This window comes from Blochmannia endosymbiont of Polyrhachis (Hedomyrma) turneri, assembly GCF_000973505.1.
Classification (GTDB): domain Bacteria; phylum Pseudomonadota; class Gammaproteobacteria; order Enterobacterales; family Enterobacteriaceae; genus Blochmanniella.
The window spans coordinates 634,387-692,057 of sequence record NZ_CP010048.1; the positions used below are offsets into that span (position 1 = coordinate 634,387).

42 protein-coding genes, 5 tRNA genes, 2 rRNA genes and 1 other RNA gene (2 of these 50 only partly in view) are annotated in these 57,671 nt (G+C 31.2%); 12 read left to right on the top strand and 38 right to left on the bottom strand.

The window, feature by feature from the left end:
- The 4 genes from BTURN675_RS02670 to lepA all read right to left on the bottom strand — a co-directional run.
- Positions 1 to 424, bottom strand: the 5' portion of a protein-coding gene (locus BTURN675_RS02670; RefSeq protein WP_046289139.1) for a pyridoxine 5'-phosphate synthase. 302 nt of this gene lie to the left of the window's left edge; the window shows 424 of its 726 coding nt (coding positions 1-424); the start codon lies at positions 422 to 424; the stop codon falls past the left edge of the window.
- A gap of 233 nt (positions 425 to 657) precedes the next feature.
- The gene (rnc, locus tag BTURN675_RS02675; protein ID WP_046289140.1) at positions 658 to 1,341 is read right to left on the bottom strand and encodes a ribonuclease III; all 684 of its coding nucleotides are present in this window, start codon (positions 1,339 to 1,341) and stop codon (positions 658 to 660) included.
- 57 nt (positions 1,342 to 1,398) lie between these two features.
- A complete protein-coding gene (gene lepB, locus BTURN675_RS02680) occupies positions 1,399 to 2,418 on the bottom strand; it encodes a signal peptidase I (RefSeq protein WP_046288987.1) in 1,020 nt (339 codons plus the stop codon).
- Between the two features lie 38 nt (positions 2,419 to 2,456).
- Positions 2,457 to 4,250 carry a translation elongation factor 4 gene (gene lepA / locus BTURN675_RS02685; RefSeq protein ID WP_046288988.1) on the bottom strand — a complete coding sequence of 598 codons (1,794 nt, stop codon included), beginning with the start codon at positions 4,248 to 4,250 and terminating at the stop codon, positions 2,457 to 2,459.
- A gap of 221 nt (positions 4,251 to 4,471) precedes the next feature.
- On the opposite strand from lepA, the gene ung reads away from it, so the two are divergent.
- Complete coding sequence (ung, locus tag BTURN675_RS02690; RefSeq protein ID WP_046288989.1) at positions 4,472 to 5,146, top strand: uracil-DNA glycosylase; 675 nt, start codon at positions 4,472 to 4,474, stop codon at positions 5,144 to 5,146.
- 327 nt (positions 5,147 to 5,473) lie between these two features.
- On the opposite strand, the gene grpE is transcribed toward ung, so the two are convergent.
- On the bottom strand, positions 5,474 to 6,073 hold the full coding sequence (gene grpE / locus BTURN675_RS02695; RefSeq protein WP_046288990.1) for a nucleotide exchange factor GrpE: 600 nt from the start codon (positions 6,071 to 6,073) through the stop codon (positions 5,474 to 5,476).
- A gap of 908 nt (positions 6,074 to 6,981) precedes the next feature.
- Between grpE and bamE the strand changes: the two genes are divergently transcribed.
- Positions 6,982 to 7,284, top strand: a complete 303-nt coding sequence (bamE, locus tag BTURN675_RS03320) for an outer membrane protein assembly factor BamE domain-containing protein (protein WP_158332957.1) — start codon at positions 6,982 to 6,984, stop codon at positions 7,282 to 7,284.
- A 55-nt stretch (positions 7,285 to 7,339) separates the two neighbouring features.
- Here the strand turns inward: bamE and BTURN675_RS02705 are convergent, their stop codons facing one another.
- Positions 7,340 to 7,792 (bottom strand): SRPBCC family protein, encoded by a 453-nt coding sequence (locus BTURN675_RS02705; protein WP_046288992.1) that lies wholly within the window; start codon positions 7,790 to 7,792, stop codon positions 7,340 to 7,342.
- Positions 7,793 to 7,939: 147 nt separating this feature from the next.
- Here BTURN675_RS02705 and smpB point away from each other — a divergent pair, with 147 nt between their 5' ends.
- From smpB to pssA, 5 genes are all read left to right on the top strand, one after another.
- A complete protein-coding gene (smpB, locus tag BTURN675_RS02710; RefSeq protein ID WP_046288993.1) occupies positions 7,940 to 8,383 on the top strand; it encodes an SsrA-binding protein SmpB in 444 nt (147 codons plus the stop codon).
- Positions 8,384 to 8,436: 53 nt separating this feature from the next.
- Positions 8,437 to 8,878, top strand: a transfer-messenger RNA (tmRNA) gene (ssrA, locus tag BTURN675_RS03230).
- Between the two features lie 322 nt (positions 8,879 to 9,200).
- Positions 9,201 to 9,530 (top strand): DMT family transporter, encoded by a 330-nt coding sequence (locus BTURN675_RS02715; protein ID WP_046288994.1) that lies wholly within the window; start codon positions 9,201 to 9,203, stop codon positions 9,528 to 9,530.
- A 45-nt stretch (positions 9,531 to 9,575) separates the two neighbouring features.
- Entirely contained in the window at positions 9,576 to 10,148 is a 573-nt protein-coding gene (gene speG / locus BTURN675_RS02720) for a spermidine N1-acetyltransferase (RefSeq protein ID WP_046288995.1), read from the top strand.
- Between the two features lie 10 nt (positions 10,149 to 10,158).
- Positions 10,159 to 11,553: a CDP-diacylglycerol--serine O-phosphatidyltransferase gene (gene pssA / locus BTURN675_RS02725; protein ID WP_046288996.1), complete on the top strand. Its 1,395-nt coding sequence runs from the start codon at positions 10,159 to 10,161 to the stop codon at positions 11,551 to 11,553.
- A 102-nt stretch (positions 11,554 to 11,655) separates the two neighbouring features.
- On the opposite strand, the gene BTURN675_RS02730 is transcribed toward pssA, so the two are convergent.
- The 4 genes from BTURN675_RS02730 to BTURN675_RS03295 form a co-directional block, all read right to left on the bottom strand.
- Positions 11,656 to 14,622, bottom strand: a 23S ribosomal RNA gene (locus tag BTURN675_RS02730).
- A gap of 138 nt (positions 14,623 to 14,760) precedes the next feature.
- A tRNA-Glu gene (locus BTURN675_RS02735) sits at positions 14,761 to 14,833 on the bottom strand.
- A gap of 75 nt (positions 14,834 to 14,908) precedes the next feature.
- Positions 14,909 to 16,487, bottom strand: a 16S ribosomal RNA gene (locus tag BTURN675_RS02740).
- The 16S and 23S rRNA genes sit together here with 1 tRNA gene alongside, the layout of an rRNA operon.
- Positions 16,488 to 16,597: 110 nt before the next feature.
- The gene (locus tag BTURN675_RS03295) at positions 16,598 to 16,729 is read right to left on the bottom strand and encodes a hypothetical protein (RefSeq protein ID WP_275451389.1); all 132 of its coding nucleotides are present in this window, start codon (positions 16,727 to 16,729) and stop codon (positions 16,598 to 16,600) included.
- A 188-nt stretch (positions 16,730 to 16,917) separates the two neighbouring features.
- On the opposite strand from BTURN675_RS03295, the gene purH reads away from it, so the two are divergent.
- On the top strand, positions 16,918 to 18,561 hold the full coding sequence (gene purH / locus BTURN675_RS02745; protein WP_046288997.1) for a bifunctional phosphoribosylaminoimidazolecarboxamide formyltransferase/IMP cyclohydrolase: 1,644 nt from the start codon (positions 16,918 to 16,920) through the stop codon (positions 18,559 to 18,561).
- A 157-nt stretch (positions 18,562 to 18,718) separates the two neighbouring features.
- On the opposite strand, the gene BTURN675_RS02750 is transcribed toward purH, so the two are convergent.
- The 18 genes from BTURN675_RS02750 to aroK form a co-directional block, all read right to left on the bottom strand.
- The gene (locus BTURN675_RS02750; RefSeq protein WP_046288998.1) at positions 18,719 to 18,991 is read right to left on the bottom strand and encodes an HU family DNA-binding protein; all 273 of its coding nucleotides are present in this window, start codon (positions 18,989 to 18,991) and stop codon (positions 18,719 to 18,721) included.
- Positions 18,992 to 19,346: 355 nt separating this feature from the next.
- Complete coding sequence (gene rpoC / locus BTURN675_RS02755) at positions 19,347 to 23,624, bottom strand: DNA-directed RNA polymerase subunit beta' (RefSeq protein WP_046288999.1); 4,278 nt, start codon at positions 23,622 to 23,624, stop codon at positions 19,347 to 19,349.
- A 125-nt stretch (positions 23,625 to 23,749) separates the two neighbouring features.
- A complete protein-coding gene (gene rpoB, locus BTURN675_RS02760) occupies positions 23,750 to 27,772 on the bottom strand; it encodes a DNA-directed RNA polymerase subunit beta (protein WP_046289000.1) in 4,023 nt (1,340 codons plus the stop codon).
- 289 nt (positions 27,773 to 28,061) lie between these two features.
- Positions 28,062 to 28,433: a 50S ribosomal protein L7/L12 gene (gene rplL / locus BTURN675_RS02765; RefSeq protein WP_046289141.1), complete on the bottom strand. Its 372-nt coding sequence runs from the start codon at positions 28,431 to 28,433 to the stop codon at positions 28,062 to 28,064.
- A 153-nt stretch (positions 28,434 to 28,586) separates the two neighbouring features.
- Positions 28,587 to 29,093, bottom strand: coding sequence for a 50S ribosomal protein L10 (gene rplJ / locus BTURN675_RS02770; protein WP_046289001.1), 507 nt, complete (start codon positions 29,091 to 29,093; stop codon positions 28,587 to 28,589).
- 263 nt (positions 29,094 to 29,356) lie between these two features.
- A complete protein-coding gene (gene rplA / locus BTURN675_RS02775; RefSeq protein ID WP_046289002.1) occupies positions 29,357 to 30,052 on the bottom strand; it encodes a 50S ribosomal protein L1 in 696 nt (231 codons plus the stop codon).
- Positions 30,053 to 30,061: 9 nt separating this feature from the next.
- The gene (gene rplK, locus BTURN675_RS02780) at positions 30,062 to 30,493 is read right to left on the bottom strand and encodes a 50S ribosomal protein L11 (protein ID WP_046289003.1); all 432 of its coding nucleotides are present in this window, start codon (positions 30,491 to 30,493) and stop codon (positions 30,062 to 30,064) included.
- Positions 30,494 to 30,591: 98 nt separating this feature from the next.
- Positions 30,592 to 31,140: a transcription termination/antitermination protein NusG gene (nusG, locus tag BTURN675_RS02785; RefSeq protein ID WP_046289004.1), complete on the bottom strand. Its 549-nt coding sequence runs from the start codon at positions 31,138 to 31,140 to the stop codon at positions 30,592 to 30,594.
- A 5-nt stretch (positions 31,141 to 31,145) separates the two neighbouring features.
- Positions 31,146 to 31,562, bottom strand: coding sequence for a preprotein translocase subunit SecE (gene secE / locus BTURN675_RS02790; protein ID WP_082086689.1), 417 nt, complete (start codon positions 31,560 to 31,562; stop codon positions 31,146 to 31,148).
- A gap of 100 nt (positions 31,563 to 31,662) precedes the next feature.
- A complete protein-coding gene (gene tuf, locus BTURN675_RS02795) occupies positions 31,663 to 32,847 on the bottom strand; it encodes an elongation factor Tu (protein WP_046289005.1) in 1,185 nt (394 codons plus the stop codon).
- Between the two features lie 65 nt (positions 32,848 to 32,912).
- Positions 32,913 to 35,018 (bottom strand): elongation factor G, encoded by a 2,106-nt coding sequence (gene fusA, locus BTURN675_RS02800; RefSeq protein ID WP_046289143.1) that lies wholly within the window; start codon positions 35,016 to 35,018, stop codon positions 32,913 to 32,915.
- Between the two features lie 174 nt (positions 35,019 to 35,192).
- Positions 35,193 to 35,675: a 30S ribosomal protein S7 gene (gene rpsG / locus BTURN675_RS02805; RefSeq protein ID WP_046289006.1), complete on the bottom strand. Its 483-nt coding sequence runs from the start codon at positions 35,673 to 35,675 to the stop codon at positions 35,193 to 35,195.
- A gap of 362 nt (positions 35,676 to 36,037) precedes the next feature.
- Complete coding sequence (gene rpsL, locus BTURN675_RS02810; protein ID WP_046289007.1) at positions 36,038 to 36,412, bottom strand: 30S ribosomal protein S12; 375 nt, start codon at positions 36,410 to 36,412, stop codon at positions 36,038 to 36,040.
- Positions 36,413 to 38,350: 1,938 nt separating this feature from the next.
- Positions 38,351 to 38,935: an anthranilate synthase component II gene (locus BTURN675_RS02815; RefSeq protein ID WP_046289008.1), complete on the bottom strand. Its 585-nt coding sequence runs from the start codon at positions 38,933 to 38,935 to the stop codon at positions 38,351 to 38,353.
- Between the two features lie 399 nt (positions 38,936 to 39,334).
- A complete protein-coding gene (gene trpS / locus BTURN675_RS02820; RefSeq protein ID WP_046289009.1) occupies positions 39,335 to 40,348 on the bottom strand; it encodes a tryptophan--tRNA ligase in 1,014 nt (337 codons plus the stop codon).
- A 323-nt stretch (positions 40,349 to 40,671) separates the two neighbouring features.
- On the bottom strand, positions 40,672 to 41,334 hold the full coding sequence (gene rpe, locus BTURN675_RS02825) for a ribulose-phosphate 3-epimerase (protein ID WP_046289010.1): 663 nt from the start codon (positions 41,332 to 41,334) through the stop codon (positions 40,672 to 40,674).
- A gap of 357 nt (positions 41,335 to 41,691) precedes the next feature.
- The gene (gene aroB / locus BTURN675_RS02830) at positions 41,692 to 42,792 is read right to left on the bottom strand and encodes a 3-dehydroquinate synthase (RefSeq protein ID WP_046289011.1); all 1,101 of its coding nucleotides are present in this window, start codon (positions 42,790 to 42,792) and stop codon (positions 41,692 to 41,694) included.
- A 43-nt stretch (positions 42,793 to 42,835) separates the two neighbouring features.
- Positions 42,836 to 43,360: a shikimate kinase AroK gene (gene aroK / locus BTURN675_RS02835; RefSeq protein WP_046289012.1), complete on the bottom strand. Its 525-nt coding sequence runs from the start codon at positions 43,358 to 43,360 to the stop codon at positions 42,836 to 42,838.
- A 1,335-nt stretch (positions 43,361 to 44,695) separates the two neighbouring features.
- Here aroK and BTURN675_RS02840 point away from each other — a divergent pair.
- Positions 44,696 to 45,280: an NfuA family Fe-S biogenesis protein gene (locus tag BTURN675_RS02840; RefSeq protein WP_046289013.1), complete on the top strand. Its 585-nt coding sequence runs from the start codon at positions 44,696 to 44,698 to the stop codon at positions 45,278 to 45,280.
- A 106-nt stretch (positions 45,281 to 45,386) separates the two neighbouring features.
- On the opposite strand, the gene asd is transcribed toward BTURN675_RS02840, so the two are convergent.
- Positions 45,387 to 46,499: an aspartate-semialdehyde dehydrogenase gene (asd, locus tag BTURN675_RS02845; RefSeq protein ID WP_046289144.1), complete on the bottom strand. Its 1,113-nt coding sequence runs from the start codon at positions 46,497 to 46,499 to the stop codon at positions 45,387 to 45,389.
- A gap of 234 nt (positions 46,500 to 46,733) precedes the next feature.
- Here asd and BTURN675_RS02850 point away from each other — a divergent pair, with 234 nt between their 5' ends.
- Positions 46,734 to 47,327: a YhgN family NAAT transporter gene (locus BTURN675_RS02850; RefSeq protein WP_046289014.1), complete on the top strand. Its 594-nt coding sequence runs from the start codon at positions 46,734 to 46,736 to the stop codon at positions 47,325 to 47,327.
- A gap of 499 nt (positions 47,328 to 47,826) precedes the next feature.
- Here BTURN675_RS02850 and yigL read toward each other — a convergent pair whose 3' ends face one another.
- From yigL to dapF, 4 genes are all read right to left on the bottom strand, one after another.
- Positions 47,827 to 48,633, bottom strand: coding sequence for a sugar/pyridoxal phosphate phosphatase YigL (gene yigL / locus BTURN675_RS02855; RefSeq protein WP_046289015.1), 807 nt, complete (start codon positions 48,631 to 48,633; stop codon positions 47,827 to 47,829).
- 489 nt (positions 48,634 to 49,122) lie between these two features.
- Complete coding sequence (locus tag BTURN675_RS02860; protein ID WP_046289016.1) at positions 49,123 to 50,070, bottom strand: CorA family divalent cation transporter; 948 nt, start codon at positions 50,068 to 50,070, stop codon at positions 49,123 to 49,125.
- 1,192 nt (positions 50,071 to 51,262) lie between these two features.
- A complete protein-coding gene (gene yigB / locus BTURN675_RS02865) occupies positions 51,263 to 51,985 on the bottom strand; it encodes a 5-amino-6-(5-phospho-D-ribitylamino)uracil phosphatase YigB (RefSeq protein ID WP_046289145.1) in 723 nt (240 codons plus the stop codon).
- A gap of 254 nt (positions 51,986 to 52,239) precedes the next feature.
- Positions 52,240 to 53,097: a diaminopimelate epimerase gene (gene dapF / locus BTURN675_RS02870; RefSeq protein WP_046289017.1), complete on the bottom strand. Its 858-nt coding sequence runs from the start codon at positions 53,095 to 53,097 to the stop codon at positions 52,240 to 52,242.
- Between the two features lie 981 nt (positions 53,098 to 54,078).
- Between dapF and hemC the strand changes: the two genes are divergently transcribed.
- Both hemC and BTURN675_RS02880 read left to right on the top strand, forming a co-directional pair.
- Complete coding sequence (gene hemC, locus BTURN675_RS02875) at positions 54,079 to 55,002, top strand: hydroxymethylbilane synthase (protein WP_046289018.1); 924 nt, start codon at positions 54,079 to 54,081, stop codon at positions 55,000 to 55,002.
- A gap of 29 nt (positions 55,003 to 55,031) precedes the next feature.
- Complete coding sequence (locus BTURN675_RS02880) at positions 55,032 to 55,787, top strand: uroporphyrinogen-III synthase (RefSeq protein WP_046289019.1); 756 nt, start codon at positions 55,032 to 55,034, stop codon at positions 55,785 to 55,787.
- 163 nt (positions 55,788 to 55,950) lie between these two features.
- Here the strand turns inward: BTURN675_RS02880 and BTURN675_RS02885 are convergent.
- The 5 genes from BTURN675_RS02885 to rho all read right to left on the bottom strand — a co-directional run.
- Positions 55,951 to 56,024: transfer RNA gene (locus tag BTURN675_RS02885), tRNA-Pro, on the bottom strand.
- Positions 56,025 to 56,082: 58 nt separating this feature from the next.
- A tRNA-Leu gene (locus BTURN675_RS02890) sits at positions 56,083 to 56,169 on the bottom strand.
- 53 nt (positions 56,170 to 56,222) lie between these two features.
- Positions 56,223 to 56,295 (bottom strand) — tRNA-His (locus BTURN675_RS02895).
- 53 nt (positions 56,296 to 56,348) lie between these two features.
- Positions 56,349 to 56,422, bottom strand: a tRNA-Arg gene (locus BTURN675_RS02900).
- A gap of 189 nt (positions 56,423 to 56,611) precedes the next feature.
- A protein-coding gene (gene rho / locus BTURN675_RS02905; protein WP_046289020.1) for a transcription termination factor Rho crosses the window boundary here: on the bottom strand, positions 56,612 to 57,671 show its 3' portion. 200 nt of this gene lie beyond the right edge of the window; only the last 1,060 of its 1,260 coding nucleotides appear in the window; the start codon falls outside the window, past its right edge; it ends in the stop codon at positions 56,612 to 56,614.

Sequence of the window (57,671 nt, forward strand, 5' to 3'; positions counted from 1 at the left end):
TAGAAATCTGTTCTTTATCAATATCTAAAAATAAAGAAACATCTATTCCCACAGATTTTAACTGAGAAACAACAACAAATAATCTGTCTCGATTAGATAATAGATCTAATCCAGATTCAGTCGTAATCTCACAACGATTCTCAGGCACCAAACAACAAAAATCCGGTTTGAGTTTACAAGCAACGGAAATCATCTCCTCTGTCGGAGCAATCTCTAAATTCATATTCGTTTGTATTATCTTTTTCAACAAAAACACATCACGATCAGTAATATGACGCCTATCTTCTCTTAAATGTACAGTAATAGTGTCTGCTCCAGCTTGTTCCGCAATAAATGCACCCTGTACTGGATCTGGATAAGAAGTACCACGAACATTCCGCAACGTAGCAATATGATCAATATTAACACCTAATAACACAGACATATTTATTACCTCTGAATATGTTATATTGCAATTAAAAAATGTAACAAAAACACAAAACAAAACAAACTTGCCAACATATACAACAATACAAACAACAAAAAACACTACAACGCATAATAAAACAGCATGACCAAAAATCACCCCAATTTTATAAAAAATTACAATTGACTGTGTTGTATAATATCATACATCAAATAAAACACAAATAAAGGCTATAACACTATTCGAATATTTTAAACCGAAACCTCTAAAATTCTAAGAACACAACTAGCTGCGTCTTGTTCAGCTCTTCTTCGACTAGATCCACATCCAATAACCGGAGATTTTAAACCATATACTTGACAATAAACAATAAATTTTTGATTATGCGACTCACCAGTAATTTGACTGATCCAGTATATTGGCAAAGGATAACGATGATATTGTAAGTATTCTTGCAGACGAGTTTTTGGATCCTTCTGTTGATCACCAGGCATAATTAAAGTTAAACGCACCATATACCAATTAACAATCACTTTCTCTACAACATAAATATCACTATCTAAAAAAATAGCACCTATTAATGCCTCTATTGTATCAGACAAAATAGATTCTCGCTGAGCACCTCCTGTTTTTAACTCTCCATACCCTAAACAAAGACAATCCCCTATAGAAAAATTACGAGCTATTTCCGCTAAAGTATGTTCTTGTACTAAAGATGCCCGCATCCTACTCATATCACCTTCAGTAACACTTGGAAATTTCTGATATAAAACATACGCAATAACATAATTTAAAATACTATCACCTAAAAATTCTAAACGTTCATTATGTGTATTACTAGCACTACAATGTGTCATTGCTTGAATAAGCAATTCACACTTCTTAAAAATATATCCAATATCTTTTTGCAATTTATTCAATAAAGAAGTCGAAATCATATTTCTAATATATCTGACATATACTGTAAATAATATGACATAATGTCATCACAATTAATAAATTTTTCCAAATCTATGAAACCTAATTATAATCGGCCAATTGTCACCCTGTTTTTTCTCAAAACTAAACCAAATAATAATTGCTTTACCTACCAAATTTTTTTCAGGAACAAAACCCCAATAACGACTATCTGCACTATTATCACGATTATCACCCAACATAAAGTATTCACCAACAGGTACAATCCATTCAGATATAAATTCATCTAATTGTTCTTTATTGTGCACTTTAGTTGAAAAATTATAAGAACCGGGCGCTAGAACAGTTAAAATATTATGCACAACACCATCAAATGATTCTGAACTTTGCATCAAACGAATACCGTTATTAACTATTTTATCAGAAGAAAAATGATAAAAATCACTAACAATATCTCCATTATTAAAATTAAAAATTTGAAAAAAATTACTTAAAAAAATATTCGTGTAAGTAATAGATATAGGTTTATTTACATCATTACCTTCTTTCATAACATTTTTTGGATAAATAATTAATTCTTTAGAAAGCGAATTATAAATCACACGATCACCCGGTAAACCAACAACACGCTTAATATAATCTAATTTTGTATTAAGTGGATACTTAAAAACTACTACATCTCCACGTTTGGGTTGACCCACTCTAACTAATACACTTTGAGTTACAGGATTTTTAATGCCGTAACAAAATTTATTCACCAAAATAAAATCACCTGCCAACAATGTTGGCATCATAGAACCAGAAGGTATTTGAAACGGTTCAAAAATAAACGATCGAACTATAAAAACAAAAAATAATACAGGAAAAAGAGATGCACAAAAATCAAAAAAATAATTTACAAAATAACAAAATATCTTTTGTATAAAACGAAACAATCTCCATTGTCTCAAAATATTATGAAATGAAAAAAAATGTTTTAACTTATACTGTAAAAATGAATAAACATAACTACCTATATCAAAATATTTAACAATCCAACACAAACCACTAAAAAATGTACAAATCATTAAAATTAAAGCAAACAAATTAAACATCTATATATTCCTTAAATTACTTAATATAAAATAATTCACTACTTTTTATTAATATTCAAAATACCCAAAAAAATCTCTCTTGACAACTTAACGTTACCAATATGTCGCATACGTTTCTTACCTGCTTTCTGTTTACTTAACAATTTTCGTTTTCTAGTAACATCACCACCATAACATTTCGCTACAACATTTTTCCGTAACTGCTTAACCAATGAACGAACAATAACACGATGACCAATTAACGCCTGAATAACAATATCAAATTGTTGACGAGGTATCAAACACTGTAATTGATCAACAAACTTTTTTGCTCTAACAAAAGCCTTCATACGATGTGAAATAAAAGACAACATATCAATACGTTTACTATTAATCAATATTTCTACACATACTATATCTGCACATTGAAAATGACTAAATTCATATTCTAACGATGCATAACCACGTGATACAGACTTGGCACGATCAAAAAAATCTAAAACTATTTCAGATAAAGGCAATTGATAAACTAAAATAACTTGAGTATTATGATATAAAATATTAACTTGAATACCGCGTTTTTCAATACAAAGTGCAATCAAATCCCCAATATATTGCTTAGGTGATAATATGTTACAAATAACAATTGGTTCACGTAATTCTCTAATATTCATTATATCTAATAATTTCGTAGGAGTATCAATACATATTACATTATTATCCCTAGTTACAACCTCATAAGCTACTATAGGAGGAGTTACAACTAAACAAATCTTATATTCACGTTCTAATCTTTCTTTTATAATTTCCATATGTAACAAACCTAAAAAACCACAACGAAAACCAAACCCCAGTAACGAAGAATGCTCAGGCACATAAAACAAAGCCGAATCATTTAAACTAAGCTTATGAAAAGCATCACGAAAATTTGCTTGATCATTTGAGTTAACAGGAAATAAACCAGCATATACATATGGCGTAACCTTCTTAAACCCCTGCAATACTTCACTTGCAGGACGAGATGACAATGTTAACGTATCTCCCACTCGAACAGAAAAAACATTCTTAATAGAACCAACCACCCAACCTACTTCACCACAATTTAATACTGTTTTTTCAACCCGCTTAGGAGTAAAAATACCTAATTGATCAATACTATAAATTTCCTGTGTGCTCATTACTTTAATTTTATCACCTTTATGCAATATCCCATTTTTTACACGAATTAACACAACTACCCCTAAATAATTATCAAACCAAGAATCAATAATTAATGCCTGTAATGGAGCCTCTAAATCACCACATGGTGACGGAATATAATGAATTAACGATTCCAGTAAATCTACTATACCTAAACCTGTTTTAGCAGAACACCATACTACATACTGTGAATCAATCCCAATAATATCCTCAATATCTTTAGAAACACGATCAGGATCTGCCATCGGTAAATCAATTTTATTTATAGCTACCACGATTTTCAAATTCATAGACATAGCTGTTTGACAGTGAGATAAAGTTTGCGCTTCAATGCCCTGCACAGCATCTACAACTAATAATGCACCCTCACAAGCTGCTAAAGAACGAGAAACTTCATAAGAAAAATCAACATGACCAGGAGTATCAATAAAATTTAATTGGTATATCTGATTATTATTAAATTTATAATTTAGAGTAACACTCTGTGCTTTGATAGTGATACCACGTTCACGCTCCAACTCCATGGAATCAAGTACTTGAGATACCATATTTCGCTTATGTAAACCCCCACACATCTGTATAAGACGATCAGATAATGTTGATTTTCCATGATCAATATGAGCAATAATTGAAAAATTTCGTATATTTTTCATAAATTTAATGATTATTTCTCTTGCATTCTGTGTTACTCTCATTATCTAAAAATATTAAATGAATCAGGGTTATTCTACTGAAAAAATTTACAATAACCAATTATCATGCTTCAACAAATATATTAATAAACCATAAATATTTAAAATATTTACCTAAAATACATAATTATTACAATCATTAGTTATACTCAAAATACTAAATACTTCATACTACAACTACAATGAAACTATTAACTTGGAAAAGTGTCTTGTCTTCAGAAAAATCTAAACTATACTTTAAAAACATATTTAATTACATTAACCAACGAAAATCGCAAGGTATTATTATTTATCCAGAACAACGATATATTTTTCATGCGTTAAAACTTACCCCATTCCAAAAAGTTAAAGTTGTAATCATAGGACAAGATCCCTATCATCAACCTAATCAAGCACATGGTCTAGCTTTTTCAGTACAACCTGGCATAACTATTCCCCCATCATTAATGAATATTTACAAAGAACTTTCATCCGATATTTCAACATTTGTTATTCCTAAACATGGCTGTTTAGAAAGTTGGGCCAAAGAGGGAGTCTTACTATTAAACAGTATATTAACTGTTGAAGCAGGAAAAACTTGTTCCCATGCTAATATAGGATGGGAACAATTTACTGATAAAATTATCGATGTGCTAAATACCAAAAAAAACAAACTTATTTTTCTCTTATGGGGAAAATATGCTCAAAAAAAAGGAAATATTATCAATAATAAAAATCACTATATTCTAAAAACTTCACATCCCTCACCTCTATCTGCACAATTCAGTTTTTTCGGCTGCAAACATTTCTCTAAAACAAATTACCTACTAACAATAAATAATCAAAACAAAATAAATTGGCAACCAAGATTATTATAAAAATCTACTCAAATATTTTACCCAAATATACAAAGACCAACTTCACATAAAAAAACATCCACATGAAACTATTTGTAACAACACAACATCATGTAATTATAATTACTACCAAGCTCCTACAAACAACAATTTTCACAAATATAATAAAAAATACACAAAACCATTCACTTCAACATACACTACCACCCACCACACATATCTTACCTTACATTAACTAAAACATAACCCAGTTATACTAAAAAATATCATACTTGCTAAAATATTTAATACATTTAAATAATTTAATCCAACATAATAAAAAATGACACAATAAATTATGAAAATATATTATTTAGATACAGTAACCATAGCAGGTCGAATTAATCTCCCATTTAATAAATATCCTTTTTGCATCACCGAAATAACATGATTGGATAAATAATCCTCAGACTCTAAAATAGACATTGCCTGATGTAATAATGGATCAAAAGGCACATTAACTTCACTAACAACCTTTAAACCAAATTTATGCACAGCATTCAACAATGATTTTAATGTCAACTCAATACCTTCAATAGTACTAATAAACATATCATTTGATCTATCTAACATATCTAACGCACGTTCTAAATTATCAATTACAGGTAATAATTCAACAAAAAAATGCTCTAGAGCAAATTTATGTGCTTTTTCTATATCTTGTTCACTTCGCCGACGTATATTTTCCATTTCTGCTTTTAAACGCAAAAAATTATTACGCTCACACTCTTTTGATTGTAATAATTCCATTTCTAATTTTATAATCTTCTCATCTTTTAAATCTACAGTATCTATTTCTTTAGTTTCTTTAAGAAGAGTTTCTTCAGAAAGAATATCTTCCTTAGCAGCTAATTCAGAATTCTGTAAAAATTGATCATCAGAGTTATTTTGTATATCATTACTTATCATGAATTATCTCCACAACAAAAATTTTTCTTACATACAACTATTATAGAGACGAACAAATAGGTATTCAAGAGATCATATTTAACGAATTTCGATTTATAGAACATGAAATTATTCAAAAATAATTATTGTTTTACATACTATTAACATCATTACATACTATTCACTTTTTAGTACATGAGAATTTTAACAACTTATTCACACACTATAATAGCATCAAATTAAATCAACACAAACATACATATTTATACAACAAATAATATTATTTATGTGCAAAATAACATTATTTACAACATAAAAAATGTTATATATATCACTCCCATAAAAACACAAAAAACAAAAAAATAAAATTTTATAATACAAATAAAAACATAATTTAAAATTATTAAAAATTTGTCAAAATACAATGCAAAACCTATCGGTATCAAGCTAGCAAAAATTCAGTATTATTTCATTACTCTTAAATTAATACAATGATTTTACAAAACAAAAAATTTATTCCAAAAAACATCTCATTTCACTACACAAAAAATACATCTACTACACAAGCTTATAAATTAAACTTAAAATAATAAATGATCCATACTTAAAATAAAATAACACACATAATAAAATGCAAAATATCCGCAGATAAAATTTTCATTTTGTATAACCATAAAAAATAATACAAAAATATTACAATCAAAAACTTGTAATATTTACCATTATAACCTGCAATAACACCAAAAAAAATACCCCATAATATACCAAACAACACAAACAAAACAACACAACATAATATATTAAAACAAAAATATTATGTTATAATCTACTCATAATTATAATATAAAAACTAACAATTTTCTCAATATACACATCACAATAATCATATCATTAAATATATGAACCAAAAACACTCAAGCAAAATAATTATGTTCTTATTTTTAATAAATACCACCAACTGCTCTATATACGATAATATTCCTCATCAACATACTATTCATCATGGCAATTATATAAATACAACGGATTTGATAAAAATACATGTTGGCATGAAAAAACAACTAATATTTTCCATTTTAGGAACACCAATACTACATGATCCATTTGGATCAAATAGATATTATTATATATCTTATAAAACATCTAATTATAAAAAAACCAAACAGAACACATTTACATTAACATTTAATAATCACGATACACTTACTGCAATCGATTATGAAACCTTATAAAACAACCTTAAAATCACAAAAAAACCAACACATAAACATCTAATTTTCTAAATTTTTAATAATAAAAACGATCAGAACACTTATATATTATATTAGCCCTTACAATAAATGATTGAATTACATCATCAACAACCTCTTTAACTATAAAATTAAATATCTTCTCAAGATACTTTTGATGAAATTCATAACAAAAAAAACATTCTATCTTGGTCATTTTTTCCGTAAGAGATATAAAAGTCCAACTTCCAAACAACGACTTAAATGGCCCATCTATTAAATGTATCATAATACTTTTATTTTTAATCATAAAATTACGAGTAATAAATGACTGATTGATACCAAATTTAAATACATCTATTTTAGCAGTTAATTCATAATCATTGCTGATTAACACACAACTATAAACACATCCAGGAATAAAATCAGAATAGGCAGAAATATCATTAACTAAATTAAACATTTGCTCTCTAGTATAAGGAACAACTATAGCATTTTCCGTATTAAACATAAACACATTCTTTACTTTTATGTAATTTATTACTTACACCACACACATTAATTATAATGAAGTTTTGTAAAATTTACTATAAAATATTATATACTAAATATTATAATTGATCTTATTATTAAGATACGATATGGCAATCACTTAAACATGCATAAAAAAATTATACAAAATAAATACGCAAACTATCAATACTTTATCATAAAGAAATTAGAAGCAGGAATTTCACTACAAGGATGGGAAGTAAAAGCAATACGTGCTAAAAAAATAGAAATCAATCACGCATACATTTTTATAAAAAACAATGAAGCATATACATCAAATATTATTATCCATCCCATAACTACAGCATCTTCACATATACAACATGATATTTCACGACATCGAAAATTATTATTAAAAAAAAATGAACTACACTTATTATCTAAAGAAAATAATAATTTTAAATACACTATTATCCCGTTAGAATTATATTGGAAAAATCAATGGATAAAAATCAGTATTGGAATTGGTAAAGGGAAAAAACAATACGATAAACGTGCAGAAATAAAAAAACGTGAATGGTTGCTTGACAAAAACAAAGTTTTATTTTAGACTTCCCGCTTGTATTGGATTTAAAGCGATATATTAAAATTATCATAAAATATGGGGCTGAATACAGGATTCGACGGGGTTTTATAACATTTTAAGTGCATGTCGAGGTGAGCAGGACTCGTAAAAAGCTCAAAAAAATAATTGCAAAAAATAATGTAAAATATGAACCTGTTGCTTTAGCAGCTTAAAATCAGGTTAAAAACTGAAGGTTCCTTCTTGGTTTAAGTTATGTGCTCTAAAACTTAACATTTAAGTATTTTTTTAAAGATTTTTCTGCAAAAAAATACAAACAAGAAGTCATGTTAGAGTGAGAATTGCCACTTTTCTGTTATCCTAGACAATTAAAGTGTATATCTATATTATATTAATTATAGGATTTTTATTAGAAAAAAGTTCATTGGAAACTAATAAAAAATAAAAATTAAATGAACTAAACATGTAGTACTAGAGATGATTAAAAATTGCGGACGCGGGTTCGAAACCCGCCAGCTCCAATCAAAAATAACATACACACAATAACAACACGAATTAATTACATAACCAATCACAATAATTAAAAATACAATTTTTTTTAATAATCAAAAAACTATAAAAAAATTACTACTCATTCATTATTAATAATAATTAATAATATTACATATATACACTTCCTATTAAGTAATAATACACAAAAACAAACAACTATCTAAAAAAAACCACAAACCACCACATCGCTTCACTCATAAAATAAAAATATAAAACCTATGTTTCACAAAAAATAGTGATGGTAACATCTAAATACATACATTCAAATATGCCAGAAAATTAAATAAATACCATGGCTTATCTCTATTTACTCATTGCCATTATCGCAGAAGTCATTGCTACTACATCTCTTAAAGCTTCATGGGGATTTAGCAAAATATATCCATCAATAATAGTAATCATTGGTTATGCAATATCATTCATACTATTATCATTAGCATTAAAAACCATCCCTATAGGGATAGCTTATGCTTATTGGGCAGGATTAGGCATCATATTCATAACTATTATTGGATATCTTGTATACAAACAAACACTAGATACTTTCGCAATAATTGGAATTAGCTTAATCATTATAGGCATGCTAATGATAAACCTACTATCAAAAACAATAAAATATTAATTATAATATTATAATATCTGAAATTAATATATTCAATATTCAATAATGAACAACAAAGAAAACTACCCACTCAAATATCACGATATTAGATTACGACCATTAGAACGTGAAGATTTACACTTTATTCATAAAATAAACAATAATGAAACAATAATGAAATATTGGTTTGAAGAACCACATGAAGCATACGTTGAATTAAAAGATATTTACCATAAAAACATACATAATATAAATGAAAGAAGATTTATCATCGACAAAAAAAACACAAATATCGGATTAGTAGAACTAGTAGACATCAATCATATTCATCGAAGAGCTGAGTTTTCATTATTAATAGCTCCTGAACATCAGGGAAAAGGATATGCTAGTATTGCTACATATCTAGCATTGAATTTTGGATTTATGGTGCTGAATCTACATAAATTATATCTAATAGTAGATGAAGAAAATATCAAAGCAATTCACATTTACAAAAAATTAGGATTCAAAGAAGAAGGTAAATTATTAAAAGAATTTTTTATCAACGGAAAATATAGAAATACATTACGCATGTATATCTTCCAAAATAAATATCGGACAACATACTCTACATTAAAATTAAATTTACATAATATATAAAAATTTTTTTATGATCATAATAAATAACCAACAAAACATATTTCACAATAAACATGAACAATATCTTGCATCATTACCAAAAATTGCACACCATGCCAAAGATATTCATATCATACATTCTCCAAAAGAATTTAAAATTAAGCTTCTTAATATAATAAAAAACGCAAAAAATCATATTTATTTAACCACGCTATACTTAGAACAGGACCAAGCGGGTAAAGAAATACTAAATACTCTTTTTCAAACAAAAAAAAATCAACAAACACTTAAAATTATAATATTAGTAGATTGGCACAGAGCACAACGTGGAAGAATTGGAACACGTAATCTTTTAAATACCACCAATACAACAACAAATGCAGACTGGTACTATGACATAACTAAAAATAACCCAAACATCCACATTCCAATATATGGAATTCCAATTAATATTCAAGAAGTATTAGGAGTATTACACTTAAAAGGATTTATTATTGATAATACAGTAATTTATAGCGGTGCTAATATCAATAACGTATACTTACACCAAGAAAACAAATATCGATATGATCGATATCATATTATTCACAATCATTTGTTAGCTAACACAATGATCAACTATCTAAAGCAACATATACTACACACACCAATAATATACCAACTAAACCAAACAAAAAAAACAAAAAAAATAAAAATTAAACATAATCAAATACGACTATTTCGACAATCTCTAAAAAAAGCTAATTATTCTTACCAAAATAACCAATACATGCAACATGAACTAACAATTACTCCTATTGCAGGAGTAGGTAAAAAAAACCTTGTTAATCAAACAATTCATCACCTTATTTGTTCAACAAAAAATAAAATCATTATTTGTACACCATATTTTAACATATCAAAACTAATAATGCACAATATATTAAACTTGCTGCAAAAAGGAAAAAATATTGAAATCATAGTAGGTGATAAAACAGCAAACGATTTTTATGCATCCGAACATCAAACATTTAACATTATTAATATCTTACCATATCTATATGAAATAAACTTACGATCTTTTCTTAAAAAATTACAAATTTATCTCGATAACAAACAATTAACCGTAAAAATATGGAAGCACGTAAATAATGGATACCACTTGAAGGGTATATGGGTTGATCAAGAATGGCAACTACTTACTAGCAACAACCTCAACCCTAGAGCATGGAACTTAGATCTAGAAAACGCAATATTAATACATGACCCTAAAAAAATTCTACTACAAAAAACATTTAAAGAACTAAATCACATTTACAAATACACTACGATAACGACTCACTATACCAAATTACAAGATATTAACGATTATCCACCTACAATACGTAAACTTATAAAAAAAATCAAATATACCCATCTTGATAAAATAATTAACAAATTTTTCTAAAACAATAACTATTTACACAGTAATAATACCACAAATTCAATTTTATTTTATTATTAAACCCCACCCATAAATATACAACAAATCAAATACTTCAGGTATTGTAAGGTTAAGTTCTCACGGGTCATTAGTATCGGTTAGCTCAACATCTCACAATGCTTACACACCCGACCTATCAACGTCATCGTCTTTAACGTCCCTTTAGGAGAATTTTTAATTCTCAGGGAAGATTCATCTTGAGGCGAACTTCCCGCTTAGATGCTTTCAGCGGTTATTTCTTCCGCACATAGCTACCGGGCAATGCCATTGGCATGACAACCCGAACACCATAGGTACGTCCACTCCGGTCCTCTCGTACTAGGAGCAGCCCCTCTCAATCTTCCAACGCCCACGGCAGATAGGGACCGAACTGTCTCACGACGTTCTAAACCCAGCTCGCGTACCACTTTAAATGGCGAACAGCCATACCCTTGGGACCTGCTGCAGCCCCAGGATGTGATGAGCCGACATCGAGGTGCCAAACACCGCCGTCGATATGAACTCTTGGGCGGTATTAGCCTGTTATCCCCGGAGTACCTTTTATCCGTTGAGCGATGGCCTTTCCATACAGAAACCACCGGATCACTAAGACCTGCTTTCGCATCTGCTCGAATTGTCACTCTCGCAGTTAAGCTAGCTTATGCCTTTGCACTAACCTCACGATATCCGACCGTGATTAGCTAACCTTTGTACTCCTCCGTTACTCTTTAGGAGGAGACCGCCCCAGTCAAACTACCCACCAGACACTGTCCTCAATCCGGATAACGGACCAAAGTTAGAACATCAAACATTAAAGGGTGGTATTTCAAGATTGACTCCATACAAACTAGCGTTCATACTTCTTAGTCTCCCACCTATCCTACACATCAAAATTCAACATTCAGTATCAAGCTATAGTAAAGGTTCACGGGGTCTTTCCGTCTTGCCGCGGGTACGCCGCATCTTCACGGCGAATTCAATTTCACTGAGTCTCAGGTGGAGACAGCCTGGCCATCATTACGCCATTCGTGCAGGTCGGAACTTACCCGACAAGGAATTTCGCTACCTTAGGACCGTTATAGTTACGGCCGCCGTTTACCGAGGCTTCGATCAAAAGCTTCTCCCACCCTCCCTTAAAAAGGGAGCATGGGATAACTTCATCAATTAACCTTCCGGCACCGGGCAGGCGTCACACCGTATACTTCCACTTTCGTGTTTGCACAGTGCTGTGTTTTTAATAAACAGTTGCAGCCAGCCAACATCTTCGACTGATTTCAGCTCCAGAAGCCAGTTCTTTCACCTACATATCAGCGTGCCTTCTCCCAAAGTTACGGCACCATTTTGCCTAGTTCCTTCACCTGAGTTCTCTCAAGCGCCTTGGTATTCTCTACCTAACTACCTGTGTCGGTTTGAGGTACGATTTAATGTAACCTGAAGCTTAGAGGCTTTTCCTGGAAGCATGGCATCAATTCCTTCACCACAAACATGGTTCGTCATCACGTCTCAATGTATTTTGAAAAAGCGGATTTTCCTACTTTTTCCACCTACACGCTTAAACCAGGACTACCAACACCTGGCGAACCTAGCCTTCTCCGTCCCCCCCTCGCAGTTACATCAAGTACAGGAATATTAACCTGTTATCCATCAACTACGCCTTTCGGCCTCATCTTAGGGGTCGACTCACCCTGCCCCGATTAACGTCGGACAGGAACCCTTAGTTTTTCGGCGAGTAGGTTTTTCACCTACTTTATCGTTACTTATGTCAGCATTCGCACTTCTGATACCTCCAGTGTATTTCACAATACACCTTCACAGATTTACAGAACGCTCCCCTACCCAATAAATAATAAACTATACTGCATAATATTATTTATTGCCGCAGCTTCGGTGCATGATTTTAGCCCCGTTACATCTTCCGCGCAGGCCGACTCGACCAGTGAGCTATTACGCTTTCTTTAAATGATGGCTGCTTCTAAGCCAACATCCTGGCTGTCTATGCCTTCCCACATCGTTTCCCACTTAATCAATGACTTCGGGACCTTAGCTAGCGGTCTGGGTTGTTTCCCTTTCCACGACGAATGTTAGCACCCGCCGTGTGTTTCCTGTAATAATATTCTCTAGTATTCGTAGTTTGCATCGAACTGGTAATCTGGAATGGATCCCTCTTCGAAACAGAGCTCTACCCCTAAAGATTAATTTACAAGACGCTACCTAAATAGCTTTCGGGGAGAACCAGCTATCTCCCGGTTTGATTGGCCTTTCACCCCTAACCACAAATCATCCGCTAATTTTTCAACATTAGTCGGTTCGGTCCTCCAATTAGCTTTACCTAACCTTCAACCTGTTCATGGTTAGATCACCGGGTTTCGGGTCTATATCCTGCAACTTAACGCCCAATTAAGACTCGGTTTCCCTCCGGCTTCCTCATTTATACAAGTTAACCTCGCTACAAAATATAAGTCGCTGACCCATTATACAAAAGGTACGCAGTCACACAATATACAACTAGTGCTCCCACTGCTTGTACGTATACGGTTTCAGGTTCTATTTCACTCCCCTCACCGGGGTTCTTTTCGCCTTTCCCTCACGGTACTAGTTCACTATCGGTCAGTCAGGAGTATTTAGCCTTAGAGGATGGTCCCCCTATCTTCAGACAAGATACCACGTGTCCCGTCCTACTCATCGAGTTCACAACTAACATATTTTTAGATACGGGGCTATCACCCTATATTGCCAGCTTTTCCAAAACTGTTCTCCTAACATGAAAATTGATAATAACTCTGGGCTGTTCCCTCTTCGCTCGCCACTACTAAGAGAATCTCAAATTGATTTCTTTTCCTCAGAGTACTAAGATGTTTCAGTTCCTCTGGTTTGCTTCATTAAACTATATATTCACTTAATGATGATGTATCTATAAACATCAGGTTTCCCCATTCGGACATTACCGGCTAATTAACGCTTTATACCAGCTCACCGATACTTTTCGCAGATTAACACGTCCTTCATCGCCTCTGACTGCCAAGGCATCCACCGTATACGCTTAGTTACTTAACCTCACAATCCTCAAATATTTGACTATTACTATATATTTAAATAAGTCAGTTAATTGAATACCCTTCATTATCCATATTGTTAAAGAACACACTACAAAAACAACCAAAAAATAAATTAACAAAAATAATTTTCTCAAAATGTCCCCTAGGGGCTTCGAACCCCTGTTGCCGCCGTGAAAGGGCAGTGTCCTAAACCACTAGACGAAGGGGACGAATTAAAAAAATATATAAAACAAACAAGATAATTGATGTGAACACTATAGAAACCATTAGTCGAACTTAAATTATAAGGAGGTGATCCAACCGCAGGTTCCCCTACGGTTACCTTGTTACGACTTCACCCCAGTCATGAATCACAAAGTGGTAAGCGTCCTCCTTTTTACTAAAAGGTTAAACTACTCACTTCTTTTACAACCCACTCCCATGGTGTGACGGGCGGTGTGTACAAGGCCCGGGAACGTATTCACCGTGACATTCTGATTCACGATTACTAGCGATTCCGACTTCATGGAGTCGAGTTGCAGACTCCAATCCGGACTACGACGAATTTTGTGAGGTTTGCTAGCTTTCGCAAGATCGCTTCTCTTTGTATACGCCATTGTAGCACGTTTGTAGCCCTACTCGTAAGGGCCATGATGACTTGACGTCATCCCCACCTTCCTCCGGCTTATCACCGGCAGTCTCCTTTGAGTTCCCGACATGACTCGATGGCAACAAAGGATAAGGGTTGCGCTCGTTGCGGGACTTAACCCAACATTTCACAACACGAGCTGACGACAGCCATGCAGCACCTGTCTCAAAGTTCCCGAAGGCACCCATATATCTCTACATAGTTCTTTGGATGTCAAGAGTAGGTAAGGTTCTTCGCGTTGCATCGAATTAAACCACATGCTCCACCGCTTGTGCGGGCCCCCGTCAATTCATTTGAGTTTTAACCTTGCGGCCGTACTCCCCAGGCGGTCGATTTAACACGTTAGCTCCGAAAGCCACAGTTCAAAGACCACAACCTTCAAATCGACATCGTTTACAGCCTGGACTACCAGGGTATCTAATCCTGTTCGCTCCCCACGCTTTCGTACCTCAGCGTCAGTCTTCACCCAGGGGGCCGCCTTCGCCACCGGTATTCCTCCAGATCTCTACGCATTTCACCGCTACACCTGGAATTCTACCCCCCTCTATGAGACTCTAGCTTACCAGTTTCAAATGCAGTTCCTAGGTTGAGCCTAGGGATTTCACATCCGACTTAGAAAACCGCCTACGTACTCTTTACGCCCAGTAATTCCGATTAACGCTCGCACCCTCCGTATTACCGCGGCTGCTGGCACGGAGTTAGCCGGTGCTTTTTCTATAAGTAATGTCAAACAACAACAGTATTATTATTGTTGTTTTCCTCCTTATTAAAAGTGCTTTACAACCCGAAGGCCTTCTTCACACACGCGGCATAGCTGCATCAAGGTTTCCCTCATTGTGCAATATTCCCCACTGCTGCCTCCCGTAGGAGTCTGGACCGTATCTCAATTCCAGTGTGGCTGGTCATCCTCTCAAACCAGCTAGAGATCGTTGCCTAGGTAGGCCATTACCCTACCTACTAGCTAATCTCATCTGGGTTCATCCGATGGCATGAGGCCAAATTAATTAGGTCCCCCACTTTGATCGTAAACTACGATATCATGCGGTATTAGCTACCGTTTCCAGTAGTTATCCCCCCCCTTCGGGCAGATCCCCAGATATTACTCACCCGTTCGCCGCTCGCCAGACAAAACAATATTTAAAAAAACTAAATACCATTTCCTGCTGCCGCTCGACTTGCATGTGTTAAGCTTGCCGCCAGCGTTCAATCTGAGCCATGATCAAACTCTTCAATTATAAACAAAACACCTAAAGATAGATTTCTTAATACACTAACCTTGATATCTACCTATAATATACCTACATTATGATATATCGATTTTGGTCTCAAATAGTGCCCACATAAATTATCTTAAATAAACAACCAAATTATTAAAGAACAACGCAACTACTAACTTAAAAATATTAAAATTACTACTCTGACGCAATATACTTAATATTACATATTCAGTCAACATAATTATGAATATTTTTAGCATGTGTCTATTAAAACTAACAATACTTTTTAACAATAATTAAAAATAAAATTTTAAATGCACATTTTTATTTAATAAACATAAAAATAATCCTTTAAAAATATTAAATAAATAGTAATATTAATTTATTTTAAAAATATATATTATCTAATATAAAAATACAAAAATCATACACCTTATAGGTCTTATTTATGTGCACAACACCACTACATATTCGACGCGCCTTAATTAGTGTTTCTAATAAATTAAATATTTTAGAATTTGCTCACGCACTTGCTCAGAAAAACATTCACTTATTAGCTAGCGGAGGAACAGCTGAAACACTCTCATCAGCAGGATTAAAAGTTACAGAAATATCACAATACACTAACTTTCCTGAAATAATGAATGGACGAATTAAAACACTACATACTAAAATATACGCTGGAATATTAGCCAGACCCCAAATAGACAATGATATCATGCAAAAATATTCAATAAAACATATTGACATGGTAATAATAAACTTTTACCCGTTAACTTCAATACCACCTATAAACAAAGACATCAAAAACCATCACAACACAAATTATGATATTACAACAGATAACATAGATATTGGAGGACCAAGCATAGTTCGCTCAGCGGCAAAAAATTATAAAAATGTTCTTGTGATCGTTGATATTAAAGATTATACGAAAATTATTGATGAACTAAATAATAATAATGGAAAAATTAGCATAAAAACACGACTACAGTTGGCCACTAAAGCATTTCAATACGTTGCTACATACGACACTTTAATCGCTAATAATTTCAAAAAACAACTTACTAAACATCAAATTCACGATAACAATAAAAAACCAAATATTTATTTTCCTCACTATATAAACTGTATGAATGTGAATTTTACAAAAAAACAAAATATGCGATACGGTGAAAACCCACATCAAATTGCAGCATTTTATACAGAAACGTACAATACAATGCCAGATTCTATTTCCCAAGCAGAACAACTGCAAGGAAAAAAACTATCTTACAACAATATTATCGACATAGACACAGCTTGGGAGTGCGTAAAAATGTTTACAGAACCAACATGCGCTATAATAAAACATGGAACTCCATGTGGAGTAAGCAGCAGTCACACACTAACCAAATCCTATCAAAAAGCTTATCAAACTGACCCAGATTCCGCCTTTGGAGGCATAATTGCATTCAATAAAACATTGGACAAAATAACAGCTCAATCAATTATAGAAAATCAATTCACAGAAGCAATTATTGCTCCATGTATTCATCAAGACGCCATAAAAACATTAAACAATAAAAAAAACATACGAATCCTTACTTATAAAAAATGGAAACAAAGATCAAAACAACCTGTTCTAGATCTAGACTATAAACGAATCACTGGGGGGTTGCTTATACAAAATCGGGATTATGATACTATCAATAAAAAAAATATACAAATAGTTACCATCCACCATCCAAATATGCAAGAAATCAATGATGCATTATTTTGCTGGAAAATTGTGCAATTTGTAAAATCTAATGCAATTGTTTACGGAAAAAACAAACAAACTATAGGCATTGGCGCAGGACAAACAAGCAGAATTTATGCAGCAAAGATAGCCACCCTAAAAGCAAAAGATGCGGGGTTTGATCTAAAAGACGCCGTTATGGCTTCAGATGCATTTTTCCCTTTTCCTGACACAATAGAACTCGCAGCCTCAATGGGGATAAAATGTATTATACAACCCGGGGGGGGGATTCAAGATAAAAAAATTATCGCAAGTGCTAATAAAAATAATATTTCTATGATTTTCACTAATATAAGACATTTTCGCCATTAAATATTTTCAAACAATACACAAACTATACACACTTAAAAGTGCGTATAAATCATAATTAAAAAATACCAATTCACCGTTTTTAAAATTTTAAACAACAACATATCCCAATGCACATTGTAAACTCATTTGTTTTCAAAAATACCATAAAAAATTTGAATTACTTAATCGCATTTTTAAAATATTTACCAGAAACAAATCGGGGGATATTCACCGCGGAAATTTTAATTTCTTCACCAGTTTGAGGATTACGACCAATACATGCATTTCTCCGATTAATTTTAAATGTACCAAAACCAATCAATTGAACTATCTCACCAGATTTAAGAGATTCAATAATCGCTGACAAAGTAGAATTAAGTACAATTTTTGCCACTGATTTAGATAAATTTGCTTTATTAGCAATAACATCAATCATTTGAGTTTTATTCATACAATAACCCCTGTTATATACATACTATAAACTATAATATTAACTATATTTTTAACAAAAATAACACCAACTAGATATTTTCAATATTACTGTGATTAAAAAAACACATTTATTCTACTTGCAATATATCACACATAATTAATAAAATAAAAATAAACAACATCTATACTACATACTGCAACACGTAAATATTTTACAAATACATCATCTTTAAAAACTATCTAAATCATTATACTAATAAAAAATAATTAACACTAAAAATAAACATACAAAAATAAAATTAACTTTCAATAAACATACAAAACTATAAATATTGTAAAACACATTTTACGAAACAAAAAAAGAAATTTCAAAATTAATTACTTATCCTACGACTGTCATTCAAATCAGCATTTAGTAATTCAGTTAAATTAGCAGAAGCTTCATCAACAGTTATTTTCGAAGATTCATTCTGAAGATTATCATTACAAAGATTACGACGATATTTTGCACGACCTTGATGATAAGAATAACCTGTCCCAGCAGGTATTAATCGACCAACGATGACATTCTCCTTTAAACCACGCAAATCATCGCGCTTTCCGGATACAGAAGCTTCCGTTAACACACGAGTGGTTTCTTGAAACGAAGCAGCAGATATAAACGACTCAGTCGCTAATGAAGCCTTAGTTATCCCTAACAAATTACGCACAAACGTTATTTTCACTTTTCCATCACGACTCAAACGGCGATTTATCATTTTAATACGAGCATATTCTACTTGTTCACCTTCTAAAAATTCTGAATCACCAGGATCAGTGATCGTAGCCTTACGCAACATTTGACGTATAATAACCTCAATATGCTTATCATTAATTTTAACACCTTGCAAACGATAAACATCTTGTACTTCATTAACAATATAATTAGTAACTGCGTGCACTCCTCGTAAACGCAAAATATCATGAGGCGATTCTGGTCCATCTGAAATAACATCACCACACTCTACATGTTCTCCTTCAAAAACATTAAGTTGACGCCATTTTGGAATCATTTCTTCATATGTATCAATAGTACTATTAATATCTTCTTCTAATGATGAAATAATTAAACGATGCTTACCTTTTGTTTCCTTTCCAAAAGATACGATACCACTAATTTCTGCTAAAATGGCCGGTTCCTTAGGACGACGAGCTTCAAAAAGATCGGCAACACGTGGCAAACCACCAGTAATATCTCTAGTCCCAATACTTTCGTGAGGAACTCGTGCTAAAATATCTCCAGCAGTAACTTTAACCCCATCTAACAACTGTACAATAGCCCTACCAGGTAAAAAATACTGAGCAGGAATATCAGTTCCAGGAACTAAAATATCATCACCTTGCTCATCAACTATTTTCAAAGCAGGACGTAAATCTTTACCACTACCACCGCTTATTTTTTCAGATGCATCTAAAATCACCATAGAAGATAAACCAGTTAATTCATCCGTTTGACGCATAATAGTCTGACCAACAATCATATCCAAAAAACGAACAAAACCAGTAACCTCCGTAATAATTGGCATAGTATGAGGATCCCAATACACTACTATCTCACCACTAATAATTTTCTCACCATCACCTTTTTCCATAATTGCACCATATGGTACTTTATAACTTTCTTTAGTTTTAAAAAATTCATCAACCACTTTAAATTCTGTATTACGAGAGACAATTACTAACTTACCATTATCATTAACAATAAACTTAACATTGCTTAAACGAATCCTACCAGAATGTTTTACTTGAATACTTGATTCTGTAGCTAATCGAAATGCTGCCCCACCGATATGAAAAGTCCGCATTGTCAATTGCGTGCCAGGTTCTCCAATTGATTGAGCGGCTATAACACCAATAGCTTCTCCTCTATTGACAAGCTGTCCACGAGCCAAATCACGGCCATAACAATATGCACATACCCCAAAATCAGTGTCACATGTAACAACAGAACGCACTTTCACAAAATCTACTGCATGTTCCTCTAAAAGGTCACATAATTGCTCATTCAGTAAAGTGTTACGTTTAATTAAAATATCTTGTGAAGTTTTAAAATTATATGCAGTCAAAACATCCTCTGCTGTCACACGACCCAACACTCGTTCACGTAAAGTCTCTTGTACATCTCCTCCTTCAATAACTGAACTCATTACAATACCAGATGAAGTACCACAATCATCTTCAGTAACCACTAAATCCTGTGCAACATCAACTAAACGCCTAGTTAAATATCCAGAGTTAGCAGTTTTTAAAGCAGTATCAGCTAATCCTTTTCGAGCGCCATGAGTAGAAATAAAATATTGAAGAACATTTAAACCCTCACGAAAATTAGCAGTAATCGGGGTCTCAATAATTGAACCATCTGGCTTGGCCATTAAACCTCGCATACCAGCCAACTGACGAATTTGTGCCGCCGAACCTCTTGCTCCTGAATCTGCCATCATAAAAATATTATTAAATGATACTTGAGTCACCTCTTGACCGTATCTATCAGTAACATATTCAATTGACAAATTATCCATCATAGCTTTAGCTACTCGCTCGTTCGCAGTAGCCCAAATATCAATAACTTTATTATAACGCTCTCCTAAAGTAACTAAACCAGACTGAAATTGATCCTGAATTTCAGCCACTTCAGATTCTGCTGCATTTATAATATCAACTTTCTTATCAGGAATAACCATATCATCAATACCAACAGACACTCCAGAACGTGCAGCATAAGCAAAACCAATATACATAATTTGATCAGCAAACAAAACTGTCGCTTGCAATCCTAATACACGATAACAGGTGTTTAACATTTTAGATATCGATTTCTTACCTAATACTTTATTTATTAAAGAAAACTGTAATCCTTTAGGTACAATCATCCAAAAAATTGCACGACCAATAGTCGTGTCGACAATCTTCGTATTAGGTAATAACTCACCATTATCACCAATAATATACTCAGTAATACGAACTTTCACTCGCGCATGTAATGATGCTATTCCTAAACAATATACTTTCTCTGCTTCTTGCGGACTACTTAATATCATATTCTCACCAGAAACATTTATACGATCACGAGTCATATAATATAAACCTAATACAACATCTTGAGATGGAACAATAATTGGTTCACCATTAGCTGGCGATAAAATATTATTAGTAGACATCATTAACGAACGAGCCTCTAATTGAGCCTCAGATGTTAGTGGAACATGTACTGCCATTTGATCACCATCAAAATCAGCATTGTATGCTGCGCATACTAAAGGATGTAATTGAATAGCTTTACCTTCAATTAATATTGGTTCAAACGCCTGAATACCCAATCTATGTAAAGTCGGCGCACGATTTAACATTACAGGATGCTGATGAATTACTTCATCTAAAATATCCCATACTATTGATTCTTCACGTTCTACCATTTTTTTAGCAGATTTGATTGTTGTTGCAAATCCATTTGACTCTAATTTACCATAAATAAACGGCTTAAATAATTCAAGTGCCATTTTTTTTGGCAATCCACATTGATGTAAACGTAAATATGGACCAACAGTAATTACCGAACGACCAGAATAATCAACACGTTTACCCAACAAATTTTGACGAAATCGACCTTGCTTACCCTTAATCATATCGGCTAATGATTTTAACGGACGCTTATTTGAACCAAGAATAGCACGACCCCGACGACCATTATCTAACAATGCATCAACTGATTCTTGAAGCATACGTTTTTCATTTCTAACGATAATATCAGGAGCAGTTAAATCCAATAACCGCTTCAATCTGTTATTACGATTAATAACACGACGATACAAATCATTTAAATCAGAAGTAGCAAATCGACCACCATCTAAAGGCACCAAAGGACGCAAATCAGGAGGAAGTACTGGAAGAACATTTAAAATCATCCATTCAGGTTTATTTTCTGACTGCATAAAAGATTCAATCAGTTTTATCCGTTTTGTCAATTTTTTTCGTTTAGTATCAGAATGAGCATCTTCTAATTCATCACGTAATTCCCGACATGTAGTCTCTAAATTCATGCTTTTTAACAAATCCTGAATCGCTTCAGCACCCATTTTTGCTTCAAATTCATCACCAAACTCTTCTAACGCATCAAGATATTGTTCTTCAGTCAGAATTTGACAACGTTCGAGATGAGTCATTCCACTTTCAACAACTACATATGATTCAAAATATAATACACGTTCTATATCACGAAGCGGCATGTCTAACAATAAACCAATACGAGAAGGCAAAGATTTTAAAAACCAAATATGAGCTGTCGGAGAAGCTAATTCAATATGACCCATACGATCACGACGAACTTTTGTTTGAGTGACTTCAACCCCGCATTTTTCACACACCACACCTCTATGTTTAAGACGTTTATATTTTCCACATAAACACTCATAATCCTTGATTGGACCAAAAATTCTCGCACAAAACAAACCATCACGTTCTGGTTTAAAAGTACGATAATTAATTGTTTCTGGCTTTTTCACTTCACCAAATGACCAAGAACGAATTACATCTGGAGAAGCTAAAGAAATTTTAATCGCATCAAATTCTTCTGTACTAACCCGCTGAGACTGTACAAAATTCAACAAATCTTTCACTCACAAACCCCCATTATCATAAAAAACCATCTCATAATTATGACAATTATCTAAATACTATCACAATTCTCAAACAATAACATAGACACATCATATAAAACATTTTACAATAAAAAATTATTTTCTTATTCTTCTAACTCAATATTAATACCTAATGAGCGAATCTCTTTCAATAATACATTAAAAGACTCAGGCATACCTGGCTGCATCGAATGATGACCATCAATTATATTTTTGTACATTTTTGTTCGACCACTAACATCATCTGATTTAACAGTAAGCATCTCTTGTAAAGTATATGATGCACCATAGGCTTCCAATGCCCACACCTCCATCTCTCCAAAACGCTGTCCACCAAATTGAGCTTTACCTCCTAAAGGTTGCTGAGTAACTAAACTATAAGAACCGGTAGAACGAGCATGCATCTTGTCATCAACCAAATGATTTAATTTCAACATGTACATATAACCTACAGTGACTTTTTGTTCAAACTTCTCTCCAGTACAACCATCAAATAAAGTAATTTGACCAGATAATGGCAAATCAGCCAATTCCAATATTGATTTGATTTCTTGCTCTGTTGTTCCATCAAACACAGGCGTAGCTATTGGTAATCCCTGTTTTAAGTTTTTAGCTAACAGTAATACTTCCTGATCAGAAAAAGTACTAATATCCACATTTTGACGTACATTATCACCTAAATTATATGCTCTCTGAATAAAACTTCGTAACTTACTTACTTCCATATGCTGTTTTAAAATAGAATTTATCTTATTACCTATGCCTTTAGCTGCAAGACCAAGATGGGTCTCCAAAATTTGACCAATATTCATACGAGATGGAACGCCAAGAGGATTTAAAACAATATCCACGGGAATACCATTTTCATCATAAGGCATATCCTCAATTGGATTGATTTTAGAAATAACACCTTTATTACCATGCCTTCCAGCCATTTTGTCCCCTGGTTGTATTTGTCGTTTTACTGCCAAATACACTTTAACAATTTTTAATATCCCAGGCGATAAATCATCTCCTTGTGTAATTTTTCTATGCTTACCTTCTAATTTTCTTTTAAATGTACTTTGTAAATCAGCATATTGTTTAAACAATTGAGACAGCTCATGTTGTCTATCTTTATCCAATAAACAAATATTTAACCACTCACGCCGATCCATATTACACAATAGATTAATCTCTATTCCAGAATCAACTAATACAGTATAAATACGATCAAATAATGCTGCCTCAAAAATATAAAGCTCCTCACTCAAATCTTTTTTTATTTGCTGTAAATGCATCGCTTCAATTTCTAACGTACGCTTATCTTTTACAACACCATCTCTAGTAAATATCTGTACATCAATCACCGTTCCTGATACTCCATTTGGGACACGCAATGAAGAATCTTTTACGTCAGAAGCTTTTTCTCCAAAAATAGCACGTAATAACTTTTCTTCTGGAGTTAATTGTGTTTCACCCTTTGGAGTCACTTTACCTACAAGGATATCACCACCAATAACCTCAGCTCCAATATAAACTACACCAGATTCATCAAGTTTTGATAATGCTGCCTCTCCAACATTAGGAATATCGGCAGTAATTTCCTCAGCTCCTAATTTGGTATCACGAGATATACAAGATAATTCTTGAATATGTATACTAGTAAAACGATCTTCACGTACAACACATTCCGAAACCAGCATGGAATCCTCAAAATTATAACCGTTCCACGGCATAAAAGCGATTCGCATATTCTGTCCTAATGCTAATTCACCTAAATCAGTTGCTGAACTATCTGCTAAAACATCCCCACGTTCTACTATTTCATTAAGAACAACACAGGGCCTTTGGTTAATACATGTATTTTGATTAGACCGAACATATTTCGCAAGATTATAAATATCAATACCAGCTTCACCAGGACACATTTCATGAACATGCACATTAACAATAATACGAGATGCATCCACATATCGAACAACACCCCCCCGTTTAGCAACAACAGTGACCCCTGAATCGACTGCTACAGCACGTTCCATCCCAGTCCCCACCAAGGGCTTTTCATTACGCAAAACAGGAACAGCCTGACGTTGCATATTTGCCCCCATAAGAGCCCTGTTGGCATCATCATGCTCAAGAAACGGAATAAGTGAAGCCGCAACAGAAACAATTTGCTGCGCTGATACATCCATATAATCAATTCGATCACAATGAAACAAACTTGATTCTCCTTTATAACGACAAATCACCAAATCATCAACAAACCTCCCAGATTGGTCAAGATTAGTATTTGCTTGAGCAATAACAAAATCCCCCTCTTCTATGGCCGATAAATAATGAATTTCATCAGTAACTATAGCATTTTTAACTCGACTATACGGAGTTTCTAAAAATCCATATTCATTCGCGCGAGCATACACAGATAAAGAATTAATTAAACCAATATTCGGTCCTTCCGGAGTTTCAATAGGACACACCCTCCCATAATGAGTTGGATGTACATCACGCACTTCGAAACCAGCTCGTTCTCTAGTTAAACCACCCGGCCCCAATGCAGAAATACGACGCTTGTGAGTAATTTCTGATAATGGATTATTCTGATCCATAAATTGAGATAACTGACTCGACCCAAAAAATTCTTTTATTGCAGCAGAAATCGGCTTAGCATTAATCATATCTTGAGGCATCAAATTATCTAAATCCCCTAATGATAAACGCTCCCTAACTGCACGTTCAACACGTACCAATCCAATACGAAATTGATTTTCTACCATTTCCCCTACAGAACGAACACGACGATTTCCTAAATGATCAATATCATCAATCTCACCTTTACCATTTCTTATATCAATGAGTTTTTTTATAACATCAATAATATCTGACGCACTCAAAACACCAGAACCTGCGATGCTGGACCGCTGTAACGAACGATTAAATTTCATTCTACCTACCGATGAAAGATCATAACGCTCTTCTACAAAAAATAAATTTTCAAACAATTGTTCAGCAGCCTCACGCGTAGGAGGTTCTCCAGGTCTCATTACACGATAAATTTCTACTAACGCACTTAATCTATCATTCGTGGGATCAATACGTAATGTCTTAGAAATATAATCTCCATAATCTAAATCATTAGTAAATAGCGTTTCTATACAATTATAACCTGCTTGAACTAATACATTTAATACATCTAACGTCACCACCGTATTCGCAGGAACAAGAACCTCTCCAGTACATGGATCAACATAATCTCTTATAACAATTTTGTTAACTATATAATCATTAGGAACTATAATTTTTCTAACAGAATCCGTATTTAATGCACGAATATGACGAGCAGTAATCCGTCTACCTTTTTCAACATAAAGCACACCATTTGACCGAATATCAAATAAAGCAGTTTCACCCCGTAATCGTTCAGGTATTAAATTCATCATTAACACTCCTTTATGAATTTCATACACCACTTTGCTAAAAAATATATCTAAAATTTGAGCACTACTATAATTCAAAGCATGCAAAACTACAGTCGCAGGTAATTTTCTTCTTCTATCTATACGAATAAATAAACTATCTTTAAGATCAAACTCAAAATCTAACCAAGATCCACGATATGGTATAATACGTGCACTATACAACACTTTACCTGATGAATGCGTTTTACCCTTATCGCTATCAAAAAAAACACCAGGACTTCTGTGTAATTGCGATACTATTACACGTTCAGTGCCATTAATAATAAAAGTAGCATTATCAGTCATTAATGGTATTTCACCCATATAAACTTCTTGATCTTTAATACTTTTCACATCACAAAAACCTTCACGCTCATAAATAACTAAACGTAATTTTACACGCAAAGGAGCAGAAAAAGTCATTCCTCGAATTTGGCATTCTTTAACATCAAATATAGGCTCCCCTAAACGATAACCGATATACTGTAATTCAGAATGAACATTGTAACTACGTATTGGAAAAACAGAACGAAAAACTGATTCTAACCCACATTGCCCATTAGAATCAAAATGAATAAACTTTTGAAAAGAATCAACTTGAATAGCTAAAAGATACGGAATCTCCAAAACTTGAGGACGCTTTCCAAAATTTTTACGAATACGTTTTTTTTCGGTATGAGAGTACACCATAGACCATCCTTTCTAAATCAATCTAAACAAAACAAATTAAGAGCACATTGAAATTTCTAGAAACAACTTAGATAACAATATTAATACTTATAAGAATCAAATCAAAAAAATTAACAATTTGTAAAAACAAATAAAATTAAAATATCAACTTCTTAATAACACTACCAAACACTACTAGATAATTTATATTATCAATATTTACTTATACAAAAAAGCTGGCAGTATCTAATCACTACCAGCATCTCTATCTGAGCCATCAACACATATTTAAAATCCAATATGATGTTATTTATTTAATATCAATAACAGCCCCTGCCTCTTCCATTATTTTCTTTAAAACAATCGCTTCATCCTTGCTAATTCCTGTTTTAATAGTAACTGGAGCAGATTCAACCAAATCCTTAGCCTCTTTCAAACCTAAACTCAGATTAGAACGTACTACTTTAATTACAGAAATTTTATTTTTACCAATACTACTTAATACTACATCAAACTCTGACTGCTCCTCCACTACAGTTTCTTGAACAACATCAGGAACTACAGACGGTACAGAGGATAATGACACACCGAATCGGTCCTCCATCATAGAAATTAATTTTACTATATCCATCACAGACATTTCAGACACTGCATCTAAAATTTGTTCTTTACTAAGAGACATGTTTAAAATTCCTAAAATATAATATGACAATATATAAACAAAAATAACAAACACATACACAATAAAATTTTAACATAAATACTCAACACTACTTACATTATGATCACAAATTATAAACTACATCAAAAAACCACTCGAATTACCTAAAAAAATCTAACCACCTATCCTATTTTCTTTAAAAGTAGACAATATACGAAGTGCAACATGCAATCTTCCTATAGAAATATTCTTGATAGCATATAGCAAATTTAAAATAGACTCTTTATAGGTCGGTAAAGAAGATAATGATACAATATTGGATTCCTCAAAAAGTATTCCACCAAACATAGCTCCCTTTATCTTAAATTTTGGATTACTTTTAGAAAATTGTACAAAAATCTTCGCGCAATCACGGATTTCCACACTGGAAAATGCAATAACATTAGACCCAAAAAAAAGATTTTGTAAACCCTCAAAAACACTACCTATCAAAGCACGCCGCATTAATGTATTACGAACAACATACACATAAACACCACTTTTTCGACACATATCACGCAAACCAGTAATCTCATTTACTGTAATTCCTTCCAATGAAGCAACTACAGCAGAAACAGCAAATTCTATAACATCTCTGACCCCAGAAATAATTTGCTGCTTTTTTTTAAAATTTAATGTCATCATTTACCTTGTAATATATTCACATAATACTAAAATTACTTTAGTTTCTACCATGAAACTATAACGAATAGAAATCAGCACAAAAAAATAATCATCATATTCTATTGATAATAAACCAACTGTTGATGATAAATCAACAAATACTATTGTATTATAACATGAAAATTAACAGCGATATCACACTAATCCAAAAAATACAACTAAAAACATATGACTAATTCACGCTATAACTCCCAACAACTTACAAAAAATAAATTAAAAAATCATAGAAATAAACTATTCTGATTAATAGATAAAGCAACGCCCATACTACTAGAAACCATTATTTTCTTAAAAAACACACCTTTAGATTTTATAGGTTTATTTTTCTTTACATCCATAATTAAAGCCACTAAATTCTCTTTCAGTTTATCAGAACTAAAAGAAATCATTCCAATGCTGGCATGAATAGTACCATACTTATCATTCTTATATCGAATTTGACCTATCTTACTTCTTCTAACCGCTTCTGCAATATCATGAGAAACAGTACCAAATTTCGGATTAGGCATCAAACCACGAGGACCTAACACAGGCCCTAACTGAACAACTGTATTCATAACATCAGGAGTCGCAAGCACAACATCAAATTTATTTTTCCGATTAGTAACATAATTCACTAAATCATCTAAACCAACAAAATCTGCACCGGCATTCTTCGCTAAAATCACATTAGTTCCTTGCGTAAACACAATAACACAAACATCACGACCAGTACCATGTGGTAAAAATATACTACCACGAATATTTTGTTCAGATTTTTTTGGATCAATACCCAAACATATAACAACATCAAGACTCTCAATAAAATGTACAGTAGATAACTCTTTTAACAAAGATATTCCCTCCAAAATATCATACTGCTTACCTGCATCCACTGCACTATACATAATAGACATACGTTTACTTAATTTAATCATAGTGTAACATTAATCCCTTTTTACAATTAATCCCATAGAATATGCAGTACCAATAATAGAACGAGACATTGCCTCTAAATCACTACCTGTCATATCTGAGGATTTAACCTTTGCAATTTCACGAATTTGATCATAAGTAATAGTACCACTTTTTGTTATTTTAGAATTACTAGAACCAGATTCAATACCAACAGCTTTTTTCAGAAGTACAGAAACAGGTGGGTTTTTAGTAACAAATGTAAAAGAACGATCAGAATAGACAGTAATAACAACAGGCACTGGTAATCCTTTTTCAATATTCTCCGTTCTTACATTAAACAACTTACAAAACTCAATAATATTCACACCTTGTTGCCCTAACGCAGGTCCAACTGGTGGACTTGGGCTTGCTACACCTGCTGGAACCTGTAACTTAACATATGCTTTTACTGTCTTAACCATAACACCATACCTACATAAATAAAAAAACAAAAACACTTAAAATATAAAAAATTTTTATTGAAATATATCTAATCACCTAATCAAAACACAAATTAAACTTAACATTTTTCAACTTGACAAAAATCTAAATCCACTGGAGTAGCACGACCAAAAATAGAAACAGACACCTTCAAACGACTTTTTTCATAATCCACCTCTTCTACCGTCGCATGAAAATCAGAAAACGGGCCATCACTAACACGAATAAGCTCACCAGGCTCAAATAATATTTTAGGTCGAGGCTTATCACCAATTTGTTGCAAACGATATATAATAGCATTCACTTCTTTATCCCCAATTGGAGCTGGCTTATCGGAGGTACCACCCACAAAACCCAACACACGGGGCACACTACGAACTAAATGCCAACTTGCATCATTCATCACCATCTGCACAAGAACATAACCAGGAAAAAATTTCCGCTCACTCTTTCTTCGCTGCCCAGCACGCATCTCAACAACTTCTTCAGTAGGAATCATTATTTCACCAAAATAATCTCCCATTTTATGCAACTTTATATATTCTCGTAACGAAGATGCTACCCGACTCTCAAAACCAGAAAATGCTTGAATAACATACCAACGCTGTTTCAACACTGCTTCAGACATTCCACTTATAACCTCAAACCAAACGATACTATACGCACCAAAAGACCATCCAGACTCCACAAAATCAAAGAAACAAGAATCGTAGCAATAATAACAATAGCAGTAGTATATACACTCTCACGAAAAGTCGGCCAAATTACTTTACGTACTTCTGAATATGACTCTCGAAAAAAAACAACCAATAACCCACCACGATTCGTTAATAACACTAAATAACCAGCAACTAAAACAACACATACATCAACTATTATTCGATAAAACAAACCCCAATCACGATAAAGATAGCTACCAATAACAGCTAATATGAGTAGTGTTAGCGCACTCAACCACTTAATCGTGTCTATATAAAAACAATATCTACCACCACAAATCTTCTTAATCTTACAACCTCCAAACAAAAATAAAGCGAAACACAACACCATCAAAATTTTATAAAAAAATAACACACTTAACTAAACAATTATTCTATATTAACCAAAAAAATAATTTTAAAAAACATTCATAACCATTTCCAAATGAATTCTATGAAACCACCTTCACCACAATACCAGCACCAACAGTTCGACCTCCTTCTCGAACAGCAAACCGTAAACCATCATCCATAGCAACAGGAGCTATAAGGTTAACCAACATTTTAACATTATCACCAGGTATTACCATATCCACATCCTTGGGTAATTCAATAGTTCCAGTAACATCCGTAGTACGAAAATAAAACTGGGGCCGATAACCATTAAAAAACGGCGTATGCCGACCACCTTCTTCCTTATTTAAAACATATACTTCTGCCTCAAAACAACTATGAGGTTTAATAGATCCTGGGGCAGCCAACACTTGACCGCGCTCCACATCATCACGCTTAACACCACGTAACAAAACACCAATATTCTCTCCGGCACGACCTTCATCCAGCAACTTACGAAACATTTCTACTCCAGTACAAATGGTTTTAACCGTCTCCCTAATGCCAACAATTTCTATCTCTTCACCAACTTTAATTATACCACGTTCAACACGACCAGTAACCACCGTTCCCCTACCGGAAATAGAAAACACATCCTCAATTGGCAATAAAAACGGCTGGTCCACAGCACGCTTGGGTTCTGGAATATAATGATCTAACACTTCTGCTAATTCCAAAATTTTTGGAGTCCAATGACTATCTGATTCTAACGCTTTTAAAGCTGAACCACGAATGATCGGGGTATCATCGCCAGGAAAATCATATTGAGATAACAATTCACGAATTTCTATTTCCACTAATTCAAGTAATTCAGAATCGTCTACCATATCACACTTATTCATAAATGCAACAATATATGGCACACCTACCTGTCGAGCTAACAAAATATGCTCCCGAGTCTGAGGCATGGGACCATCAGTAGCAGCAACTACTAAAATGGCACCGTCCATCTGCGCAGCACCAGTAATCATATTTTTAACATAATCTGCATGACCCGGACAATCCACATGAGCATAATGACGACCAGAAGTATCATATTCAACATGCGAAGTATTAATAGTAATACCACGAGCTTTTTCTTCTGGAGCATTGTCAATTTGATCAAAAGCACGCGGTGAACCACCATAAATTTTAGATAATACACTTGTTATAGCAGCAGTTAAAGTAGTCTTGCCATGATCAACATGACCAATGGTACCTACATTCAAATGCGGTTTTATACGTTGAAACTTTTCTTTAGACACAACTATATTCCTTAATTAATCGCAAAATTATCTCTAGCTATAAATATATAAAAATTATTAATAGCTCATTTAATATTACTACTCTCAATAATACATCGAGCAATATTGCTCGGTACCTCACTATATTTAAAAAATTCCATAGAATAAGATGCACGACCTTGAGTCTGTGACCGTAAACCAGTTGCGTAACCAAACATATCTGACAAAGGAACATCCGCACATATTACTTTACCACTAATCAAATCCCCCACTTTATTAACTACACCTCGACGACGACTTAAATCAGCAATAACGTCTCCCATATATTCCTCAGGAGTTTCTACTTCTACCTTCATAATTGGCTCCAATAAAACTGGATTAGCCTTCATAAAAGCTTCCTTGAAAGCTATTGACCCCGCAATTTTAAAAGCTATCTCAGACGAATCCACTTCATGGTATGAGCCATCAAAAATACTTACACGAATATCAACAATTGGATAACCAGCTAAAATACCATTACTCATTTGTTCCTGGACGCCTTTATTTACTGCTGGCACATATTCTTTTGGTACTACGCCTCCAACAATCTGATTCACAAATTCATAACCAGTACCTCCTGGTTCCATAGGCTCGACACGCAACCAAACGTGTCCAAACTGCCCACGACCACCAGACTGACGAATAAATTTACCTTCCTGCTCCACCATATGACGAATGGTCTCACGGTAAGCCACTTGCGGTTTACCAACATTGCTTTCAACATTAAATTCTCTATGCATTCGATCAATAAGAATCTCCAAATGCAACTCACCCATGCCAGAAATAATAGTTTGTCCAGACTCCCGATCAACACAAACACGAAACGAAGGATCTTCTTGTGCTAAACGAGATAATGCTAAACTCATTCTTTCCTGATCTACCTTGCTTTTACCTTCAACCATAACAGAAATGACAGGTTCAGGAAATTCCATACGCTCAAGAACAATAGGAGCAGACTCATCACACAGAGTATCACCGGTAGAAACATCTTTTAAACCAATAACAGCAGCAATATCCCCCGCATATACTGATTTAATTTCCTCACGTTTATTAGCATGCATCTGAACAATTCGACCTAGCCTTTCACGTTTTTCTTTAAGAGGATTCAACACACTATCCCCTGCACTAACTACACCGGAATATACTCGAAAAAAAGTCAGATTTCCAACAAAAGGATCAGTGGCAACTTTAAAGGCTAATGCTGAAAACGGTTCTTTATCACTAGGATGACGCTCTAAAAATAACTTTCCATCTCGAGAAAGACCTTTAATGGCCACAACATCATTTGGTGCTGGTAAATAATCAACAATTGCATCTAGCATAGCTTGCACACCCTTGTTTTTAAACGCTGACCCACAAGTCACCAATATGATTTCATTCTTTAAAACACGTTGACGTAAAGCAGATTTAATTTCTTGCTCCGATAATTCTGCTCCAGATAAATACCGATCAAGCAATTCCTCAGAAGATTCAACAGCATACTCTAACAAATTTTGACGCCACTGATTAGACAATTGTAACAAATTCCCAGGTATATCACCATATCTAAAAGTTAAACCTTGATCCATATCATCCCAATAAATAGCTTGCATTTTAATTAAATCAACAACACCTATAAAATTTGACTCCACACCAATAGCTAACTGAATTGGAACAGGATTAGCACATAAACGAGTCTTCAATTGTTCTATCACACGAAAATAATCAGCACCTGTACGATCCATTTTATTGATAAAAGCAATACAAGGAACCTTATATTTACTAGCTTGTCGCCATACAGTTTCAGATTGCGGTTGCACACCACCTACTGCGCAATATATCATAACTGCCCCATCTAATACCCGCATAGATCTTTCTACTTCAATAGTAAAATCAACATGACCAGGAGTATCAATAATATTAATTCGATGCGATGAAAACTGATCGGCCATACCAGACCAAAAACAAGTAGTAGCTGCAGAAGTAATTGTAATTCCCCTTTCCTGCTCTTGCACCATCCAGTCCATAGTCGCAGCGCCATTATGAACTTCACCCATTCTATGATTTACACCAGTATAGAATAAAATACGTTCAGTTGTAGTAGTTTTCCCAGCATCAATGTGCGCTGTAATACCAATATTTCGATATCTCATAATAGGTGTAACCCTAACCATGCCATGATCCTCAAAACAACCTTTCATCAAAAATAAATAATACAAAAAACAACACCATTAAACATCAAATCATATATCATACACTACTAAAACCAGTTTTATCTGATCACTAATTTTTAAACATACAAAACACTAACAACCAAAACACATAATCACCACTTACACAAAAAACACTCACCAACGGTAATGCGCAAAAGCCTTATTTGCTTCCGCTATTTTATGTATCTCATCCCGCTTTTTCACAGCACTCCCTCTACCCTCTATTGCCTCAAACAATTCATTTGCTAATTTCAATGACATTGACTTAGACTTATCTTTACGTTCTCTAGCGGCACTAATAATCCATCTCATGGCTAATGTATTTTGCCGAACAAGACGAACCTCCACAGGGACTTGATAAGTAGAACCACCAACTCTTCTAGATTTAACCTCAACAATTGGACGTACATTATTCAAAGCCTGCTCAAAAATATCTAAAGGTAGCTTTTTATTATTCAACCGATCAACTAAAATATCCAACGCCGTATACACTATCGTTTCAGCCACTGATTTTTTCCCATTTACCATCAAAATATTAATGAACTTAGCTAAAACTTCAGAGCTAAATTTCAAATCAGGTAATGTTTTTCTTTGCGTAACAATTCGTCGGCGAGACATAAATATATCCTGAAAACATTTTATATGCACTTACAACAAAATCAAAATACCAAAATAATTATACCAATATACATAAATTATATAATAAATATCAAACTACTTAAAGCTTAAAATTAAAAAACAGAATAATACAATTTTAAATTTGTAAAATATACATCTAACACAATTTAAAAACAATGATGCTATTCAAAAAACATCATCAAACTCATGACCAATACAACACTGATAAATTTAAACTAAATCTAATTTATTTTGCTATAACTACTACAAAAAGTCGACGAAACAGTATCCCAAAAAAATTTACACATGGTATAACTAAAAATATCATAAAAAAATTTTAAACATTAATCATAAAATCATACTTAATCCTTTAAACGTTTCACTCCATACTTCGAACGTCCTTTCTTTCTACCTTGTACACCAGAACAATCTAATGCACCACGTACAACATGATAACGAACACCCGGTAAATCCTTTACACGCCCCCCACGAATTAAAACTATAGCATGCTCTTGCAAATTATGACCTTCACCACCAATATAGGATGTCACTTCAAAACCATTCGTCAAACGAACACGACACACTTTACGCAAAGCAGAATTTGGCTTTTTTGGCGTGGTAGTGTAGACTCTAATACATACCCCTCTTTTTTGGGGGCATCTTCCCAATGCTGGGACATTACTTTTAATCGCTTTCACACTTCGTGGATTATGAACAAGTTGATTGATTGTCGTCATTTAAACAATTATCCCTAAAATATTAAAAAAATAGCTATTCTTAAACAAATACATCACAATACCATATTGATACCAATAACCACCTGAATAATTCATACAATAAACATTAAATTAAAGAGAGCAACGAAAAACTGCCTATTAATATTAATATTTATCATTCAATTTTTTTATACCCCTATTATTTATCAAACTACCTATTTGTAACAACACATACTAACAAATTCTTTTTTTTAACCAAATAAAAAAATTCACAATGAAAATTTTTTAAAATATTTATTTCAAATATTGCATGCTTATGAAATATCATAAAATACCATGCTTATAAAAAATACTAAAATACATTGAATATACCTCAAAATATACGTACACCAGTGAACACAAAATTACATCAAACATACCCTGCAGGCCAAGCGTATAATGTAACATAAAAAAACAAAAAAAACGACAGTCACATCATAACAATAACAATATACAATACCAACTCATTAATTCATTTTAATTCATTATCATAAAAATAAAAATTTAATAAATTTAAAGACGCATAGCTTACTTAAAGATAGAGGTATATAGCGTACTTAATAAATGCAGATAGATTAGATACATAGCATATTATATAATATATAAATTAAATTTAAATAATTACGATAAAACACCATCCACTAAAAATCAAACATAATAACAAATCTACTAAGCTTAGGCGATTAAATTAAAATATTGTACAAAATATTCATAACATACATGCATGACGATATATTAATATAATATTTATTAATATTTATAATGTAATAATAATATATATATAATACAAATGTTTAAAATAAAAAACAAAAAACCAACACTAACATTAAATCAACCATGCTAAATATTATACTAACATCATAAATATTATCACAAATTTTACTGTACAATCTATTAAATGCAATATTGTATCACACAACTAAAAACACATTACCATAACGATTACAAACACCACATTTTACAAATATCAAAACATTTCACACTATTGCAGTTATAAATAAAAAAATCACACATCAATAAAAACACAGTAACGCGCCATCATACACTCAATAATAGTATTATTATAACACAATAATAATATTAATATAAATAAAATTATATCAAATATCAATATAATACACAACCAGTTAAAACTATTGCTATTATTAAAATTAACAAAATAAATTTAATTAATAATGACTTCATAATTATTTAACCAATAATATTTTATCACATTGAAATTTCCACATATTATTATATCCTTTGCTGTATATAACACACTAATAAACAACCAAGAAACACAACATTTATTAATAAATATCATCCTTATCTTATAAGATTTAAATCTTAATACAATCCTCACTTTAAACAAAAATAAACATTCAGATGCCTTATATTTTACAGTGTACAAAAATAACAACAAACACAACACAAAAACTCACAACATAAACCAAAATAATTTTAGATCAACATCATTAATCAATGCAAAAAAACAATACATAATACACCTATAATATAAATATATTATATAATATAACTAGATTATATATTTACATAATCTAATAACATTATCATAAAACTATTTAAATTATTTAAAAACATACAAAAAACTATCTACATATAAAATATGACTACTAAATTAAAATATGACTACTAAATCTGTACATACCAATAAAAATAAAGCACAATTTTCTAGTATGAAATAACTTTCAAAAAAACATTCTAGAACCACAATACTACCACAATGCTACAATAAATCATATCTAACACAAAATATCTAAAAAACATTGAACACAGACACAACTCAAATAAAAAAAATTAAAATCATGCAATCTAAAAAAATAACTTTCAACAATTATATATAATACTATAAACAACAAACAAAATCCCCACGATCACACGATAACTATAATATAAAATACTAATCTAGACAATATGTCATTATAATCTCATAAAATTTCTCAATAATTGACACCCATATTCACTCAACACGCTTTCTGGATGAAATTGAACCCCCTCTATTGGTAAATCACAATGCCTTATTCCCATAATTTCATCAAACTTATTACACTTTACACTCCAAGCACTAACTCGTAAACAAGATGGCAAAGTAGAAATATCTACAATTAAAGAATTATACCGTATAACTTTCAAAAATTGAGGTAATCGATAAAACACTCCTGTCCTATCATGATGAATGACAGAAGATTTCCCATGCATAATACAACGAGCATGAACAATTTTCGCACCAAAAAAATGGGCAATAACCTGGTGTCCTAGACAAACACCTAAAATAGGAATTTTATTATAAAAACTATAAATTGCTGACAACGAAATTCCTGAATTATGTGGAGTACCTGGCCCAGGCGAAATTACTAATCGATTAGGTGATAATCGTTCAATATCTAATACATTAATTACATCATGTCTACGCACCTCTACCTCAGCACCTAAATAACAAAAACACTGATACAGATTCCAAGTAAAAGAATCATAATTATCTATAATTAAAATTTTTCTATTCATCTTTATACTATAAATAAACACACAAAACTTTACTTTCACTATACATTAATAATAACAAATAACAACATAACAACAATATTAACTAAGCAATCTAATACTAAATCAAATTTTCTTTGAAAAAAATAAATAATTTATAAAGATTTTAAATGTCTCGAAAAACATAAAAAAATATCAGCACTTATATTTAAAAATAAATGAATACAACAACATAATATAACTTTGCAGCCACAAATAATAACTATTGCACAAACACTATTATTCTATAATATAGAAACAACAAATACACACAAAAAAGAACACTAAATCACTATTATAAAATCTGACATAATCATCAACATAACAATAAAGAAACAACATAATAACAAAAAACTCTCAACTATTTTTGCTTACTCAAAATTATTAATAAATATTACGATCAATAAAACCAACCACATCATACACATTTTTCAAAGTCTTCTTGGCAAGACAACGTGCCTTTTTCGCGCCATTATATAATACTTTAAACAAATATTTCTCATCCTGACGAAAAACACGATAACGATTTTGTAATATCATTAAAAATTCAGTTAACTCCTTTATAACCTCCTGCTTCAAATGAACATACATCTTTCCCATAAACATAGATTCCAAATGTGAAACAGACTTACCAGTAAAAACCGACAATATTTCTAATAAATTAGAAATCCCTGGTTTATGAACTGGATCATATAATATTAATGGAGGATTATCAGAATCAGTAACTGCAGCATAAATTTTTTTTTCGACCAACTCAAGATCATCTAAAAGAGCAATAACATTATTCTGATTAACATCAGATTTAGACATCTTTTTAGTTGGCTCTAATAAAGACATAATACGAGAACCACTTTCAGGAATAAACGCATCAGGTATAGTAAAAACTGACGAACTATACATAGAATTAAATCTAGATGCTATACTACGACATAGCTCAAGATGTTGCTTCTGATCTTCCCCTATTGGAACATAATTAGCTTGATATAATAAAATATCTGCCGCCATTAATATTGGATAATTAAATACTCCCAAACTAATATTAGAAAAATTTCGTTTCATACGGGATTTAAATTGAGTCATACGACACATTTCACCAAAATAAGCATGACAATTTAACAACCAATTTAATTGACAATGCTCATGAACATGAGACTGCATAAATATTGTAGAAATATCTGGATTTATGCCACAAGCTAAACATAATGCTAAGACATCTATAGACCGAGACCGCAACTGATTAACATTTAAGTAATTTGTCACGGCATGTAAATCAACTATACAATAAATACAATTGTGAGTATTTTGCAATTCTACCCATTGACGTAACGCCCCTATATAATTCCCGATTGTAATATCTCCTGAGGGTTGAATAGCACTAAACGAAATAGCTTGAGACATTCTTACATAATTCCATAAAACAAAAATCACTATTAATAATAATAAAAACAAAATAATTAACAAAAATACATATAAAAAACATTATAAAATTATATAAATGTTGAAAAATTAATATATAATTATTTTACAGTAATTAAACATCACACTATCCCATAATCCACAACAATCTGAGAAATAACATATTTAACAACAGACAATACCAAAAAACAATAACAATGATTAAATTACTACAAAATACATTAAACTCCGTTAATAACCACAATCATTATTAAAAATTAAAATAATATCACTCAAAAATAAAAATATAAAAAAATATTAAATCATCATAACAAAGCAATACGCAAACTATCAATCATTGATCGATAATCTAATTGATGAAAAATCTCTGAACCTATCACAAAAACATCAGCACCAGCATTAGACACACAAGAAATGTTACCAAGTTTTATACCACCATCCACCGATAACAAAATATCACACTCACTTTGAGAAATCAACCGACGAACTTGCTTAATTTTATTCAAGACAATAGGAAGAAAACTTTGACCACCGAAACCCGGGTTAACTGACATCAACACAATCATATCAAGTTTTTCTATTACATATTCTAAATAAATACAGGGAGTTGATGGATTAAATACTAAACCAGCTTTACAACCATTATCTTTAATTAACTGCAAAGAACGATCAACATGATCGCTAGCTTCCAAATGAAAACTAATAAAATCAGCCCCTGCACGAATGAACTCTAATATCAAATTATCTACCGGTGTTACCATTAAATGAACATCAACAGGTACAGAAATACCATATTGTCTTAAAGATTTTAACACCATTGGACCTATACTTAAATTAGGAACATAATGATTATCCATTACATCAAAATGTATCAAATCTGCACCAGCAGATATAACCCGAGAAACATCCTCACCTAAAACAGCAAAATTAGCCGACAAAATCGAAGCAGCAATTAATGAACGATTCATTATTTATAATTCCCAATTAACACACTAATACAAAAAAATACAAATAAAAATTAACAATGAACACTAAACATTTAAGATTATACACTCACTAACAGAGTTAAAATATTACACATCAAGGACAACAAACAAATATTAAATCAATACAAACTCTATTTAATAAGTATGACACATCATATATTACTAAAAATCACAAAACACAATCAATTAACATTAATGCATAAAATATTATATTAACGTTAATAAACACCGTTATATAAGATTTATATATATAATAATACAACAACTCAAATCAATCACAAAATTTAAAGTTTTAGAATAATAATACATATTACAATTTTAACTCCCTGTTGTATCACATTACATATCCCCTAATATACCCCTAATAGATTCTTTAACTAACCTATGTGCTATATTAGTACATACTCGTGCATGACCAATCGAAACTGGTAATATCAAACACAAATCATCTGAAATATTCTTTTTATCGCGAATCATATAAGATAAATAATCACCTATTTCCATTGTTTTTGGAGGGGAAATTGGCAAACCAGCACGTGATAAAAGTGATCGAATACGTTTTAAATCTACATCGCATAAATAACCAAGCATACAAGAAAGATTCGCAGCCATTAATATACCTACTGATACTGATTCCCCATGTAACCACTCCTGACTATATTTAAAATAAGATTCAATAGCATGAGCATATGTATGCCCTAAATTCAATAATGCCCGAACACCACTTCCTTGATCATGTTCATCATTTGTTATTACAAAACTTTTCAATTCACAACAACGACGAACACAATAAAATAATGATGAAACTTCTAAATTTAAAATATTTTCTATATTACACTCAAGCCATGCAAAAAAATCAGAATCAAAAGCAATGCCATATTTAATAACTTCTGCCAATCCAGAAGAAAACTCTCTAGACGGCAATGTATATAAAAAATCTAAATTAATAATAACAGAAATCGGTTGATAAATAACACCAATCATATTCTTAGCAAGAGCATGATTAACCCCAGTTTTTCCTCCAATAGAAGCATCAACCTGAGCTAAAAGCGTTGTGGGTACCTGAATAAAACGTACACCTCTTTGATAAGTGGCCGCTGTAAATCCTACTAAATCTCCAATAACACCACCACCAAAAGCAATTAATATCACATTACGGTTATGCCTTTTTTTTAATAATTCAGTAATAATATACTCAAACATACTTAACGATTTATAAGACTCACCTGACGATATAACTAATTGGTCTACACTTACACCAAAATCACTTAAAGATTTACATACAAAATCTAAATATATTGAAGCAATATTATCATCAGTAACCAACATCACCACTTCACCACTCTGTAATGAAGACCCAGATAACAAAGAAGAAAATAAACCAGATCCAATAACAATTGGATAACTACGTTCTCCTAATTCTACAACAATTTTTTTCATCAAATTTCTCAAAACCAATAACTAACATTGCATGAATTCATCATCAACCACAAAAATTTAACATATGAATAATCTTATTGACAATCATCTTCGCATTCTGTTCATCAGTACATATGACGAAATCAGAAATCTCTTTATATAATGGATTTCTTTCATTAGCTAATTTTTCTAAAACATTTTGAGAGTCATCCACGACTTGTAATAACGGACGTTTCTTATCATATTTCGTGCGAAAAAATTGTTTAGTAACACTAGTTTTTAAATATATCACGAAACCACGAGCCGAAAGACAATTCCTTGTTTTCAAAGACTGAATAGAACCACCACCAGTAGCTAATATAATGCCATGCTTACTAGCTAATTCAGAAATAACCTTCTCTTCTCGTTCACGAAACTTCTCTTCACCTTCAACATCAAATACCCAACTTATATCTGCACCAGTGCGATTTTCAATTTCAGTATCAGAATCAAAAAAATCCATATGCAATTTCTGTGCAAGCTGACGACCTACCGTACTTTTACCAGCCCCCATAGGGCCAACAAGAAATATATTACGTTTTTCTACCATTTTTATATAATTATTTAATTATTAATCAATCAAACAATAAATACATAATAAAAACAACACACACCACTAACTTCAAAAATTACTATAATTATCTTAAATTCAAAAAATATCATACTAAATTAATAATAATTGCGATTCATTATCCAATACAAACCATAACATTGGATTTACAAATACAACATTAAAAACAAATTCAGTCTTGTTCTCAATATTAATGAATGTCCAAAAAATTTATATTTCACAAATGTATATTAATACTAACATATTTTAATACACGTCTACATACCAAAAACTCATCCATAAATACTATTTGCAATTTAATCTATATTTATAAACATATAAATAATAAATATAAACAAACAAAAAATGTAATTATCACAAACAAAAGTATATCTCATGAATTAATAAAAATCTCACAAACATACACAAAATATTAATCAAAAAACATGATATCATAAAAATAAGATATTAATTATCAAAAAATACGTATAACCACTTTTTTATCTTCCAGATAAAAAATAGACATTAATTAAAATTAATATTTATAAACAAATACCTAAAATAATTTACCTTATACATATATCTGATATTTACAAACAGAAATATCATAACAAACAATCCATTAAATCAATCTGTAAAATATTTTCTCATCATATTGATTTAAAAAAACAACCATCACACAATCTGGTATATTTACTATCCATCAACAAAATTATTAACAAAAAAATAAAAAAACAACTATCACCATATTGCTAACTTATCTAAATTATACCACAATAAATTTAAAAAAATATTAATACTAAAACAATAATCAAAAAAATTATAACATCAAAAAACAAATCATGATAATCAAAAAAATCAATGAAAACCAAATACTAACAATAATAAATCTATAAAAAAATGAACCAAAAAATATCAATCACAACACTAAAAATTTCAAATACAATTGATACTAATCAATAACAACTAAAGATAAAATATTTCACAATATTAAATACAATTTTTAGACTTCTTGCATGATCATAACAATCAATTAAAAATTGCATACATATCACACCACAACACATTCTTGAAAACACTTAACAAACACTCTTCTAATAATAAACCACCATAACTAATCTCCATATAATATAAAAAAATTAAACACACATGTAATATATAAAAAAATACATCTAAACAAATTTAATTAATAACAACCTATAATTTAACCAAATTCTATTTTCTATACTAAAAAAATAAAATATAATAATCCTAATTCTATTTTCATACCGTTTAATAATAAAAATAAATCTTCATAACCAAAATAATACTTAAAACTATTCGGAAATCTACACTATGATAAAAATCACTAAACTTGCTCAAGAATACTTTTTAGAATTGTTATCTAAAAAAACGTTCAATACTCAAATACGTGTATTTGTCATCAATCCAGGCACTCAATATGCAGAATGTAAAATATCTTACTGTTCTCCACAAACCATTAAAAACACTGATATTAAATTACAATTTGATCTAATATCAATATTTATCGATCAAACTAGTAAAAAATACCTACAAAACGCAAAAATCGATCTTATCACTAATCAACTAGAATGCAAACTAACATTAACAACACCAAATATAACAAAACAAACACATAAAAAATATAATAACAACGCCACTCTATTAAAAAACATTGAAAATGTTATAGAATCCCAAATCAATCCACAATTACAATACCACGGAGGGGAAATTAAATTAATAGAAATCACACAAGATCTATTTGTTATACTAAAATTCATGGGCGGTTGTAATGGGTGCTCCATGGTATCTTACACTTTAAAAGACGCAATAGAAAAAAAATTACTTAATTTATTTCCAGAGCTAAAAGGCATAAAAGACATTACTGAACATATACACGGATCACATTCATATTATTGATATTATTACTAATATTAAAAATAAAATCATTACAAATAACATAATAATCACATAACAATAATATTTTAAAAAAACAACACGATTACCATATTAACAAAACAAAAAATCACAACAATTTCAGTAACATTCTTCGCAAAGGCTCAGCAGCACCCCACAACAACTGATCACCGATACTAAACGCTGATAAATAAAGGGAACCAATATTCATTTTCCTAAGACGCCCAATCGGTACATTCAATGTCCCACTAACAGCCACCGGAGTTAACTCATGCAATGAACAATCAGGATCATTGGGAATAACACGAACCCACCGATTATGAGCAGATATAATCTTCTCAATATTTAATAAAGAAACATCTTTCTTTAATTTAATAGTAAAACACTGAGCATGACAACGTAATGATCCCACACGCACACATACACCATCTATACACACTGTATCATCATCCACAATTCCAAGAATTTTATTAGTTTCTGATTGACCTTTCCATTCTTCTCTGCTTTGCCCCTTATTGTCTGAAATTTTATCAATCCAAGGAATCAAACTACCAGCTAGAGGGACACGAAAACAATCAACATATAACGAATTACCACGACTTAATTGTGTTACCTTTCGCTCAATTTCTAAAATTGATGCAGATGGATCATGTAATAAATCAACTACTATATTATACAATTGTCCCATCTGTAATAATAACTCACGAATTCCCTGTGCACCATAACCAGAAGCAGCCTGATAAGTAGATACAGATATCCATTCTATTAAATTTTCTGCAAATAAACCCCCTAAAGACATTAGCATTAAACTAACCGTACAATTACCTCCAATAAATGTTTTCACACCCTGATCAATAGCACGATCTATTAATTTACTATTAACCGGATCTAAAATAATAATACTATCATCCTGCATTCTTAATAATGAAGCACTATCAATCCAATAACCCAACCAACCATTCTCTCTTAATTGTGAATACACCACACTAGTATACTCACTCCCTTGACAAGTAACAATAATATCTAATTCGCTTAATAAGTCTAAATTCCAAGCATTCTGCAAAACTTGTCGCTGATCATTAATAGTTAAAATAGATTGACCAAACTGTGATGTAGAAAAAAAAACAGAGGAAATATTCTTAAAATCATGTTCCTCATGCATTCGATGCATAAGTACGGAACCAACCATACCCCGCCAACCGATAAAACCAACCCGTTTCATATGATTTATCTCTAAAATTTTTGATTTTTTAACTAACCCATTACTTTTATCAAACAAAACAAAAATCTTAAGTATCTTAAAATATAGTACCATCCAGTTAAATATATACTACACATATATACTCAAAATTGAGTATATACTTTATTATAACATCATATCAAATAAATTTTATTATTTAAGATACATATAAATTTAGTATTATACATTAAAGATACTACCAAAAAGGAATTAATAATGAACGAAATGATATCATCTATAATTTTATTGTTCTTAATCATGGATCCTATCGGTAATTTACCAATTTTTATGTCAGTTCTTAAACATATAGAACCCAAAAGACGACAAATTATTGTTATTAGAGAAATGTTAATTGCATTATTGCTTATGTTAATTTTTTTATTTATTGGCGAACATATTTTATCTTTTCTTAATCTACATACAGAAACAGTATCGATTTCTGGAGGAATCATTTTATTTCTCATTGCCATTAAAATGATTTTTCCTACCACGGAAGGTAATAACACAAACACAACAAACGGAGAAGAACCATTTTTAGTACCACTTGCCATTCCTTTAGTAGCTGGACCATCAGTTTTAGCAACATTATTACTATTATCACACCAATATCCTGATCAATTAAATCTATTAACACTATCATTACTAATTGCTTGGGCACTATCAATGCTTATATTGATGCTTTCTAACGTATTTTCACACTTGCTAGGGGATAAAGGAATTAGTGCATTAGAAAGATTAATGGGATTATTACTTATAATGATTTCCACTCAAATGTTACTTGATGGCATACGAGATTATCTCAATAAATAATAGCAAAAATAAAACTTATCTACTACAATAATAAGCTGCAAAAATAATATCAACTACTGTAATTACATATTAACAATATAATATTAAAAATATAAATATAACGAATTTTACATTTTATAGAAATTTACCAATAAAACATTAACAATTATTTAAAATTATTTTTCTATAAAATGCATGCGATTTTAACTTTAGTTAACATTGAAATTGTAACATTAAAATTAACTCTTCAATTAATATTTAAATTTTAAAAACTTTTATTACATTTAATTCACTCAAGCTTTAGCTAATAATATTAATAATAAATACGATTGCCACCAATAAACATTACAACTAACATCTGAAATAACAATATGAATTTTTTTAATAACAATAAACAATATAAAAATAAAAAATTAACAAACATTATAAATTTTAAATAACTAAAAATACAAAACAACAATCATTTCATCTAATAATAAATTACATTCTATACAAAAAACAAATTAATACAGATACACACTTAAATTCCCAAAAACAATGATTGCAAATAACGAGGCACAGCATCATCTTCATTGCTACCAATAACTTCTAAAAACGGTAATGTATCCTTTAAAAGTTGATGAGCATTACCCATAATGCATCCCTTTCCAGCCATCGCCAACATTTCCCTGTCATTCATTCCATCCCCAAAAGAAATACAATCTTTCAAACTATACCCTAAAATATCCACCACCCGTGCTAAAGTATGACCTTTAGAAACACCAATAGGCATCACTTCAAGACACATAGGTAATGAAAAACTAATATTAATATAATCACCCCAACGATGCTTCAATAAATTTTCTAACACTAGTAAACGATTACAATCTGCACTAGTAAAATATATCTTGCAAATACCATCTGTAGGTAATTCATCCTGCTGATATACTTCATACGAAAACCCAAACTCACGAAAAAAATGTTCATGATCCATCCTATCACGATTAATAAACCATTGATCATTCCTAAAAATATTAATAAGAATTTTCTCATCCCTAGATACCACATTTAATAATTCACCAGCAATAACTGGATCTAAATCATAAGACAATATCAACTCTCCCAAAACATTATGCACGCGAGAACCATTAGAAGTAATCATATATGCGTCAATTTTTAAACTATCACGTATTTTAATGACATTAACATGATGACGCCCGGTAGCAAAAATAAAATGCACTCCATAAGAAGAAGTTAACAAACGTAATACATTTTTGGTGAAATCAGTTAAATTATGAGCCGGAGATAACAATGTACCATCTAAATCAGATGCAATAATAGCAAACATATACAAATCCTTTATAATTATTCATTTAATATAATACCTATTTTACTAATATAATTTTTAAATTAACAATAAACAAAAATACATATCGAACTAATCATCATTCAAATAACCACAATTACTAATAACACACATAATATACATATATTAACTTCCATACATATCACATCATAATTACATATTAAAAAATAAAATATAAATAAATAAAAATTTCATTCCTCATTCTAAATGTTTAAAATATAATAAACGTAACTATATACTCAATCAATTCTCACATAATAAAATATCAATATAAATATAAGACACCAAATGTAAAACACTATGTCAGTAAATGACACATTATACAAATCGTATCACAGAAAAACAATCATCATAATCTTTTACAATTAAATATTTCAAATAAACCATATTAAATAATAAAAAACAATATGATATTTATTAATTCAAATATTAACAATATAAATTATTATATAACAACATAACACCATTATATTATAACCATTTTTTGTATCTAAAATAAATATAAGGTGCTATACCAGATAATACCATTAATATAATAGCAGCAGGATACCCAAACGACCATCTCAATTCGGGCATAAACTCAAAATTCATACCATAACTAGAAGCAACCAAGGTAGGCGGTAAAAAAATTACCGATAAAATTTTAATAATTCTATTCTGTTCAATACTAATAAAATTCATAATTATTTGTATTAAAAAATGAATCTTTTTAAACAAAGATTCATTATGAAACAATAAAAAATCAATATAAGTAACAATATCCTTTGCTCCTTTATAACCAGATAAAGGTAATGCAACTTTATTAATTAAAAAATAAATCACCCGTTGAATATCTAATAAAGATAAACGAATTTTCCAACCCAATCTTTCTAACCATGAAAGATCGGAAAGTATACCGTCATACTCACAAATTGGCAATCCATTAGTAACTACAAGACTTAAATCTTCTAAATTTTTATAAAAAACTTTCATTTTATCCGACAAATAATCAAGAGAAATTTCAAATAAAGTTAACAACAACATATAAACATTCCCTTGTACTAAAGGATACTGTTCAATACATATTTGATAGCAAAACAAAATAGAAATATTCCTATCACAAAACGTGTAAAGACGATTATCACAAATAACAAAAGAAATAATAACACTATTGATAAAACCAGAAGGATCTTCATACAAAAAAAATGCACGTACACATAAAACATTCTCATCACGCAAATGATACAATGTTTTATGTATATTACTAAATTTCAAAAATTTAACTAAATTATCTCCTAATATAGTATATATCAATCTATACTCATAATCAGTGGGATTAATTAAATCAACCCAAATTGACCCAATTAATTCACTAAACTCAAAATTTTGTATATCAATAGGATATAAATATTGATTTTTTAATTGAAACGCAACAAACATACGCCATTATTTCCTTATCCGGCATAAATACAAAACTACAACAACTAAATTTTAAAAAACACAACAATCTCAAAAGAAACTAAAATAATTTAATAATAAATAAAACAATTTTACATGCACCATCAATCAAACTAATAAAACCCAAGTATATCATTATAATTAATAACATAAATTTTATCTAGCTAATTTATACATTTCACATATAAATATTCTCAACAATAAATAAACATATACTAACTCACATAATCATAAACATCCAAACATCAATATAAAATATATATACACCATTTCACTAATTAATATACCACCCAAAAATTAAATATACTAAAACAATACTTATATTTAAAATATCTAATATATTCATTGTCAATATTATTGAATTCTCTTAATCAAAATAAAAGTCAAATCATTCAAAATTATTTTCAAATAACATAATTAAACATATTGAACAAATAAATCAAAAAATTCTATTAATTATTCCAAAACAACAATTTTAAAATATATAAAATCATTTTAAAATCACTAATATTTACTAAATATACCATAAAAAATAAAATAACTATAATATTTAATTAATTACTAACTTTACACAACAATCAATCATAAAAAAATAAACAAAAAATATACCGACATAACTACATTGTGTACATTAAAAAAATCAAAATTACAATAAAAATATTAAATATAATAATCTTAAATTGATATATAATTCATGAAAACTTTAAAATAAAAATGTCATAAAAATAATCTAATCCTAAAAATTAAAAATTTGAAAATAACAAATAATATATTATTATCAACTAATAATAATACACTCTACTAATATTATATAATAATGAACAACTATCAACTATCCACATAATATACAAACACAAAAAAAACGAAACTATTGTTATTCATAATCTATACCTACAAACAAATAATTTACCAACTACACAACTAACACACAATCACAAAAAACATTTACACACTATTCAAAAAACAAATACCAAACAAAAAAAACAACAACACAATACACAAATAAACAATATTCAGATAAAAATAATAAAAATACATAACATAATAAATATCAAATTTTAAATAATATACTTTAATATTCAATACTTTACTATAAAGAAAGTACCAGTAAACATTATCAACATATACGCAAATACTAACATAACCCCTATAAACAATAAACAAACTTCACTGACTACAATAAATTTGTCAATGAAAATAAAGATGAAATTTTTACATGAGGAGAAAAGTGTCTACTAATACCATAATAAACAGGCACGTAATTAACATATTCATATATCCAACAAGATTGCATACCAGAAATAATTGCCCCCATAACGTCCATAATCAAACTATCACCAATATGTAAAATATTCTTACAAGGCAACCCCAACTTTTTAGCTGCCAAAGAATACATATCTCCATAAGGCTTGGCTTTCCCATCCCTTCCTGCACGAAAAATATAAGAAAAATAACCTGACAACCCACAATAATCAGGATCCAAATTACCATTGGTAATAGCCACTAACGGCCACCTAGAAGCTAATTCTAATAATACATTGCACACATTTACCGATATATTAACTTGACTACGCCAACGAATAATAATATCCATAGCACAATCCGAAGCAAAACCAGCCTCTCTTTTACTTAAACCAAAATTCAATAACATTAATTCTAACGATCTCCATCGCCAACACGTTACATCATGACAACCATTAGGATCTTGTTGATATAGCCACAAACGAAACTTATCACAATCACCTTGCTTGAGATTACATAAAACAGGATGATACCTTTTTAAAAACAATAATGCCTGATGCTCTGCATATGCAATAACCGAACGGTTATCATATAATGTATTATCAAAATCAAACGATAATGCAAATATTGGATTTAAATCACAACAAAAATACATATTTAATCCTTTAAAATTAATATGCACATAAAACAAACGAAAAATGAAACACACTACCTATCATATTCAAATAAAAACAATCTGAATATAACATACACCGCCGCTTGCTTATAGCACATAAAAAACTCATAAATATATCAAATATTTTTACTACCAATTTCTACATGTACATAACCATCTTTATAAACCATAAACATATCTCTAGATAAAATGTCTTATTAATATAAATAAATAATTACTAAAATGACCAAAATTTATATTGTATCACCAATATCTTTACTAATATATATATATCCATCATAAACATGAGTAGCCGGACCATACATGTATAATGAATGACCAACACCCTCCCAATTAATCATTAAACTACCACCCAATAAATCTACTGCGACACAATGAGACAATAAGCCTTGTCGAATACCAACAGAAACCGCTGCACAAGCAGCACTGCCACAAGATCGTGTCTCACCTACACCTCTCTCATGAACACGTAAACGAATATGATTATCACTCACGATTTCCATAAAACTAATATTAGCCCTTTCAGGAAAATAATGATAATTTTCCAAAATCGGGCCAAGAACTGATACCTCAGCAACTTGTACATCTTTCACAATCAACACACAATGCGGATTACCCATAGATACCGTCCAAAATGTTATTTCACGACCAGCAATAAAAACAAAAAAAGAATCATTTAACGAATCATTACTCAAACAAGAAGACAACGGAACTTTCTTCGAATCAAACTCAGGTTCTCCCATATCGACACATATCTCATTATCTAAAATAAACAGCATCATACGCCTAGTTTTAGTAGCAACACATATACTTGATTTATTCGTTAATTTTTTCCTATGAACGAATTGTGCTAAACAACGCACTCCATTAGCACATTGGTACACTTCTTGACCGTCAGAATTAAATATACGATAACAAAAATCAACATCCAACTGATCAGAAGATTCTATAAGCAATAACTGATCAAAACCTACTCCATGGTGACGATCAGATAAAAAACGTACAACAGATGAAGACAACGAAACATATTGAGTTATAGAATCCACCACCATAAAATCATTACCTAAACCATGCATTTTAGAAAATTGCATTTTATACTCCAATAATTATCATACTAACACTTATCATTTAACACTCGCGCAATTATTACAATTCTATAAGCTCAAAATATCAATAACTACACTATACTCAAAAAAATACTCTTATTTAAAATAACATCACATACTATATCTGATAAATCAGCATATCATATACATCATATACTAATAATCAAATACAATAATTAAATATATTTTGAAACATAAAATACTTTAAAAATACTATACTTTTAATAATAATTGAATTATTAACAAACACAAAATTCACAATATATTATTAAATCATTTTTGTTCTAATAAAAAAATAATAAAACTCAACATAAATAATACCACTATGTACATATATATTTATTAAAAAAAATTAATATACTCAAAATAATCAAAATCTATATATTTATACATACCGTCATAAACATTAAATTAAAATATAATATCCCAATCACAATTGTATCAAAATAATATATAAACTAAAATATCGTATATTACATTAATATAAAATAACACAAAAAACAAAAAAAGATATTTTAATACCTACAAACATAAACCATTCAATCAATAATAATATAATTAACTAATAAATTAATTATAAACTACACATTACATTTAAGAATTTCAAACTAACACAAACACTACTTTAATGAACAATAAAACCATCTCACAAAATCCACTATACATAACACAAAAATATCACTCAAAATACATATAATATAATAAAATTTAACATATTATAAAAAAGTATTATCATATTTTATCATAACAAAATTGCACAAAACATACCATATAACATTCATACTAATCTTCACTGCACATCAATCAAAATAAAATTAAAATAAACAAACACAAACCAACACATAATTAACACACCAAAAACACCTTATCTAATTATTTAATATTATGAAAAACCATTCAATTTTACATAAAATATTATTACTAATAATTTTAAAACATTAACCAAAAAATCTGGTAAAATTAATAATGCATCAAAAATACCTACGAATAGCCACTCGACAAAGTCGATTAGCACTCTGGCAAGCAACCTATGTGTCTAACATATTACAACAATATCATCCAAATTTAAAAATAAAACTAGTACCAATAATTACAATAGGAGATATTTTCAATATACATAAAAAAACACAAGAAAAAAGAAAAGGATTATTCATTAAAGAACTAGAATATGCACTCCTTGAAAACCGTGCAGATATTGCTGTACACTCAGTAAAAGATGTCACTATTGCTTTTCCACAAGGGCTCGGGCTACCAATAATATGCAAAAGAGATGATCCCAGAGATAGCTTTATTAGTCTTAAATACCCTAATATCCGTTCCTTACCAATCGGTGCTACAGTGGGAACATCCAGTTTACGAAGACAATGCCTATTACACGAACAACGACCAGATCTGTCAGTTCAACATTTACGGGGCAATATAGATACTAGATTAAAAAAATTACACCAAGGGAAATATGATGCAATTATTTTATCAATTGCTGCTCTAAAACGATTATCTTTAGAACATTATGTTAGTACGGTAATCGAACCAGACGAATTTCTTCCAGCTATAGGACAAGGAACAATTGGTATTGAATGTCGATTAAACGATACATCCACTTTAAATCTTCTAGAACCATTACATCATAAAAAAACAGCAACATGCATTACCGCAGAACGAGCTATAAATTTACACTTACAAGGATATTGCCGATTACCAATAGCCGGTTATGCAAAAATTGTAAAAAACAAAATATGGCTACGTGCATTGCTTGGTTTAATACACGAAAAAATAATCATTCGGAGCGAAGGTAAAGATTCTTTTGATAATGCAGAACAACTAGGATACAAAATCGCCAAAGAACTTTTATATAAAAAAAGAAAATATACTATCTATCCCCACATATAATATTCAAAAAAAATCATTACGATAATATCATGACTATTTTAATCACTCGACCCTCTCCATATGGAGAACAATTGGTATATCAACTAAATTCTGCCGGTAAAACAGCATGGCATTTACCACTAATCACTTTCTCTCCAGGAACTGATCTATTATTATTAGAAGAACAACTAAAAACACTGTCAAATAACGATTTTCTCTTCGTGATGTCTCAAACTGCTATTAATTATGCACACTCACGACTAATAACACTCAATATGACATGGCCAAAACAAATACATTATTACGCTATTGGATACGCTACAGCTTTAAAAACACACAAATGTACCAAAATTACCCCAATTTTGTATCCAAAAACTAAAGAAACTAGTGAAGAATTACTACGATTGCCAACACTAAATAATAACCGAATACAAGGAAAACAAGCGTTAATACTCTCTGGCAATAAAAGACGAACAATACTACAAAAAACGTTACAAAAAAGAGGATTCCAAGTTATAAATTGTCAATCCTATTCTCAAATACCTATTCAATATAACGGGGAAGAAAAAACACAATTTATGCTAAAAATAGGAATTACTACAATAGTAATAACTAGCCAAGAAATACTACAACACTTATATAACTTAATACCAAACTACCATAGAAAAACATGGCTTATAAACTGCAAACTAATAGTAATTAGTAACAGATTAGCCATACACGCTAAAATACTAGGTTGGAAAAATATTACTATCGTAACCACAACAAACAAAAAAAAACTAATAAATACACTACTAAATATATAATAATACACAACAATAGTTATAAAAAAAATTTCAAAAAAACACAAAACTAAACCAACTTATAATCCAAAAACAAACTTATAAAAAACTATAACAAAATACATAATAATACTGCTATTACTCTATCGGAAACTAATATTTTCGCACTTAAAAAAACTCTTAAAAATCGGCGAGAGAGGATTTGAACCTCCGACCCGCTGGTCCCAAACCAGCTGCGCTACCAAACTGCGCTACTCGCCGTTTCAATCACATTGAAAATAATATATGATTACAATAAATATATTTTATCCTATAACATTGCGAAGGAAGGGATTCGAACCCTTACATCTAAAACAAAGATACTAATATCTGAAACTAGCGCGTATACCAATTCCGCCACCTCCGCAAAATAAATATTTAAAATAATTCTACCCTACTTTTAATCAAAATATATAACTGGGTGATTGATGGGATTCGAACCCACGACGACTGGAACCACAATCCAGGGCTCTACCTGCTGAGCTACAATCACCATTTTTTTACAATTTTATCCTATACACCGCTATACAAGACAGACATAATACACGCGTCCGACAGGATTTGAACCTGAAACCTCTGTCTTCGGAGGACAGTGCTCTTCCAAAATAAGCTACGGACGCCAATATACCTTTATAAAATATTTTAAAACTAAAGTATTTTAAAACTATTAATAATTATCACAACAACACTTTCACATTCAATACCATCACACTGACAACAATAATTAAACAAATTCTAGTTAAAGACACCATAAAACTCAACATTACAACAAAAATTTATCAAAAAAACAAATAAAAATATTAATTGAATCAAGCACGTTTCATCATATCAAAGAATTCATTATTAGTTCTCGTCATTGATAATTTATTCATCATAAACTCCATAGCGTCAATTTCCCCCATTGGATGAATAATTTTACGCAAAATCCATATTTTTTGTAACTCATCTTGAGTAGTTAATAACTCTTCTTTTCGAGTACCTGAACGATTATAATCAATAGCAGGAAACACTCGCTTTTCAGCAATTTTTCTAGAAAGATGCAGTTCCATATTACCGGTTCCTTTAAATTCTTCATAAATAATCTCATCCATTTTAGAACCGGTATCAATTAAAGCCGTAGCAATAATAGTCAAACTACCACCTTCTTCCATATTACGCGCCGCTCCAAAAAACCTCTTTGGACGATGCAAAGCGTTAGCATCAACACCCCCAGTTAAAACTTTTCCAGACGCTGGAACAATAGTATTATAAGCCCTTGCTAATCTAGTAATAGAATCTAATAAAATAACAACATCTTTTTTGTGTTCCACTAGACGCTTTGCTTTTTCAACAACCATTTCAGAAACTTGAACATGACGAGAAGCAGGTTCATCAAAAGTAGATGCAATTACTTCGCCTTTAACTAGCCGTTGCATTTCAGTAACCTCTTCAGGGCGCTCATCAATTAAAAGAACCATTAATACACAATCTGGATAATTATAAGTAATACTCTGAGCAATATTTTGTAATAATATGGTCTTACCAGCTTTTGGAGGCGCTACAATTAAACCTCGTTGACCACGACCAATTGGAGAGGCTAAATCTAAAACCCTAGCGGTTAAATCCTCAGTAGAACCATTACCTCTTTCCATACGTAATCTAGAATTAGCATGCAAAGGAGTTAAATTTTCGAACAAAATTTTATTTCGAGCATTTTCTGGCTTATCATAATTAACATCACTCACTTTCAATAATGCAAAATAACGTTCTCCCTCCTTTGGAGGACGAATTTTACCAGAAATAGTATCACCAGTTCGTAAATTAAACCGACGGATTTGACTAGGAGAAACATAAATATCATCTGGGCCAGCAAGATATGAACTATCACTA

What these genes read in the sequence shown, in the direction of transcription:
- rpsG (WP_046289006.1), bottom strand. Translation starts at nt 35,675, where the DNA reads ATGTCTCGCCGACGAATTGTTACGCAAAGAAAAACATTACCTGATTTG.
- BTURN675_RS02860 (WP_046289016.1), bottom strand. Translation starts at nt 50,070, where the DNA reads ATGTTTGTTGCGTTTCAATTAAAAAATCAATATTTATATCCTATTGAT.
- rplL (WP_046289141.1), bottom strand. Translation starts at nt 28,433, where the DNA reads ATGTCTCTTAGTAAAGAACAAATTTTAGATGCAGTGTCTGAAATGTCT.
- BTURN675_RS02840 (WP_046289013.1), top strand. Translation starts at nt 44,696, where the DNA reads ATGATAAAAATCACTAAACTTGCTCAAGAATACTTTTTAGAATTGTTA.
- pssA (WP_046288996.1), top strand. Translation starts at nt 10,159, where the DNA reads ATGATCATAATAAATAACCAACAAAACATATTTCACAATAAACATGAA.
- nusG (WP_046289004.1), bottom strand. Translation starts at nt 31,140, where the DNA reads ATGTCTGAAGCAGTGTTGAAACAGCGTTGGTATGTTATTCAAGCATTT.
- grpE (WP_046288990.1), bottom strand. Translation starts at nt 6,073, where the DNA reads ATGATAAGTAATGATATACAAAATAACTCTGATGATCAATTTTTACAG.
- speG (WP_046288995.1), top strand. Translation starts at nt 9,576, where the DNA reads ATGAACAACAAAGAAAACTACCCACTCAAATATCACGATATTAGATTA.
- smpB (WP_046288993.1), top strand. Translation starts at nt 7,940, where the DNA reads ATGCATAAAAAAATTATACAAAATAAATACGCAAACTATCAATACTTT.
- lepA (WP_046288988.1), bottom strand. Translation starts at nt 4,250, where the DNA reads ATGAAAAATATACGAAATTTTTCAATTATTGCTCATATTGATCATGGA.
- asd (WP_046289144.1), bottom strand. Translation starts at nt 46,499, where the DNA reads ATGAAACGGGTTGGTTTTATCGGTTGGCGGGGTATGGTTGGTTCCGTA.
- BTURN675_RS02705 (WP_046288992.1), bottom strand. Translation starts at nt 7,792, where the DNA reads ATGTTTAATACGGAAAATGCTATAGTTGTTCCTTATACTAGAGAGCAA.
- yigL (WP_046289015.1), bottom strand. Translation starts at nt 48,633, where the DNA reads ATGTTTGCTATTATTGCATCTGATTTAGATGGTACATTGTTATCTCCG.
- BTURN675_RS02880 (WP_046289019.1), top strand. Translation starts at nt 55,032, where the DNA reads ATGACTATTTTAATCACTCGACCCTCTCCATATGGAGAACAATTGGTA.
- lepB (WP_046288987.1), bottom strand. Translation starts at nt 2,418, where the DNA reads ATGTTTAATTTGTTTGCTTTAATTTTAATGATTTGTACATTTTTTAGT.
- ung (WP_046288989.1), top strand. Translation starts at nt 4,472, where the DNA reads ATGAAACTATTAACTTGGAAAAGTGTCTTGTCTTCAGAAAAATCTAAA.
- BTURN675_RS02750 (WP_046288998.1), bottom strand. Translation starts at nt 18,991, where the DNA reads ATGAATAAAACTCAAATGATTGATGTTATTGCTAATAAAGCAAATTTA.
- bamE (WP_158332957.1), top strand. Translation starts at nt 6,982, where the DNA reads ATGTTCTTATTTTTAATAAATACCACCAACTGCTCTATATACGATAAT.
- rpoB (WP_046289000.1), bottom strand. Translation starts at nt 27,772, where the DNA reads ATGGTGTACTCTCATACCGAAAAAAAACGTATTCGTAAAAATTTTGGA.
- hemC (WP_046289018.1), top strand. Translation starts at nt 54,079, where the DNA reads ATGCATCAAAAATACCTACGAATAGCCACTCGACAAAGTCGATTAGCA.
- dapF (WP_046289017.1), bottom strand. Translation starts at nt 53,097, where the DNA reads ATGCAATTTTCTAAAATGCATGGTTTAGGTAATGATTTTATGGTGGTG.
- rplA (WP_046289002.1), bottom strand. Translation starts at nt 30,052, where the DNA reads ATGATTAAATTAAGTAAACGTATGTCTATTATGTATAGTGCAGTGGAT.
- aroB (WP_046289011.1), bottom strand. Translation starts at nt 42,792, where the DNA reads ATGAAAAAAATTGTTGTAGAATTAGGAGAACGTAGTTATCCAATTGTT.
- trpS (WP_046289009.1), bottom strand. Translation starts at nt 40,348, where the DNA reads ATGTCTCAAGCTATTTCGTTTAGTGCTATTCAACCCTCAGGAGATATT.
- fusA (WP_046289143.1), bottom strand. Translation starts at nt 35,018, where the DNA reads ATGGTTAGGGTTACACCTATTATGAGATATCGAAATATTGGTATTACA.
- rplJ (WP_046289001.1), bottom strand. Translation starts at nt 29,093, where the DNA reads ATGACATTAAATTTTAAAAAAAAGCAGCAAATTATTTCTGGGGTCAGA.
- secE (WP_082086689.1), bottom strand. Translation starts at nt 31,562, where the DNA reads ATGGTGTTGTGTTTCGCTTTATTTTTGTTTGGAGGTTGTAAGATTAAG.
- rpsL (WP_046289007.1), bottom strand. Translation starts at nt 36,412, where the DNA reads ATGACGACAATCAATCAACTTGTTCATAATCCACGAAGTGTGAAAGCG.
- purH (WP_046288997.1), top strand. Translation starts at nt 16,918, where the DNA reads ATGTGCACAACACCACTACATATTCGACGCGCCTTAATTAGTGTTTCT.
- BTURN675_RS03295 (WP_275451389.1), bottom strand. Translation starts at nt 16,729, where the DNA reads ATGCTAAAAATATTCATAATTATGTTGACTGAATATGTAATATTAAGT.
- BTURN675_RS02815 (WP_046289008.1), bottom strand. Translation starts at nt 38,935, where the DNA reads ATGAATAGAAAAATTTTAATTATAGATAATTATGATTCTTTTACTTGG.
- rpe (WP_046289010.1), bottom strand. Translation starts at nt 41,334, where the DNA reads ATGAATCGTTCATTAATTGCTGCTTCGATTTTGTCGGCTAATTTTGCT.
- aroK (WP_046289012.1), bottom strand. Translation starts at nt 43,360, where the DNA reads ATGGTAGAAAAACGTAATATATTTCTTGTTGGCCCTATGGGGGCTGGT.
- rplK (WP_046289003.1), bottom strand. Translation starts at nt 30,493, where the DNA reads ATGGTTAAGACAGTAAAAGCATATGTTAAGTTACAGGTTCCAGCAGGT.
- yigB (WP_046289145.1), bottom strand. Translation starts at nt 51,985, where the DNA reads ATGTATTTTTGTTGTGATTTAAATCCAATATTTGCATTATCGTTTGAT.
- BTURN675_RS02715 (WP_046288994.1), top strand. Translation starts at nt 9,201, where the DNA reads ATGGCTTATCTCTATTTACTCATTGCCATTATCGCAGAAGTCATTGCT.
- BTURN675_RS02850 (WP_046289014.1), top strand. Translation starts at nt 46,734, where the DNA reads ATGAACGAAATGATATCATCTATAATTTTATTGTTCTTAATCATGGAT.